General features: G+C 38.3%; 57 protein-coding genes and 2 other annotated features (2 of these 59 cut by a window edge). Of the genes, 45 read left to right on the plus strand and 12 right to left on the minus strand.

Annotation, left to right across the window (positions count from 1 at the left end; genetic code table 11):
• From AB2B50_RS02625 to AB2B50_RS02635, 3 genes are all read right to left on the minus strand, one after another.
• Window positions 1-1,184: the 5' portion of an ABC transporter substrate-binding protein/permease gene (locus tag AB2B50_RS02625; protein ID WP_320692344.1), read on the minus strand. Its footprint begins 991 nt before the window's first position; the window shows 1,184 of its 2,175 coding nt (coding positions 1-1,184); it begins with the start codon at window positions 1,182-1,184; its stop codon lies off the left edge, out of view.
• Window positions 1,185-1,351: 167 nt separating this feature from the next.
• Window positions 1,352-2,425: a sensor histidine kinase gene (locus AB2B50_RS02630; protein WP_320692345.1), complete on the minus strand. Its 1,074-nt coding sequence runs from the start codon at window positions 2,423-2,425 to the stop codon at window positions 1,352-1,354.
• On the minus strand, window positions 2,410-3,081 hold the full coding sequence (locus tag AB2B50_RS02635) for a response regulator transcription factor (protein ID WP_320692346.1): 672 nt from the start codon (window positions 3,079-3,081) through the stop codon (window positions 2,410-2,412). The genes AB2B50_RS02630 and AB2B50_RS02635 overlap by 16 nt, the downstream gene beginning before the upstream one ends.
• Window positions 3,082-3,249: 168 nt before the next feature.
• On the opposite strand from AB2B50_RS02635, the gene AB2B50_RS02640 reads away from it, so the two are divergent.
• From AB2B50_RS02640 to AB2B50_RS02675, 8 genes are all read left to right on the plus strand, one after another.
• Window positions 3,250-3,960: an ABC transporter ATP-binding protein gene (locus AB2B50_RS02640; protein WP_320692347.1), complete on the plus strand. Its 711-nt coding sequence runs from the start codon at window positions 3,250-3,252 to the stop codon at window positions 3,958-3,960.
• A gap of 1 nt (window position 3,961) precedes the next feature.
• Window positions 3,962-4,795: a hypothetical protein gene (locus AB2B50_RS02645; protein ID WP_320692348.1), complete on the plus strand. Its 834-nt coding sequence runs from the start codon at window positions 3,962-3,964 to the stop codon at window positions 4,793-4,795.
• The gene (locus AB2B50_RS02650) at window positions 4,755-5,444 is read left to right on the plus strand and encodes a hypothetical protein (protein WP_320692349.1); all 690 of its coding nucleotides are present in this window, start codon (window positions 4,755-4,757) and stop codon (window positions 5,442-5,444) included. Before AB2B50_RS02645 ends, AB2B50_RS02650 begins: the two co-directional genes overlap by 41 nt.
• Before the next feature lie 300 nt (window positions 5,445-5,744).
• Entirely contained in the window at window positions 5,745-7,733 is a 1,989-nt protein-coding gene (uvrB, locus tag AB2B50_RS02655) for an excinuclease ABC subunit UvrB (protein ID WP_320692350.1), read from the plus strand.
• A gap of 16 nt (window positions 7,734-7,749) precedes the next feature.
• Complete coding sequence (locus AB2B50_RS02660) at window positions 7,750-9,567, plus strand: DUF2971 domain-containing protein (RefSeq protein WP_320692351.1); 1,818 nt, start codon at window positions 7,750-7,752, stop codon at window positions 9,565-9,567.
• 64 nt (window positions 9,568-9,631) lie between these two features.
• On the plus strand, window positions 9,632-10,171 hold the full coding sequence (locus tag AB2B50_RS02665; protein ID WP_320692352.1) for a hypothetical protein: 540 nt from the start codon (window positions 9,632-9,634) through the stop codon (window positions 10,169-10,171).
• A 489-nt stretch (window positions 10,172-10,660) separates the two neighbouring features.
• Window positions 10,661-11,095 (plus strand): hypothetical protein, encoded by a 435-nt coding sequence (locus AB2B50_RS02670; protein ID WP_320692353.1) that lies wholly within the window; start codon window positions 10,661-10,663, stop codon window positions 11,093-11,095.
• A 22-nt stretch (window positions 11,096-11,117) separates the two neighbouring features.
• Window positions 11,118-11,585 carry an 8-oxo-dGTP diphosphatase gene (locus AB2B50_RS02675; RefSeq protein ID WP_320692354.1) on the plus strand — a complete coding sequence of 156 codons (468 nt, stop codon included), beginning with the start codon at window positions 11,118-11,120 and terminating at the stop codon, window positions 11,583-11,585.
• Here AB2B50_RS02675 and AB2B50_RS02680 read toward each other — a convergent pair.
• Both AB2B50_RS02680 and AB2B50_RS02685 read right to left on the minus strand, forming a co-directional pair.
• On the minus strand, window positions 11,582-12,097 hold the full coding sequence (locus AB2B50_RS02680; RefSeq protein ID WP_320692355.1) for a transcription repressor NadR: 516 nt from the start codon (window positions 12,095-12,097) through the stop codon (window positions 11,582-11,584). The genes AB2B50_RS02675 and AB2B50_RS02680 overlap by 4 nt on opposite strands.
• A gap of 10 nt (window positions 12,098-12,107) precedes the next feature.
• Window positions 12,108-12,635, minus strand: coding sequence for an ECF transporter S component (locus tag AB2B50_RS02685; protein WP_320692356.1), 528 nt, complete (start codon window positions 12,633-12,635; stop codon window positions 12,108-12,110).
• 186 nt (window positions 12,636-12,821) lie between these two features.
• Window positions 12,822-12,957 (plus strand) — a sequence feature (ribosomal protein L10 leader region).
• 38 nt (window positions 12,958-12,995) lie between these two features.
• Between AB2B50_RS02685 and rplJ the strand changes: the two genes are divergently transcribed.
• The 5 genes from rplJ to AB2B50_RS02710 all read left to right on the plus strand — a co-directional run bounded on the left by rplJ (window position 12,996) and on the right by AB2B50_RS02710 (window position 17,786).
• Complete coding sequence (gene rplJ / locus AB2B50_RS02690; RefSeq protein WP_049503273.1) at window positions 12,996-13,496, plus strand: 50S ribosomal protein L10; 501 nt, start codon at window positions 12,996-12,998, stop codon at window positions 13,494-13,496.
• 76 nt (window positions 13,497-13,572) lie between these two features.
• Window positions 13,573-13,938 (plus strand): 50S ribosomal protein L7/L12, encoded by a 366-nt coding sequence (rplL, locus tag AB2B50_RS02695; protein WP_001196969.1) that lies wholly within the window; start codon window positions 13,573-13,575, stop codon window positions 13,936-13,938.
• Between the two features lie 394 nt (window positions 13,939-14,332).
• Window positions 14,333-15,250, plus strand: a complete 918-nt coding sequence (glyQ, locus tag AB2B50_RS02700; protein WP_320692357.1) for a glycine--tRNA ligase subunit alpha — start codon at window positions 14,333-14,335, stop codon at window positions 15,248-15,250.
• 212 nt (window positions 15,251-15,462) lie between these two features.
• Window positions 15,463-17,499, plus strand: a complete 2,037-nt coding sequence (glyS, locus tag AB2B50_RS02705) for a glycine--tRNA ligase subunit beta (protein WP_320692358.1) — start codon at window positions 15,463-15,465, stop codon at window positions 17,497-17,499.
• Window positions 17,500-17,528: 29 nt separating this feature from the next.
• Window positions 17,529-17,786 carry a DUF896 family protein gene (locus tag AB2B50_RS02710; protein WP_000187071.1) on the plus strand — a complete coding sequence of 86 codons (258 nt, stop codon included), beginning with the start codon at window positions 17,529-17,531 and terminating at the stop codon, window positions 17,784-17,786.
• A 91-nt stretch (window positions 17,787-17,877) separates the two neighbouring features.
• Here AB2B50_RS02710 and AB2B50_RS02715 read toward each other — a convergent pair whose 3' ends face one another.
• Genes AB2B50_RS02715 through AB2B50_RS02725 form a run of 3 tightly spaced genes read right to left on the minus strand, consistent with a single transcriptional unit; the run spans window position 17,878 to window position 20,700 of the window.
• The gene (locus AB2B50_RS02715) at window positions 17,878-19,122 is read right to left on the minus strand and encodes an NAD(P)H-dependent oxidoreductase (protein ID WP_223140874.1); all 1,245 of its coding nucleotides are present in this window, start codon (window positions 19,120-19,122) and stop codon (window positions 17,878-17,880) included.
• Between the two features lie 17 nt (window positions 19,123-19,139).
• A complete protein-coding gene (locus AB2B50_RS02720) occupies window positions 19,140-19,745 on the minus strand; it encodes an NADPH-dependent FMN reductase (protein ID WP_000915942.1) in 606 nt (201 codons plus the stop codon).
• A gap of 34 nt (window positions 19,746-19,779) precedes the next feature.
• The gene (locus AB2B50_RS02725; protein ID WP_320692359.1) at window positions 19,780-20,700 is read right to left on the minus strand and encodes an FAD:protein FMN transferase; all 921 of its coding nucleotides are present in this window, start codon (window positions 20,698-20,700) and stop codon (window positions 19,780-19,782) included.
• A gap of 317 nt (window positions 20,701-21,017) precedes the next feature.
• Between AB2B50_RS02725 and nox the strand changes: the two genes are divergently transcribed.
• Window positions 21,018-22,397, plus strand: coding sequence for a H2O-forming NADH oxidase (gene nox, locus AB2B50_RS02730; protein ID WP_049525814.1), 1,380 nt, complete (start codon window positions 21,018-21,020; stop codon window positions 22,395-22,397).
• 93 nt (window positions 22,398-22,490) lie between these two features.
• Here the strand turns inward: nox and AB2B50_RS02735 are convergent, their stop codons facing one another.
• Window positions 22,491-23,348, minus strand: coding sequence for a YitT family protein (locus AB2B50_RS02735; protein WP_320692360.1), 858 nt, complete (start codon window positions 23,346-23,348; stop codon window positions 22,491-22,493).
• Window positions 23,349-23,409: 61 nt separating this feature from the next.
• Complete coding sequence (locus AB2B50_RS02740; RefSeq protein ID WP_320692361.1) at window positions 23,410-25,065, minus strand: Rqc2 family fibronectin-binding protein; 1,656 nt, start codon at window positions 25,063-25,065, stop codon at window positions 23,410-23,412.
• A gap of 104 nt (window positions 25,066-25,169) precedes the next feature.
• On the opposite strand from AB2B50_RS02740, the gene ybeY reads away from it, so the two are divergent.
• The 31 genes from ybeY (at window position 25,170) to AB2B50_RS02895 (ending at window position 55,623) form a co-directional block, all read left to right on the plus strand.
• A complete protein-coding gene (gene ybeY, locus AB2B50_RS02745; RefSeq protein WP_320692362.1) occupies window positions 25,170-25,667 on the plus strand; it encodes an rRNA maturation RNase YbeY in 498 nt (165 codons plus the stop codon).
• Window positions 25,648-26,043 (plus strand): diacylglycerol kinase family protein, encoded by a 396-nt coding sequence (locus AB2B50_RS02750; RefSeq protein WP_320692363.1) that lies wholly within the window; start codon window positions 25,648-25,650, stop codon window positions 26,041-26,043. Before ybeY ends, AB2B50_RS02750 begins: the two co-directional genes overlap by 20 nt.
• 16 nt (window positions 26,044-26,059) lie before the next feature.
• Window positions 26,060-26,959, plus strand: a complete 900-nt coding sequence (gene era, locus AB2B50_RS02755) for a GTPase Era (protein ID WP_000143278.1) — start codon at window positions 26,060-26,062, stop codon at window positions 26,957-26,959.
• Between the two features lie 48 nt (window positions 26,960-27,007).
• Window positions 27,008-27,832, plus strand: coding sequence for a DNA-formamidopyrimidine glycosylase (mutM, locus tag AB2B50_RS02760; RefSeq protein WP_320692364.1), 825 nt, complete (start codon window positions 27,008-27,010; stop codon window positions 27,830-27,832).
• Complete coding sequence (gene coaE / locus AB2B50_RS02765) at window positions 27,832-28,437, plus strand: dephospho-CoA kinase (RefSeq protein ID WP_320692365.1); 606 nt, start codon at window positions 27,832-27,834, stop codon at window positions 28,435-28,437. The genes mutM and coaE overlap by 1 nt, the downstream gene beginning before the upstream one ends.
• Window positions 28,424-29,623 carry a multidrug efflux MFS transporter gene (locus tag AB2B50_RS02770; RefSeq protein WP_320692366.1) on the plus strand — a complete coding sequence of 400 codons (1,200 nt, stop codon included), beginning with the start codon at window positions 28,424-28,426 and terminating at the stop codon, window positions 29,621-29,623. Before coaE ends, AB2B50_RS02770 begins: the two co-directional genes overlap by 14 nt.
• A complete protein-coding gene (rpmG, locus tag AB2B50_RS02775; RefSeq protein WP_001809104.1) occupies window positions 29,623-29,772 on the plus strand; it encodes a 50S ribosomal protein L33 in 150 nt (49 codons plus the stop codon). Before AB2B50_RS02770 ends, rpmG begins: the two co-directional genes overlap by 1 nt.
• 39 nt (window positions 29,773-29,811) lie before the next feature.
• Window positions 29,812-30,045, plus strand: a complete 234-nt coding sequence (gene secG / locus AB2B50_RS02780; protein WP_000282514.1) for a preprotein translocase subunit SecG — start codon at window positions 29,812-29,814, stop codon at window positions 30,043-30,045.
• A gap of 104 nt (window positions 30,046-30,149) precedes the next feature.
• A complete protein-coding gene (gene rnr / locus AB2B50_RS02785) occupies window positions 30,150-32,492 on the plus strand; it encodes a ribonuclease R (protein WP_320692367.1) in 2,343 nt (780 codons plus the stop codon).
• On the plus strand, window positions 32,455-32,922 hold the full coding sequence (gene smpB / locus AB2B50_RS02790) for an SsrA-binding protein SmpB (protein WP_001051741.1): 468 nt from the start codon (window positions 32,455-32,457) through the stop codon (window positions 32,920-32,922). The genes rnr and smpB overlap by 38 nt, the downstream gene beginning before the upstream one ends.
• Window positions 32,923-32,936: 14 nt before the next feature.
• Entirely contained in the window at window positions 32,937-33,797 is an 861-nt protein-coding gene (tehB, locus tag AB2B50_RS02795; RefSeq protein ID WP_000413783.1) for an SAM-dependent methyltransferase TehB, read from the plus strand.
• 198 nt (window positions 33,798-33,995) lie between these two features.
• Entirely contained in the window at window positions 33,996-35,144 is a 1,149-nt protein-coding gene (locus AB2B50_RS02800) for a PDDEXK family nuclease (RefSeq protein ID WP_001139564.1), read from the plus strand.
• 95 nt (window positions 35,145-35,239) lie between these two features.
• Window positions 35,240-36,196, plus strand: a complete 957-nt coding sequence (locus AB2B50_RS02805; RefSeq protein ID WP_320692368.1) for a competence protein CoiA — start codon at window positions 35,240-35,242, stop codon at window positions 36,194-36,196.
• An 18-nt stretch (window positions 36,197-36,214) separates the two neighbouring features.
• Window positions 36,215-38,017, plus strand: a complete 1,803-nt coding sequence (gene pepF, locus AB2B50_RS02810) for an oligoendopeptidase F (protein WP_320692369.1) — start codon at window positions 36,215-36,217, stop codon at window positions 38,015-38,017.
• Between the two features lie 5 nt (window positions 38,018-38,022).
• Window positions 38,023-38,736, plus strand: a complete 714-nt coding sequence (locus AB2B50_RS02815; RefSeq protein ID WP_075230470.1) for an O-methyltransferase — start codon at window positions 38,023-38,025, stop codon at window positions 38,734-38,736.
• A gap of 73 nt (window positions 38,737-38,809) precedes the next feature.
• Window positions 38,810-39,751 carry a peptidylprolyl isomerase PrsA gene (prsA, locus tag AB2B50_RS02820; protein WP_045763302.1) on the plus strand — a complete coding sequence of 314 codons (942 nt, stop codon included), beginning with the start codon at window positions 38,810-38,812 and terminating at the stop codon, window positions 39,749-39,751.
• Between the two features lie 272 nt (window positions 39,752-40,023).
• Complete coding sequence (gene ftsW / locus AB2B50_RS02825) at window positions 40,024-41,235, plus strand: cell division peptidoglycan polymerase FtsW (protein WP_000703366.1); 1,212 nt, start codon at window positions 40,024-40,026, stop codon at window positions 41,233-41,235.
• Window positions 41,236-41,259: 24 nt separating this feature from the next.
• The gene (gene ppc / locus AB2B50_RS02830) at window positions 41,260-44,085 is read left to right on the plus strand and encodes a phosphoenolpyruvate carboxylase (RefSeq protein WP_320692370.1); all 2,826 of its coding nucleotides are present in this window, start codon (window positions 41,260-41,262) and stop codon (window positions 44,083-44,085) included.
• A gap of 94 nt (window positions 44,086-44,179) precedes the next feature.
• Window positions 44,180-44,396: a binding site (T-box leader), on the plus strand.
• Between the two features lie 124 nt (window positions 44,397-44,520).
• On the plus strand, window positions 44,521-45,522 hold the full coding sequence (gene trpX / locus AB2B50_RS02835; protein ID WP_000792189.1) for a tryptophan ABC transporter substrate-binding protein: 1,002 nt from the start codon (window positions 44,521-44,523) through the stop codon (window positions 45,520-45,522).
• Window positions 45,523-45,583: 61 nt separating this feature from the next.
• Complete coding sequence (locus tag AB2B50_RS02840; protein ID WP_000908764.1) at window positions 45,584-46,450, plus strand: ABC transporter permease; 867 nt, start codon at window positions 45,584-45,586, stop codon at window positions 46,448-46,450.
• Entirely contained in the window at window positions 46,447-47,205 is a 759-nt protein-coding gene (locus AB2B50_RS02845; protein WP_320692371.1) for an ABC transporter ATP-binding protein, read from the plus strand. The genes AB2B50_RS02840 and AB2B50_RS02845 overlap by 4 nt, the downstream gene beginning before the upstream one ends.
• Window positions 47,206-47,371: 166 nt before the next feature.
• Window positions 47,372-47,803 carry a hypothetical protein gene (locus AB2B50_RS02850; protein ID WP_320692372.1) on the plus strand — a complete coding sequence of 144 codons (432 nt, stop codon included), beginning with the start codon at window positions 47,372-47,374 and terminating at the stop codon, window positions 47,801-47,803.
• 180 nt (window positions 47,804-47,983) lie between these two features.
• The gene (dnaG, locus tag AB2B50_RS02855) at window positions 47,984-49,744 is read left to right on the plus strand and encodes a DNA primase (protein ID WP_320692373.1); all 1,761 of its coding nucleotides are present in this window, start codon (window positions 47,984-47,986) and stop codon (window positions 49,742-49,744) included.
• Window positions 49,745-49,746: 2 nt separating this feature from the next.
• On the plus strand, window positions 49,747-50,856 hold the full coding sequence (gene rpoD, locus AB2B50_RS02860; RefSeq protein WP_000201894.1) for an RNA polymerase sigma factor RpoD: 1,110 nt from the start codon (window positions 49,747-49,749) through the stop codon (window positions 50,854-50,856).
• Between the two features lie 17 nt (window positions 50,857-50,873).
• Window positions 50,874-51,203 carry a metal-sulfur cluster assembly factor gene (locus AB2B50_RS02865; protein ID WP_000331926.1) on the plus strand — a complete coding sequence of 110 codons (330 nt, stop codon included), beginning with the start codon at window positions 50,874-50,876 and terminating at the stop codon, window positions 51,201-51,203.
• A 109-nt stretch (window positions 51,204-51,312) separates the two neighbouring features.
• The gene (locus AB2B50_RS02870; RefSeq protein WP_463260716.1) at window positions 51,313-52,356 is read left to right on the plus strand and encodes a glycosyltransferase family 4 protein; all 1,044 of its coding nucleotides are present in this window, start codon (window positions 51,313-51,315) and stop codon (window positions 52,354-52,356) included.
• A gap of 8 nt (window positions 52,357-52,364) precedes the next feature.
• On the plus strand, window positions 52,365-53,681 hold the full coding sequence (locus AB2B50_RS02875) for a glycosyltransferase family 4 protein (protein WP_320692375.1): 1,317 nt from the start codon (window positions 52,365-52,367) through the stop codon (window positions 53,679-53,681).
• Window positions 53,682-53,707: 26 nt separating this feature from the next.
• Window positions 53,708-53,899: a PspC domain-containing protein gene (locus AB2B50_RS02880; RefSeq protein WP_301559964.1), complete on the plus strand. Its 192-nt coding sequence runs from the start codon at window positions 53,708-53,710 to the stop codon at window positions 53,897-53,899.
• 29 nt (window positions 53,900-53,928) lie between these two features.
• Window positions 53,929-54,063, plus strand: a complete 135-nt coding sequence (locus AB2B50_RS02885; protein WP_000863850.1) for a DUF4044 domain-containing protein — start codon at window positions 53,929-53,931, stop codon at window positions 54,061-54,063.
• Window positions 54,064-54,138: 75 nt separating this feature from the next.
• A complete protein-coding gene (obgE, locus tag AB2B50_RS02890) occupies window positions 54,139-55,449 on the plus strand; it encodes a GTPase ObgE (RefSeq protein ID WP_320692376.1) in 1,311 nt (436 codons plus the stop codon).
• 9 nt (window positions 55,450-55,458) lie between these two features.
• Window positions 55,459-55,623, plus strand: a complete 165-nt coding sequence (locus AB2B50_RS02895; RefSeq protein WP_320692377.1) for a hypothetical protein — start codon at window positions 55,459-55,461, stop codon at window positions 55,621-55,623.
• Between the two features lie 35 nt (window positions 55,624-55,658).
• Here the strand turns inward: AB2B50_RS02895 and AB2B50_RS02900 are convergent, their stop codons facing one another.
• Both AB2B50_RS02900 and AB2B50_RS02905 read right to left on the minus strand, forming a co-directional pair.
• Complete coding sequence (locus AB2B50_RS02900; protein WP_320692378.1) at window positions 55,659-56,129, minus strand: arginine repressor; 471 nt, start codon at window positions 56,127-56,129, stop codon at window positions 55,659-55,661.
• A protein-coding gene (locus tag AB2B50_RS02905; protein ID WP_320692379.1) for a Xaa-Pro dipeptidyl-peptidase crosses the window boundary here: on the minus strand, window positions 56,080-57,671 show its 3' portion. 748 nt of this gene lie beyond the right edge of the window; 1,592 of the gene's 2,340 nt are visible here — the last part of the coding sequence; the start codon falls outside the window, past its right edge — the gene reads right to left on this strand; the stop codon is at window positions 56,080-56,082. The genes AB2B50_RS02900 and AB2B50_RS02905 overlap by 50 nt, the downstream gene beginning before the upstream one ends.

Here is a 57,671-nt window from a genome sequence, read left to right on the forward strand (position 1 = left end):
TTTTCAGTTAGGAAGGTTTGAGAAGCAGTACCGTTTTTTACACCAACGGTTTTACCCTTCAAATCTTCATAAGAAGAAATGGTACTTGATTCCTTAACTCCAAGAATCGTATTAGCTGTGTAGTAAGAATCAGAGAAATCAAAGGTTTCTTTACGAGCGTCTGTAACAGACATACCAGCAATCATACCATCAGCTTGACCAGATTGAACCGCGTTAATAGCAGCGTCAAATCCTGGGTTAGTGATTTCAATCTCGAAACCTTGATCTTTGGCAATAGCCTTGATCAAGTCCATATCAATACCAGTGTACTGATTGCTTGAGTTTTGGAAAACGAATGGTGCAAATGAAGAATCACTAGCGATAACGTATTTTGATTTGACTGGAGTAGCTTTTTGCCCAGCGCTTGTAGTAGAAGTGAGAGAAGTCACTTGTGAACTAGTTTTAGATGAACTTGTCCATTTATTGATAATCTTGTCCAAGCTACCATCTTTTTTCATTTGTGCTAAAGCTTCGTTAAATTCTGTAACTAGGTATTCGTACTTGCTATCTTTTTTAACTCCAAAAGCAAAGCTACCAACGGCTTCTCCGTCCATGTTGATACTGAGATCTTGTCCTTGGTTAATAGCGTACTCGATAACTGGTTTGTCATCCATGATGGCATTTACAGCACCTGTACTGAGACTGTTATTCATCAAATCCCCAGTATCAAAGGTTTTGATAGTGAAACCATATTTATCTTTGATACTTTCTAGGAAACGTTGTGCCGCAGTACCGTTTTTAACACCAACAGTTTTACCACTGAGTTCTTCATACTTAGTGATTTTGTTAGACTTAGTCGTTGCGATGACAACTTTTGTATCATAGTATGTGTCGGACATGGTAAAGACGTTTTCACGTTCTTTGGTTTTTGTCATACCAGCCATGATAGCATCCGCTTGTCCTGCTTGGACCGCATTGACAGCAGCATCAAAGCCTGGATAAGACATTTGGATATTCCATCCTTTTATCTCAGCGACTTTATTGATGATGTCGACATCAATTCCTTTATAAGTCTGGTCTGTATCTTTAAACTCAAAGGGTGCATAAGCAGTATCACTAACAATCTTGATAGTGTCCGCATTAGCATAGCCTAAAGAGAATAAGGGAAATAAAAATAATAAAAATGCAAGGATTTTTTTCTTCATGTTTAGTCTCCTTTTTAGAATATTTACCCATTATAGCAGAAACTAAAAAAGTTGGCAAATATTTAGTGTTTTAATGTAAGAAGATGTGACATAAAAATCTTATGATACTGATTTTTTGATCTAAAAAGGAAGAAAAGCCGAACACATGTTGATGAGTTCGGCTTGTTCTATATAATGGGAATGATTAGCTTGACTTGTGCACCATGATTACTATTTTCTATGTGCATCGTTCCATTATGAAGTTTCATGACGCGCTTGACGAAAGATAAACCAAGTCCATAGTGACTTTCTTGAGAGGGGGTTCTTGCTTGGTCATCTCTATAGAAAAGATTTCCAGCATTTTGTAATATGTTTTTTGAAAAACTAGATTGGTTATTCCATATAGTTAGAACTAATTGACTATTTTCTTGTGAAATTGTTAGGTGGATTTGTGCATCATTCTCTTTTTGATGTTGTATTGCATTATTAATAATATTTGTGATTGCTCGGAAAAATAGATTGGAATGAATTGCGATTTGTGTTGATGGATTTACTGTGTTTGTAAAAACAAAGTGTGTATTTCTAGGAAGTAAAGGTGTGATATGTTCCTTTAATTGATGAGTTACTTGTTTAATTGATATGTTTTCAAGTTGAATATCATGGTCATAAAAAGTTTTGGAGTATTGGATGAAGTGGTTGAAGTACTCATTTAACTGAATACTTGCTTGCTCCAGATCTTTTAGACATTCCATTACTTGGGGTGTTTGTTTGGTAGATTGTAAAAATTCAGCATTTCCTCTGATGACAGTTAGAGGAGTTCGAAGATCATGTGCAGCGCTAGATACTTGAAACATGAGTTCTTTTTTTTGTTCTTTTTCATTTTCAATCCTATTTTTTATATCAGATTGCATTTTTTCGATCAGATCATTTGTTTCAATAAATTCTTTAATCTGAAAATGCCGATGATCATTTTTGTTGAAATATAGACCACTATGATAAACCATGTTCATTTCTTTTTGAATCTTGGTTAATAATTGTCGAATATTTGTTACAATGATAAGAATTAAAATGATGCAAAGATAAATCCAAGAACTGACGCTAAAAAATAAAGCAAAGAAATTGGCATTTTTCTCATTGATTCCAGATACAGAAGATAGAAGAGCTGGAACTATGTAAAAAAGTATAAGACATAGAAGAAATTGCCAAATGATTTTAAGGTAGGTATTCTGAATGAGTTGTTTGATTGTCATTTCTTTTGCCATTTGTATCCTCCTCCCCAAACCGTTTTGATTGGATCAATTTGATGAGCCTTGAATTTTTGTCTGATTTGATAGATGTATTCGGTGATTGAACGTAGCTGTACATCAGAGCTTACAGGATAGAGGTAATCGTAAAGTTCCTCTGCGCTAAATATTCGGTTCTCATTTTTAGCTAAAAGATAAAGTAGATCAAATTCTCGCTTAGTTAGAGAAATGCTCTTGGATTGATAATAAACTTCTTGACTATCTCGATAAAAAGTTATATCTGAAATCAATTCTTCTTTAGAGGCAGGGTGAGATCTTTCCTCTCTACGAAGATGCATTTGAATTCTTGCAATCAATTCTTTAATGCTAAATGGTTTTGTGATGTAATCATCTGCTCCAGCTTGTATTCCCTTTAGTAAATCTTCTTCAAAATTTTTAGCGGTTAGAAACAGGATTGGAGTAGTAATTTGTGAACGAATGGAGCGACAAATCTCTAAACCAGAAATAGGCATCATGACGTCAAGTAAAATCAGATCGAATCCAGTAAAGTCACAGATGTCGATTTCTTCTATATTTGACCGAGTTTCTACGTTAAAGTTGTTTGCTTCTAATGCATTCACTATTAATCGTAAGATTTTTTCATCATCATCAATTGCTAAAATTTTATACTTCATAGTTCCTCCAATTACTTGTGTATATTATAGCAAACATAAAAAGTAATTTGTTAGAAATGAAAAAATAATTATAAAAATGTTTATTCTGATTTTTTCCTGATATTCGCCTGATATACTTGCTCCAAGTGAAGGTTGAATTTCACAAAAAGTCAGAAAGGAAAAGGATGGATGATAACAATTCAAAATCTACATAAGGAATATAATAATAAAAATGTCCTGCAAAATGTAACTTTTAAAGCTAAGAAAGGTGAGCTAACTGGATTGATTGGACCAAATGGTTCTGGTAAATCGACTTTAATCAGAATTTTACTCGGTTTAGAAAATAGTCAAAAAGGAATAGCATTGATCAATGGCAAAAAATACTCTCAATTGGGAGATAATCCTTTTTGTATTGTTGGATCATTCCTAGACAGTTGCCAACCTTATCCAACGAGAACAGGATTTCAGCATCTTCGCTGGATTGGCTTGGCTTGTGGTGTTGATAGAAATAGGTGCAAGGAATGTTTAGACTTGGTGGGGTTAAGTGAAGCTAAAAATAAAAAAGTAAAAGACTATTCATTAGGAATGAAGCAACGTCTTGGATTAGCAACAGCCTTATTAGCAAGTCCTGACATCTTAATTTTAGATGAACCAATCAATGGACTAGATCCAGAGGGTATACGCTGGGTACGCAATTTTTTACAATCTTTTGTCAGTGAAGGTAAAACTGTATTAATGACAAGTCATTATATGAGTGAGTTAGAATTAACTGTAGATCATCTGGTTGGGATTTCTAATGGGAAGATTGTTATTGATGCTCCTACCAAAGACATTTTGAAACAGTTTGGCTCTTTTGAGGAAGCATATTTTAAAGCACTCGAAGGGAAAGAAGGTGAATAATATGTTGAAGCGTTCCTTTTTTAGTGACCTTTATAAATATAGTAGTTTACCTACTTTTAAAATTACATTTTTTCTTATTTTGGGAGTCAGCATATTTTTTACAATTCAAAATATTCAGGTGATAAATGCCTTAGTAGAAGGAAATGGACGGGAAGTAAACCTTGATCCATCTATCTTATCATCGAATCCAGTCTATACAGTCAGGGATGCTCTCTTATCTTCACCCTACCAAGCTAGTGTTATTTTCTTGCCAATTCTGGTTTCACTTGTTTATTCAACCCATTATCAATTTTGTGATGATTATTTTACTCAGTTAATAATTCCTAACTGGAAAGTTCGACTTATTGGTTTTATTGCTAGTTCGATTGTCTTATCACTACTTTCTACTGTAATATTTTCGATAGTAAATGCTGTTGTTTTACTCATTTTTCTAGATTCTACTTTAAAAAACTATTTAGAATTTACTTTGTTTTTAGATGTTACGGTAAGAGTTATGATATTTGCGATTGTCCTCACTTTATTAGCTATATTTTTAGTAAGAGTCATAAAAAAATCCATTTCATCATTAATTGCAATCGTTATATTATTAGTAATCACTCTATCAGGTATTCTAAGAGGATTTTCTTCTAACATAGAGAATCTATTGCCTTTGATTGGAGCTAAATCATTTGCTTTTGGTCGAATTGAAGGGACTCAAACGAGCCAATTGTATGGATTTACTCTTTTAGTAGTGGAAGGAGTCGTATTCTTGGTATTGATAATTGTTGTAGAAATGATTCGAATGAGGAGGAAGAATGGCAAGAATATTTATCAGTCTTATCGTCAAAAAATATAGCTTAAAACCCGTAAAGTACCAGATAGCTATACAGTCAATTTTGGTAGGATTTGTGTGCCTACTAAGTGTGTTACCAGTTGCAATCAATGGTAGAATTGTAGAATTATCTTTAAAGCAAGCTCTTGTTTTTGCATCAATGTTCTCTGTTGCTATTGGTTGTGTTAATGCATTTGTAGACTTACAATCACACGAAACAAAATTAGTTTATTTGGTGAGTGGAAAAAGGATCTTAAGTTCAATGAGTATCCTGTTCGTAGAGTTATTCGATGTGTTACTACAATCAACTTTATATTTCATTGTACTACATATATGGTTTCATTTTTTAAGTAGCGAAAATGGTGTCGGTTTAGAAATTTTCAGTTTCTATTTGATTGGTTCCATCCAATACTTTTTAATTTCTTACTTTTTAAGTTATTTTTTTAAAAGTCCAATGGGGAGTTTAGCTATTTTGTTGCTATTTCCTATTTTGTTACAACCTTTCATAGAAAGAGTAGTGGAACCAATGACTAGTTATCTATTTTATAATATTGTTGCGGATACAATACTAGGGAGAGCTTCCTACTTGCAACTATGTGTTTATGCTCTTGAATTGGTGTTTTCACTTGGAGCAACTCTTTACCTTTTGATAAAGAATCAAGAAGTTAAGTAGTAAAGTGGTCTCATAAAAATGATGCTGATGAACAAGCTTTACTAATTCTGTAATTCATTGACGTTGACGTTTATTACGTATTGTATTGTTTTAGAATAAAAGACAAGACTATCGAAGTAATTTCGAGAGTCTTGTTTAGTTTTCACTTCTAATATGAGTTCATTTAATTATTTTGTAATTTAAAGATGTACTTATTTACTGGATTATTTTGTTACATCTTTTATTCCCCTTTTATTCCCCAACTCAGAGAATTCTGGTGATTTATGGTAAAATAAGGTCTATATATGTGAGGACAAAGAGATGATCAATAGAATTACAGACAACAAATTTAAACTCGTATCTAAATACCAACCGTCTGGGGATCAACCGCAGGCTATTGAGCAGTTGGTAGATAACATTGAGGGTGGAGAAAAGGCCCAAATCCTGATGGGGGCGACTGGTACAGGAAAGACCTATACTATGAGTCAAGTGATTGCTCAAGTTAATAAACCGACCTTGGTAATCGCTCATAACAAGACGCTAGCAGGCCAGCTTTATGGAGAGTTTAAGGAATTTTTCCCAGAAAATGCAGTTGAGTACTTCGTATCTTACTATGATTATTACCAGCCGGAAGCTTATGTTCCATCGAGCGATACCTACATCGAAAAAGATAGTTCAGTCAACGATGAGATTGATAAACTTCGTCACTCCGCTACATCAGCGCTCTTGGAGCGTAATGATGTTATCATCGTAGCATCTGTTTCTTGTATCTATGGTTTGGGTTCGCCTAAGGAATATGCTGATAGCGTCGTAAGTCTGCGTCCGGGTCTTGAGATTTCTCGAGATAAACTGCTCAATGACTTGGTTGATATTCAGTTCGAACGCAATGACATTGATTTTCAGCGTGGAAGATTCCGTGTTCGTGGGGATGTGGTGGAGATTTTCCCAGCCTCTCGTGATGAGCATGCCTTTCGCGTAGAGTTTTTCGGCGATGAGATCGATCGCATCCGTGAAGTCGAAGCTTTAACTGGTCAAGTTTTGGGCGAAGTGGATCATTTGGCGATTTTTCCAGCTACTCACTTTGTGACTAATGATGACCACATGGAAGTAGCTATTGCTAAGATCGAGGCCGAGTTGGAGGAGCAGTTAGCTATCTTTGAGAAGGAAGGCAAACTCCTTGAAGCGCAACGCTTGAAACAACGGACAGAATACGATATTGAGATGCTCCGTGAGATGGGCTATACAAACGGAGTTGAAAACTACTCACGCCACATGGATGGACGGAGCAAAGGAGAGCCACCTTATACGCTTCTCGACTTCTTCCCAGATGATTTCTTGATTATGATTGATGAGAGCCACATGACCATGGGACAAATCAAGGGCATGTACAATGGTGACCGTTCGCGTAAGGAAATGTTGGTTAATTATGGTTTCCGTTTGCCATCTGCCTTGGATAATCGTCCTCTTCGTCGTGAAGAGTTTGAAAGTCATGTTCATCAGATTGTCTATGTTTCAGCGACACCTGGAGATTATGAACACGAGCAGACCGATACCGTGATTGAACAAATCATCCGTCCGACAGGTCTTTTGGATCCAGAAGTTGAAGTCCGTCCAACTATGGGACAGATTGATGACCTCTTAGGTGAAATCAATGCCCGAGTTGAAAAGAACGAGCGCACCTTTATCACAACTTTGACCAAGAAAATGGCGGAAGACTTGACCGATTATTTTAAAGAAATGGGTATCAAGGTCAAATACATGCACTCGGATATCAAGACTTTAGAGCGGACAGAGATTATCCGTGACCTGCGTTTAGGAGTCTTTGATGTCTTGGTTGGGATTAACCTTCTTCGTGAAGGTATTGACGTACCAGAAGTTAGTCTAGTTGCAATTCTCGACGCTGACAAGGAAGGCTTTCTTCGTAACGAGCGTGGACTCATTCAGACCATTGGTCGTGCTGCCCGTAATAGCGAGGGACATGTCATCATGTATGCTGACACAATGACACAGTCTATGCAAAAAGCCATCGATGAAACAGCTCGTCGTCGTAAAATCCAGATGGCCTATAATGAAGAGCATGGCATCGTGCCACAAACTATTAAGAAGGAAATCCGTGACCTTATCTCTGTCACAAAAGTTGTGGCTAAAGAAGAGGACAAGGAAGTCGATATCAATAGCCTTAACAAACAAGAACGCAAAGAATTGGTCAAGAAACTGGAAAAACAAATGCAAGAAGCCGTCGAAGTGCTTGACTTTGAACTGGCTGCTCAGATTCGTGATATGATGTTGGAAGTCAAGGTGTTGGGGTAGATAGGAGAAAAATGAAATGAGTATATTGGATGATTATAAAAATGGTGTTTTCTATATTAAGTTAGAAAATATTATAAAGTCTTTAGCGGATTTAGATAGTAAAGTAGAGAATATTCATGACATAATGGAAGCTTTTTTCCAATTTCCTCCAAAAGAAAAATGGGAAAAATTAGAAACAACTTTATATATATTATGTGAATTTAGTAAATTTGTTGATGAAACGATTTTTAAAAACGTTTTATTACAGGTAGAATCATTATTTAAAGAAGATAATGAAGCGTTTATTTTTAATGAGGATATTTTATTTTATTACTTTCTATCTTTAAACAAATATTTGGAAAAGAATGTTGGAATTAAAGATTGCCAAGACTTTTTCAATGATAATAGTATATTTTTGACAATTATTAATCGTATTAAAAATCAAGATTTGACTAGCATTGATGGAATTACTTGTTCTAGAATGCTCAGTATAATGATTATCATTTTTGAAAGAGGTGAAGGTTTTGAAGGACTAAAAGAAAAAATAAAACAAGATTTGGAATCTATTATTGATATGATTCTTTTAGAATTTCCGTTTTCTTACATAAGTATTAGCTATTTTCAACTTGATATTCTTGTAAAGATTTTTAAGTCAGAACATTTAGATTTAATTAATAGCTTCTATAAAGTCAATCCTGATGATTTAAGTGTAGGGTTTTATTTGTCGTGGATAGAGACAAAAGACACTGATATTATCAAGGGATCTATAGAAACACTTCAAACTATACTAAAATATACTGATTCAGATATTAGGAAGAGTACAATTTATAATTTATTGGAGAAAGCAGATGAAATAAATGATGAAGATGTAGTAACTTTACAAGATGTTCATGAAGATGTTTTGGAAGAATTTGCAAATACTCTTATTGATAAAATTCGCTTTCACTTAACAATCAAAGCCCGAGACCTAGAGAATAGTGAAGAATATGGTCATTATACTAAAATTGAAACTTTAACGAACCACTTAATTAAAACGATAAAATCTGGTGATTCAAGTGAACCTGCGTATTTGAGATTAACAAATTCCAAACAATTAAATGACCCTATGGAAGGAAGAGCCATCTATGACTATTTGGAAATAGAAAATTCCTCGGACTGCTATCAGAGTTCCAATGTCTTCCTATCTTCGATGACAACTATATCAGATAGTCTTCCCATGTGGAAAGAATATGCAGAAGAATCTAAGGGAGCATTTCTACAGTATGATAAAAAGTATTTACAACAAATTATTGAGCATGAGTCTTTAGAGTTTGTGAGAATATTCTATTTAAACAGTGCAAGGGAAGATGATTCTGATATTTTACATAAACTTAATGACTTAAAAGAGCTCATTCAAGAATTAAAGGCTAGAAATACTGAAGAAAGTATGAAGGTACAGTCAAATATCTTTAAAAATTTAGCGAAAATATCCTATCTTTTTAAGGTTTCTGATTATGAATATGAGAGTGAGTATCGTATTCTAATCAACTTTGATGATTCAGAAATTGAAAGACGACTAAATCCGAAACTCATAACAGAGGATAGAATCGAAATTGAAGAATTCAGAGATTTATCAGGTAGTATTGGCCTAAGTGAAAATGAGGAATCTGGTTATGATGATTTTAGGAAATATATTCACTTAGAATCAAAGGAGGATGGGCGATATGCTTTATTTGTATACATTAATCTGGCTCCTTTGAAATACTCAAAAGTTATTCTAGGTCCAAAGGTTACGGATGCAGACTATATTGCTCCATATCTCAAACTTGCCAATCCTGATATAGAGATAGAAAGTTCGAAAATTCCTTATCGTTGAGTTTAGAGATTTACATTTTTTTAAATTTTGTTGAAGAATGAGTAATTCCAATCTTGAGTAAAAAATGAAAAATAATAAAAGTAATTCAAATACAAAAAAGAATCGCCCAAGGAAAGAAAGTTTTCAGCTTTGGCTGGATTCTCATAAATTTTTAGGATTCCTCATAGTCCTTTGTTTTGTCTTAGGAATAGGCTTAGGTGTTACTCTTGTTTTTAAACTCCTTCCTATTCCGTTGCCCTACAGAGATATCAACTATAGTTTTCCACTATATATAAATATTTTTTGTCTGGTGTATCGATTATTTGACTTTTGGTTCCTAGACTTGACTAGAACAAGAATGACGATAAAAAGATATGCAGATTTATTTATCTATCTTAATAGTATCGGTTTAATAGTTCATCTCTTTATTGGGATTGGTGGGAAAAATAGTAAAGGAATTTTGCCTTCTCTCTTATCCCTAGATCACCGCTACATCTGGTTTCCAATCGTTACTTATTTAATATTCTTTTTAGTAGCGATTTTGATAGGTTTTCTTTCCAAGTATATTGAAAAGAAAAGAGGACAAAAGGAAATGGGGAAAATTCATTCAAATGAAAAATCATAAAAGAAAATTAAAAAGGAAAAAGAAATTATCCAGGGTAGAGAAATTCAATCTATGGTTAGAATCTCACAAGCTATTGGCCTTCTTAGTGGATTTTACAGTTTACCTAGTCTTAGTAGGGATAGTAAGTATTGTTTTAAGTCAATTTATCCCCCTTCCAAGTCATTATAAACATATGGACTACATGTTTCCGCTTTTTCTTAATATATTCTTTATATTCGGTAGGATGTACGCTTATTATTTGCGAGAAATTTGTTCAACTAAGAAAAATTTTAAAGATTATCTGGAACCGTTTCTTTATATCAATAGTTTCTTTTTTATAATTCACTTGACAATGAGAATTAGAACACGGACTCACAAAGTTTTGCCTTCTCTCTTATCCCTAGATCACCGCTACATCTGGTTTCCAATTGCAACTTATCTGATCTTTTTCAGTTTGGCATCTATTATAACTCTAGTAATGAATTATATTGAAAAGAAAAGGAGTCAATCATGATAAAACATCTAACTATATTTAGGGTAATTTACCTTCTGTTCCTGGTATTCGCCTTGATTCATTTTATCTTAGGATTGTTTGGCTTAGCTTTTACCCCAGTCTTGTGGAATATCTGGTTCTTTGGTCTTTGTTTAACCCTATTTATCCATCCGTGGACTATCTTCTATAAATCTAGAATCTTTCAATGGCATCATCTAATTTTTCAGGCTCTTAGTGGATTCTTTGCGCTCTTGATCTGGTTCATGACATTTTTCATTTTATCCACGGTTCCAGATTCATCTATGCCTATCAATTTAGACTACTATGTGATTAGGGAAAAAAATGAAATCAGAATCATCAGAGGATTCTTACTCCATGAAATTCATGAATATCATGACTTAGTTAATCCTTTGATTATGAAATCTAAAGTTAAGTATGTAGAAAAAAATTAAACATTAGAAAGCGAGTAAATTTATGTCCCGTTCCCAATTAACGATTTTAACAAATATTTGTCTGATTGAAGACCTCGAAACTCAGCGCGTGGTTATGCAGTACCGCACTCCTGAAACCAATCGCTGGTCTGGTTATGCCTTCCCAGGGGGACATGTTGAAAATGGAGAGGCTTTTGCAGAATCTGTTATTCGTGAAATATACGAGGAAACAGGTCTGACGATTAAAAATCCTCAACTGGTCGGCATTAAAAATTGGCCTTTAGATTCGGGTGAACGCTATATTGTCTTTTGTTATAAGGCGACTGAGTTCTCTGGTACTCTTCGCTCTTCAGATGAAGGAGAAGTTTCTTGGGTGCAAAAAGACCAGATTCCAAACTTGGATCTGGCCTATGATATGTTACCATTGATGGAGATGATGGAAGCTCCTGATAAGTCAGAGTTTTTCTACCGACACCGTACAGAAGATGGCTGGGAGAAAGAAATTTTTTAATCTTTTACTAAATAACCGAGCTGATCCAAGGCCTCCTCGATATAGTGGAGGTCTTGTTGTGTTTCGGCTTCGACTAGGTGGTAATGGATGCCATCTGTCAATTCAGATAAAGGTCTAAAATCAGAATGCTCGACTTGTTCTAGAAAATGTTGCACATCTCTGCGACAAGACAGTTTCAGCAAGGTTTCAATTTCTCCGTAGACAGGATGATCAATCAAGGTATTCTGAACACGTCCCCCATTATCGACGATTGCTAGAAGTTCTTGACCGATTTCTTCCATCTCGTGCTTTACTTTAAACAGCTTGTGAACATACGGATTGGTTTTGCTTTCTTTATAAATATAGCCACGATTGGTTGATAAGATAGGAGCACCGTCTGCACGAAGAACAGCAATGTCCTGAACAATAATCTGGCGAGTTACATGAAAACGGTCTGCTAAGCTTTTTCCGTTTAGAGGTTTTTGAGCTTCTTTTAAGAGTTGTAAAAGGGTTTCTTTTCTATTTTTTGTCATAGTCTCTTTCTTAATGGCGTTTTTTCAATGCTTTATAAACAGCTAATGCTAAGTAATAGTCTACCATACTATGAATAATAGTACCAAATCCAACTAATACAAACAAGACATAGAACATATTTTTTAGGTCGGTTCCAGTACTAGCATAAAAGATTATACAAGCTAAGACCTCAGCAATAGCATGAACCAAGCCAAGTACAAAGTTAAAAATCAATGAAGATTTCTTATTGTCCAAGGTTTGAGGATGTTTTTGAAGATAGAAAGCACCCAGACTTCCAAAAAAGATATGGGAAAATGCACGAAGTACGATAACAATCGGATACCCAGCCATGAGAAATCCTAAACTAGAAGCTATAATGACAAAGATAGCCATCCAGGGAGAAAGAAACATGGCGATAAAAATAGCAACGTGACTTCCTAGAGTGTAGGAAGCGGGAGGAATGACAATTTTAAAGGGCATCACCAAAGGAATCAAAATAGCGATAGCTGTCAGTAATGCGGTCAAGGTCATGAATTGTGTTTTCTTTTGTGTATTCATAATAACTCCTTTTTGTCTGTATATACAGTTGTATAGTACAATAAAAAATCAAGCAAGTCAAGAAGCAAAATTGATTTTAGAGAAGATTTTTTTAAATGAGGAAAAAGAATGCTAAAAAGAATCAATAAAATTTAAAAAAATAAGCAAAAACTCTTGCACTAATCAAAGTAGTGTGGTATACTTATAAACGGTTTGAAAAAACTGCCTAAGACAGTAGGGGAGCTCGACTCATAAATATCCTACCGAGGACAAAACGTATCATTTAAAAAGAAGCGTATTGTACTTTCGTGTCTAGGTTTGGGCGCGTTTTTCTTTTGGAAAAATTCCCCAAGCAAAATAATTACGGAGGTGAACACACTAATGAGTGAAGCAATTATTGCTAAAAAAGCGGAACTAGTTGACGTAGTAGCTGAGAAAATGAAAGCTGCTGCATCAATCGTCGTTGTAGACGCTCGTGGTTTGACAGTTGAACAAGATACAGTTCTTCGTCGTGAGCTTCGTGGAAGCGAAGTTGAGTACAAAGTTATCAAAAACTCAATCTTACGTCGTGCAGCTGAACAAGCTGGACTTGGAGAATTGGCATCTGTTTTTGTTGGACCATCTGCTGTAGCATTTTCTAACGAAGATGTTATCGCACCAGCGAAAATCTTGAACGACTTTGCTAAAACTGCTGACGCACTTGAAATCAAGGGTGGTGCAATCGAAGGCGCTGTCGCATCAAAAGAAGAAATCGTTGCTCTTGCAACTCTTCCAAACCGCGAAGGACTTCTTTCTATGCTCCTTTCTGTACTTCAAGCGCCAGTGCGCAACGTTGCTCTTGCAGTCAAAGCGGTTGCAGAAAGCAAAGAAGACGCAGCTTAATCTTAAGCTACGCAGCGTAGCCTAGCTACGAAAAAAATAAAAAACTAATTTTAAAACTTATTTGGAGGAAATAACAATGGCATTGAACATTGAAAACATTATTGCTGAAATTAAAGAAGCTTCAATCCTTGAATTGAACGACCTTGTAAAAGCTATCGAAGAAGAATTTGGTGTAACTGCAGCTGCTCCTGTAGCTGTAGCTGCTGCTGGTGGCGCTGAAGAAGCTGCTAAAGATTCATTTGACGTTGAATTGACAGCTGCTGGTGACAAAAAAGTTGGCGTTATCAAAGTTGTACGTGAAATCACTGGTCTTGGACTTAAAGAAGCTAAAGAACTTGTTGATGGTGCACCAGGTGTCATCAAAGAAGGCGTTCCAACTGCAGAAGCTGAAGAAATCAAAGCTAAATTGGAAGAAGCTGGAGCTTCAGTTACTCTTAAATAATAGAGCGACTACATTTGTAGCTTAAAAACATGATTAAACCGCTATTCTTAGGAGTAGCGGTTTTTCTTTTTGTTCAAAAAGGGGCAGTTAAATTAATTTGGCTAAGAAATATATAGGACTAGTGATAAAATAATTTTACTTCTTAATTACTTTTTGATATAATAGACGCAAGAAAGAATATCTTATTGGTAAATCCTAAGCGAGCCTGAGATAGTGAGAGTCAGGTGGTTGAGAGATAAGTGTGGCGCTTTTGGTATTTTAATAAAGATAATGAAGTAATAAATTAGGGTGGAACCGCGTTTTTGACGCCCCTAGGTCACTTGACTTAGGAGCAAAGACACGGTTTTTTTTGTATCCTGAGTCAGACTCAATCATATAGAAAAAGGAGTAAAACATGTCTAAAAAATTGACTTTCCAGGAAATCATCCTTACTTTGCAACAATACTGGAATGATCAGGGTTGTATGCTTATGCAGGCTTATGATAATGAAAAAGGTGCGGGAACCATGAGTCCTTACACTTTCCTTCGTGCCATTGGTCCTGAACCATGGAATGCAGCTTATGTTGAGCCTTCTCGTCGTCCAGCGGACGGTCGTTACGGGGAAAATCCTAACCGTCTCTACCAACACCACCAATTCCAAGTGGTTATGAAACCTTCTCCAGCAAATATCCAGGAGCTTTACCTTGAGTCTTTGGAGAAATTGGGAATCAATCCTTTGGAACACGATATTCGTTTCGTTGAAGATAACTGGGAAAACCCATCAACTGGTTCCGCTGGTCTTGGATGGGAAGTTTGGCTTGACGGTATGGAAATCACTCAGTTCACTTACTTCCAACAAGTCGGTGGCTTGGCAACTGGTCCTGTTACTGCTGAGGTCACTTATGGTTTGGAACGTTTAGCTTCTTATATCCAAGAGGTAGACTCAGTTTACGATATTGAGTGGGCTCCAGGCGTTAAATACGGAGAAATATTCCTTCAACCAGAATATGAACACTCAAAATACAGCTTTGAAGTTTCAGATCAAGACATGCTTCTTGAAAACTTCGAAAAATTTGAAAAAGAAGCAGGACGTGCTTTGGAATTGGGACTTGTTCACCCTGCCTATGACTACGTTTTGAAATGTTCTCATACCTTCAACTTGCTTGATGCTCGTGGAGCAGTCTCAGTTACAGAACGTGCTGGTTATATCGCTCGTATCCGTAACTTAGCCCGTGTCGTAGCTAAAACATTCGTAGCAGAACGCAAAAAACTTGGATACCCACTTCTTGACGAAGCTACACGCGTAAAACTTCTATCAGAAGAGGAAGAATAGACAGAATTACAGGAATAAATGACTGAAAGTCGACCGTAGGTCGCTAAATAAAACAAGACCGCTGTAGTGAAAGTCGGATAAGAAGTTTCTTATCCGACTGGGGAACTGACGAGACTTAAGGCTTGGCAGTTAGCAATGAAACCGAAGGTTTGCTTGCGTCCCCCACTACTAAAGGTCTTGTTGAAGAAAATTAATTTTGTAAAGGAAAAAACATGACAAAAAACTTATTAGTAGAACTAGGACTCGAAGAGTTACCTGCCTACGTTGTCACACCAAGTGAAAAACAACTAGGTGAAAAAATGACAGCTTTCTTGGATAATAACCGTCTTTCATACGAAGGAATTCAAACCTTCTCAACTCCACGTCGTTTGGCTGTTCGCGTACTTGGTTTGGCAGACCAACAAACGGATTTGACTGAAGATTTTAAAGGACCTTCTAAAAAAATTGCCTTGGATGCAGAAGGAAATTTCTCTAAAGCAGCGCAAGGCTTTGTCCGTGGTAAAGGCTTGACTGTAGATGATATCGAATTTCGTGAAATCAAAGGTGAAGAATATGTCTACGTAACTAAGCATGAGGCTGGAAAACCAGCTGAGGAAGTTTTGGCTGGAATTCCAGAAGTTTTGGCTAGTTTAAGCTTCCCAGTAAGTATGCACTGGGCAAACAATACCTTTGAATATATTCGTCCAGTCCATACGTTGACAGTTCTTTTGGATGATGTGGCACTCGATATGGATTTCTTAGATATTCATTCAGGAAGAGTTAGCCGTGGACATCGTTTCCTTGGTCACGAAGTAGAAATTCAGCATGCTGACAGCTATGAAGAAGACCTGCGCAAAGTTTATGTTATTGCTGATAGCATTGAGCGCGAAAATATGATTCGTGAGCAAATTAAGGCTATTGAAGCTGAAGAAGGTGTTCTGGTACAAATTGATGAAGGACTCTTGAATGAAGTTCTGAATTTGGTTGAATACCCAACTGCCTTCATGGGAAATTTTGACCCTAAGTACCTAGAGGTTCCAGAAGAGGTTTTGGTCACTTCAATGGAGACTCATCAACGCTACTTTGTAGTTCGTGACCTTGATGGAAATCTAAAACCAAACTTTATTTCTGTTCGTAACGGAAATGCAGAGTATTTGGATAATGTCATCCGAGGAAATGAGAAAGTCTTAGTTGCGCGTCTTGAAGATGGTGAATTTTTCTGGCGTGAAGACCAAAAATTGAAGATTGAAGATCTTGTAGCTAAATTATCACATGTAACCTTCCATGAAAAGATTGGTTCATTACGTGAACACATGATTCGTACTGGACAAATTGCTATCCTTTTGGCAGAAAAAGCAGGTTTATCACTTGATGAAACTATTGATCTTGCTCGTGCTGCAGCTATTTATAAGTTTGACCTCTTGACTGGTATGGTTGGTGAATTTGATGAACTTCAAGGGATCATGGGTGAGAAATATGCTCTTCTCGCTGGTGAGAACGCAGCAGTGGCACAAGCTATTCGTGAGCACTATCTTCCTGATTCAGCAGACGGTGCTCTTCCTGAATCTAAAGTTGGAGCAATACTTGCACTAGCCGATAAATTGGATACTCTTTTGTCCTTCTTCTCTGTTGGCTTGATTCCATCTGGTTCAAATGACCCTTATGCCCTTCGTCGTGCAACACAAGGGATTGTCCGTATCTTGGAAGACTTTGGATGGAATATTCCAATGGACGAATTGATTGCTAGCCTTTATGCCTTATCATTTGATAGCCTAACTTACGATAATCAAGAAGAAGTGCTTAACTTCATCAAAGCTCGTGTTGATAAGATGATGGGTTCTACTGCAAAAGATATTAAGGAAGCTGTTCTTGCAAGTTCAAACTTTGTTGTTGCAGATATGATTGAAGCAGCAGAAGCCTTAACTGAAGCTGCAAAAACTGAAAACTACAAATCATCAGTTGAATCCTTATCTCGTGCCTTTAACCTAGCGGAAAAAGCAGAAGGCTCCGTCAAAGTTGATACTAGCCTCTTTGAAAATGAACAAGAAAAAGAACTAGCTCAAGCTGTCGAAAGTCTTGAATTGAAAGGTTCAGCTAACGATAAATTGACGCAACTATTTGCCCTTAGTCCTGTTATTGATGCTTTCTTTGATAATACTATGGTTATGGCAGAGGATGTTGATGTTAAGAATAATCGTCTAGCTATTCTAACTGAACTTGTGAATAAAGCGAAAACAGTTGCTGCTTTTAATCTTCTTAATACAAAATAAAAATTAAAAAGTAGATTGGAGGTCCAAATATGACACCAGAAAAAATCGCTCGTATTAATGAGCTTGCGAAAAAGAAAAAAACAGAAGGCTTGACTGCGGAAGAAAAAGTAGAACAAGCTAAACTTCGTGAAGAATATATCGAAGGCTATCGTCGTTCAGTACGTCACCACATTGAAGGAATCAAAATTGTCGATGAAGATGGTAATGATGTGACTCCTGAAAAACTTCGTCAGGTACAACGTGAAAAGGGTTTGCATGGTCGTAGTCTTGACGATCCAAATTCATAAGTTGAATAAATTAAATACTCGGTTAGCTTATGCTAACCGAGTATTTGTTTTAAAAAAAAGGAACCAAGAGAGGTTCCTTTAGTATTAGATTTTAGTTACTAGCCCCAGAAGTAGCATCAGCATCTCCGTGGCCACCATCACCATGTCCTCCAGCGTCAGATGCCCCAGAAGTAGCATCGGCATCTCCGTGACCTCCAGCAGGAGCAAACGGACCGCTTCCTCCTACCAAGCGTTGACCTGTTTCTTTCAAGTACCAGTCAAGCCATGGTTGGAAGTTAAAGACAATTTCATTGATACCAGCATATGAACCATCAGGATAGTACATTGCTTGGTAGTTGTGAGTGTTGATAACACCAGCAGGTGAACCTGGAACAATGGTACGTACGTATTCTTGGTTACCGTTTCTAAGAGTTCCAATAACCCACTCAACGTTTTTCATACGTGCAGGTGGAAGTGATCCATGAACTGTTGACATACGGCTACCAGATTGAGATGGTACACGTTTTGCAAACATTGTATCAGGATCTTGGTGAGCGTTGTTGTAGTAGAGGAATTGGTTGTTATCGTCAGCGTATGTCAATTCAAAAGGCATAGCTTTCAAGAACATATCAATCTGGTTAACAGTCAAGATACCATGGTCAAGTTTAACATATGTATCACCTGAAACAGCACCTGTGATTTCTGCAACTTTTTCTACCCAGTTTGGATCGTCAGGATCAACTTCTGTAATAGTTGTAGCGATTGGTTTTCCACAATCCAAGTCTTCTGGTTCAATTGGTTTTGGTTTTTTCAATTTAGAAACGACTCCTACGTATTTGACAAAGTTATCTAAGCAAGTTTCAAGGAATTTAACTGTTCCTTCGTTAATAATGTTTCCATTTGCGTCAAAAGCTTCTTTAGCTTTTCCAAGAAGGAATTCATTACCTGGTAATGTGTAGGCATTCACCCCTGGTGCGTCAAGGATTTTACGAAGGTGAACTTGAGCACGAGAAGTTCCTTGGTCGTAGTAAGAAGCACCCACGATCATCACTGGTTTGTTTTCAAATGGATGTACTTCATATGAAAGCCATTCAAGAACTGACTTGAGTGAAGCAGAAATTGTATGGTTGTGCTCAGGAGTAGCAATAATCACACCATCAGCACGAGTAATTTTATTGTAAAGAAGGCGCAATTGGAAACTTTCGTCCCATTTTTCGTCTTGGTTAAACATTGGAACTTCATCGATTTCAAGAACTTCTAATTCAAATTTAAGTTTGAAGTTACGACGGATGAATTCCAAGAGTTTGCGGTTATATGATTGGTCGTAGTTTGATCCAACAAGTCCAACAAATTTCATTCTTTCGATCTCCTATCTTACAAATTTTCCCAGTCAAATTCTTCTGCATCTTTACGAAGAAGTTCTTGTGCATTACGCAATTTTTCTGTAATCTTAACAAAGATACGGAAGTCATCAAAGATGGCATCCAATTTCTTGATGACATCAAGATCTACCAAGTCACCATTCTTATCAAAAGCTTGAAGAGAATGAGAAAGCAAGAATTCATCCGGGAGAACATTTGCTTTAATTTCAGGCGCATTTAGGATTTGACGAAGTTGCAATTGAGCACGTGATGAACCGAGTGTACCATATGAAGCACCTGTAATCATGACAGGTTTGTTCAAAAGTGGGAATACACCATACGAAATCCAAGCAAGAGCACTCATAAGAACGGCAGGAATTGAGTGATCATATTCAGGAGTACCGATAATCACACCATCAGCTGCTTCAATTTTTGCAACAATTTCTAAGGCTTCTGCAGGAATAAGTTTATCTGCAGGTTTGTTGAAGACTGGTAGGTCTTTAATTTCTACCAATTCGATTTCTGCTTTATCAGCAAAGTGTTTTTGCATATATTGAAGCAGTTGGCGGTTTGTGGAACGTTTAGAGTTAGTTCCTACAATAGCAATAAGTTTTAGCATGAGCTTTCCTTTCTCTTTTTGCATTATTTATTAATTATCTTTGGATACCGGATGAACAAGCGATATGTCCATCTTTATCAATAAGGATGGCTTCGATTCCATCGATATTTTCGATTTGCCACATGATAGAAGCGCTGCGCTCACCAAACAATCGTGTGGTCCATATCTCACCATCAACTGAGCGGTCAGATATAATCGTTAAACTAGCCAAATCCGTTTCAATAGGATAGCCAGTTTCACTATCAAAAATGTGATGATAATCCTTTCCATCGATTTCAAGATGCCGTTCATAAATTCCAGATGTAACAACTGACTTTCCAGTAATAGACAAGGTCATCAGGTGATTACCACGTGGATGATTAGGGTCTTGAATACCAATTTGCCAAGGTTGTCCATTTCTGGATTGGTTATTACCAATGGTAAGGATATTTCCTCCAAGATTGATAAGAGCAGAAGTGACACCATTTTCTTTTAAGAAAGTAGCAACCTTATCTGCGCTATAGCCCTTTGCTAAACAACCTAAGTCAATTTTCATCCCTTTTTTTTCTAAAAAAACAGTAGAATCAATTGAATCAAGCTTGATAAAACGGGGATCTATCAATGGTAAAACCGAAGAAATTTCTTCAGGACTAGCAACTTTTGCATCGGAAAAACCAATACGCCAGGTTTGTACCAAGGGACCAATACTAATGTTGAGATGACTTCCAGGAGCTAGACTGTGTTCTAATCCTAAAGAAATCAGTTCAAACAAATCAGGATGGACCTTAACTGGGGCAATTCCCGCCTGATAGTTAATTTCCATCAATTCCGATTCGGTGCTATTCGCATTAAATCGAAATTCAAGTTCCTTGAGCAAATCAAAAGCTTGACGGAGAAGATTATCCGCTTGTTCATGTACCAAGGAAATAGTAATCGTAGTTCCCATTAACCGTTCAGATAATGAACTGAGAGGCAAAAAATCAACTCCCTTCAAATCAATTGGAAATAGTTGTAAATCCAGATATGAAAGCAATCTGAAGATTTATATTTCATTTCCATATAAATAGAATATCATAAAGTCAGCGTTTTCACAAATTATTTTTTATAAAAAGTCAAGAAATATGCTTGAATAAATAAAAAATGTGCAAAAAACTTTGAAAAGATTGAAAATAAATTGATATATATTTCAAAAAAATTTCAAAAAAACAGTAAACTAGTCAAAAAACTTGTAAACGCTCACAGATAATGATATACTAGAAAAGTAAATAAAAAATTAAAGGTAGGAATTATCTTATGAGTAAAATTGTAGTCGTGGGTGCTAACCACGCTGGAACTGCTTGTATCAACACTATGTTGGACAATTTTGGAAGTGAAAATGAAATCGTTGTCTTTGACCAAAACTCAAACATTTCATTCCTAGGATGTGGAATGGCTCTTTGGATTGGTGAGCAAATCGATGGTCCAGAAGGTCTCTTCTACTCAGATAAAGAAAAATTGGAAGCAAAAGGTGCTAAAGTTTATATGAACTCACCAGTTCTTTCAATTGACTATGATAATAAAGTTGTTACTGCTGAAGTTGATGGAAAAGAACACAAAGAATCATACGAAAAATTGATCTTTGCGACTGGTTCAACTCCAATTTTACCACCAATCGAAGGTGTTGAAATTGTTAAAGGTAACCGCGAATTCAAAGCAACTCTTGAAAATGTACAATTCGTTAAATTGTACCAAAACGCAGAAGAAGTTATCAACAAACTTGCTGACAAGAGCAAACATCTTGAGCGTATCGCTGTTGTCGGTGGTGGATACATCGGTGTTGAGCTTGCTGAAGCATTTGAACGTCTTGGAAAAGAAGTTGTCCTTGTTGATATCGTAGATACAGTCTTGAACGGTTACTACGATAAAGACTTCACGCAATTGATGGCTAAGAACTTGGAAGACCACAATATCCGCTTGGCACTTGGACAAACTGTTAAAGCTATCGAAGGTGACGGTAAAGTTGAACGCTTGATCACTGATAAAGAAACATTCGATGTTGACATGGTTGTTCTTGCAGTTGGTTTCCGTCCTAATACAGCTCTTGCTGATGGCAAGATTGAACTTTTCCGCAACGGTGCCTTCCTTGTAGACAAGAAACAAGAAACATCACTTCCAGGAGTATTCGCTGTGGGTGACTGTGCGACTGTTTATGACAACGCTCGTAAAGACACTAGCTACATCGCTCTTGCATCAAATGCTGTACGTACTGGTATCGTAGGTGCTTACAATGCTTGTGGACATGAACTTGAAGGAATCGGTGTTCAAGGATCAAACGGTATCTCAATCTACGGTCTTCACATGGTTTCAACTGGTTTGACTCTTGAAAAAGCTAAAGCTGCAGGCTACAATGCTGTTGAAACAGGCTTCAACGATCTTCAAAAACCAGAATTCATGAAACATGACAACTATGAAGTAGCAATCAAGATTGTCTTTGATAAAGACAGCCGTGAAATCCTTGGTGCTCAAATGGTATCTCGTGATTCAGCAATCAGCATGGGAATTCACATGTTCTCATTGGCTATCCAAGAACATGTTACAATTGAAAAATTGGCCTTGACAGACCTATTCTTCTTGCCACACTTCAACAAACCATACAACTACATCACAATGGCTGCACTTACAGCTGAAAAATAATGATTTGTAAAACGGAAGATTTGCTTCTTCCGTTTTTATCATCAAAAAAATAGTAACTTCAAATTCGAAGTTACTATTTTTGTTGTCTATGTATTAGGAACTTTCTTCATTCACAAATGTGAAGCCTTCCCCAAGAATTTCGTGAGCTTCAGTGATGGTGATAAAGGCTTTAGGATCGATTGTATGAATCAGTTCTTTCATCTTAATCATTTCATTTCTTGCTACGATACAGTAGATAATTTTTAAATCTTTTTGACTGTAGTAACCTTGCCCTGATATGAAGGTGACACCTCGACCTAACTCTTCATTGATTTTATCTGCCACTTCCATAGGCTTTTGAGTGATAATCATAAAACCTTTGCCAGCATATCCGCCTTCACCAATCAAGTCAATAACTCTAGAGACAATGAAGTCAAATAAAAGTGTATAGGTTACGAGACGAAGGTCTTGGAAGATAATTAAAATAAGCATTAGGATAAGAAAGTCTAGTGCAAAGAGTAATTTTCCAACGGAGATATTGGTGTACTTGTTTAGGATTCGAGCCACGATATCTGTTCCACCAGTCGTACCACCAGCATTGAAGATAACGCCTAGACCAAGTCCCAAAAGAACACCCGCAACCAAGGCAACGATAACTAGATCTCCCTCAAGATTAAAGCTGAGAGGAATCTTTTCAAAGATTGCTAGCCAAATGGATAAGGAAATAGTACCAAGCAGGCTGCTGTATAGGGTCTTTGCACCAAATATTTTCCAGGCTAAAATGAATAATGGGATATTGATGATGAGGTTCATCACGGAGATAGGGATGTTAAAGAGATAATAGGTAATCAAGGTGATTCCCGTTGCTCCACCCTCGAATAAGTGGTGGGGCACAACAAAATACGTGAGTCCGAAGGCATAAATGGCAGCTCCGAATATAATGGTTAAAATAGATTTAATATGCCGTAGCATTGAACGCACCTCCCATTTTTAATTGAGTCTATAGCAGTAACAGCCCACCGGTATACAAGACTTATTTGATTTTCATGGACTGAATTTTTTCAGGGTCAGGTGTAACACGGAGGGTCTTTTGCCCAGTATAGGTGACAAAACCAGGTTTTCCACCAGTTGGTTTGTTGAGTTTTTTAACTTCAATCATATCCACCTGAACGAGGTTTGAGAGACGTCCCTTAGAGAAGTAGGCCGCAAGTTCTGCAGCGTCTGTTTTAACCTCATCAGTAGGATTGAGATTGCCTGAAATAACAACATGACTTCCAGGAATATCCTTAGCGTGGAACCAGAGTTCTTCTTTACGGGCCATTTTAAAGGTCAATTCCTCGTTTTGTAAGTTATTGCGCCCCACATAGATGATTGTTTTTCCATCACTAGCTAGATACTGCTCAGGTTTCTGTCGTTTCTGGATTTTTTCCCTTTGTCTTCTGCGGATAAATCCTGTTTGGATCAATTCTTCACGAATTTCAGCAATTTCATCGAGTCCGGCTTGGTTGAGGACTGTTTCTACACTTTCCAGATAAAGAATAGTAGATTTTGTTTCTTCGATTAATTCTGTTAAATATTTAACAGCCTCTTTTAACTTCTGATATCGCTTAAAATATTTTTGAGCATTTTGGCTAGGTGTTAAGGCCTTATCAAGTGTGATGGTAATAGGCTGATTGGTGTAATAATTGTCTAAGACGACTTGGTCTTGGTCATTTGGAACTTGATGAAGGAAGGTAGTCAGCAACTCACCTTTTTGACGAAATTCCTCTGCGTTTTCAGTAGCTTGAAGTTCCTTTTCTTGTTTTTTAAGTTTTTGACGATTTTTATGGAGTTCATTTTCAACTCGGCGAATGAGTTCACTTGCCTGTTGCTTCACGCGGTCACGCTCTGCCTTATCCTTGTAATAGACATCAAGTAACTGAGAAAGACTGTCGAAATTCTCCGTTGTTTTACTAGAAAAAGGCACACAAGAGAAGGATTTGTCTGTTAGACAAGGATTGGTTTCTTGTCCAAAGAAGTTCCGGAAAGTAGCTAGTTTATCACTAACTAGTTGTCTTTCTAACTCGGTTGCTGTGTCACGGCCTAGACCTTGAAAAAGCTTTTGGAGGTTTTTAGCAGTTAAGTCTTGAGTTTGTAGAATCTCAAACAATTTTTCATCCTTGACCGTAAAAGGATTGAGAGCCTCTGTACTTGGTGGAGCGATATAAGTAGCACCAGGTAATAAGGTACGGTAGCTATTTTGAGAGAAACCTATATGCTTGATAACTTCAAGGATTTTGTGGCTAGACTTATCTACAAGTAGAATATTGCTGTGTTTTCCCATAATTTCGATGATGAGCGTAGCCTGGATATGGTCCCCAATCTCGTTTTTATTGGAAACCGTGATTTCAACGATACGGTCGTTTTCGATTTGCTCGATTGACTCAATCACTGCTCCTTGAAGGTACTTTCTTAATACCATAATAAAAGTAGATGGCTGAGCGGGATTTTCAAAGGTTGACTCTGTTAACTGAATGCGTCCAAAAACTGGATGCGCAGAAAGGAGCAAACGATGACTTTTACGATTGCTACGGATTTGCAAGACTAACTCTTGTTCAAAAGGCTGATTGATTTTCTGGATGCGACCATTTAGTAACTCAGTTCGCAATTCCTCAACCATGTGGTGTAAAAAAAATCCATCAAATGACATGGTTCTCTCCTCGTGAATGTATTCCATAGTATTATATCAAAAAGGTAGAATAAAATCATAGAAATGTGATATAATAAAGCCAAGTAAAGAGAATCGAGAAATACATGTATATTGAAATGGTAGATGAAACTGGTCAGGTTTCAAAGGAAATTCTAGAACAAACACAGGAAATTTTAGAATTTGCTGCAAAAAAAATTGGAAAAGAAGACAAGGAGATGGCAGTCACTTTTGTGACCAATGAACGTAGTCATGAGCTTAATTTGGAGTATCGTGATACTGATCGTCCAACAGATGTCATCAGTCTTGAATATAAACCAGAGATAGAGATTGCCTTTGATGAGGAAGATCTGGAAAATGATCCCGACTTGGCAGAAATGATGTCAGAATTTGACGCCTACATTGGTGAGCTTTTCATCTCCATTGACAAGGCACATGAGCAGGCTGAGGAGTACGGTCATAGTTTTGAGCGTGAGATGGGCTTCTTGGCAGTGCACGGATTTTTACATATTAACGGCTATGATCACTACACTCCCGAAGAAGAAGCGGAGATGTTCGGTTTACAAGAAGAAATTTTGACAGCCTATGGACTCACAAGACAATAAACGAAAATGGAAAAATCGTGACCTAATATCCAGTTTAGAATTTGCCATTACAGGGATTTTTACTGCGATTAAGGAAGAACGTAATATGAGAAAGCATGCAGCGACAGCTCTTGTAGTTGTTCTTGCAGGTTTTGTTTTTCAGGTGTCACGAATCGAATGGTTATTTCTACTTATGAGCATTTTCATGGTGGTAGCTTTTGAGATTATTAATTCAGCTATTGAAAATGTAGTAGATTTGGCTAGTCACTATCACTTTTCTATGTTGGCAAAGAAAGCTAAGGACATGGCAGCTGGCGCCGTACTTGTAGTCTCACTTTTTGCCGCGTTGACAGGTGCACTCATCTTTCTCCCACGGATTTGGGATTTATTATTTTAAACAGTAAGAGGAAATTATGACATTTAAATCAGGCTTTGTAGCCATTTTAGGACGTCCCAATGTTGGGAAGTCAACTTTTTTGAATCACGTCATGGGGCAAAAGATTGCCATCATGAGTGATAAGGCACAGACAACACGCAATAAAATCATGGGGATTTACACCACTGATAAGGAACAAATTGTCTTTATTGATACGCCGGGAATTCACAAACCAAAAACGGCTCTTGGAGACTTCATGGTAGAATCTGCCTACAGCACCCTTCGTGAAGTGGATACTGTTCTTTTTATGGTGCCTGCAGATGAACCACGTGGTAAGGGCGATGACATGATTATTGAACGTCTTAAGGCTGCTAAGGTTCCTGTGATTTTGGTGGTGAATAAAATCGATAAGGTTCATCCAGACCAGCTCTTGGCGCAAATCGATGACTTCCGTAATCAGATGGATTTCAAGGAAATTGTTCCGATTTCAGCCCTTCAGGGGAATAATGTCTCACGTTTAGTCGATATTCTCAGTGAAAATCTTGAAGAAGGTTTCCAATATTTCCCAGCCGATCAAATTACAGACCACCCAGAGCGATTCTTGGTATCCGAAATGATTCGTGAGAAAGTATTGCACCTTACTCGTGAAGAAATCCCACACTCAGTTGCAGTAGTAGTAGATTCGATGAAGCGAGATGAGGAAACTGATAAAGTTCATATTCGAGCAACCATCATGGTCGAGCGTGATAGTCAAAAAGGGATTATCATCGGTAAAGGTGGCGCCATGCTCAAGAAAATTGGGACTATGGCCCGTCGTGATATCGAGCTTATGCTAGGGGACAAAGTCTTCCTAGAAACTTGGGTCAAGGTCAAGAAAAACTGGCGAGATAAGAAGCTAGATTTGGCTGACTTTGGCTATAATGAAAAAGAATATTAAGAAGAGGTGGGCAGTAGCCTGCTTCTTGTTTTTAGAGAAGGAGGAGTTATGCCTGAATTACCTGAAGTCGAAACGGTTCGACGAGGTCTTGAAAAACTGATTCTAGGGAAGAAGATTGCTAGTCTTGATATTCGTTATCCCAAGATAATTAAGACAGATTTGGATCAGTTTCAGAAAGAATTGCCTGGTCAGGTTATCGTGTCTATGGGGCGTCGTGGTAAATATTTACTTTTTTATCTGACAGAAAAGGTCTTGATTTCGCATCTGCGGATGGAAGGGAAGTATTTTTATTATCCAGGTCAAGTCCCTGAACGCAAGCATGCCCATGTCTTTATCCACTTTGAAGATGGTGGGACTCTGGTTTACGAGGATGTCCGTAAGTTTGGAACTATGGACTTACTTGCTCCTGAACTTTTAGAAGCTTACTTTCTATCTAAAAAGCTTGGACCAGAGCCTACAGAACAAGACTTTGACTTAGAGATTTTTATGAGTGCCCTGAAGAAATCTAAAAAGCCCATAAAATCTCATTTGCTGGACCAGACTCTCGTTGCAGGATTGGGAAATATCTATGTAGACGAGGTGCTTTGGAGAGCAAAAGTTCATCCTTCTAGAACCTCTAATAGTTTAACAGCGCAAGAGACCAGAAAAGTCCATGATCAAACTATTGAAGTATTGGGGCAGGCTGTCGAGAAAGGCGGTTCAACCATTCGCACCTATACCAATGCATTTGGAGAAGATGGCACCATGCAAGAGTTTCATCAGGTCTATGATAAAGCTGGACAAGCTTGTTCACGTTGTGGATCCATCATCGAAAAAATTCAACTCAGTGGTCGTGGAACCCATTTTTGTCCAAAATGTCAAAGGAGAAAGTGATGAGGAAAATAATCGGAATCACTGGTGGCATTGCATCCGGGAAGTCTACCGTCACAGAATTTTTAAGACAGAAAGGGTTTCAAGTTGTGGATGCAGATGCCCTTGTCCACCAACTACAAAAAAACGGTGGACGACTTTATCAGATTTTAGTGGAGCATTTTGGGGAGAAGGTCCTTCTTGAAAATGATGAATTGAATCGACCATTACTTGCCAGTCTTATCTTTTCTAACTCTGAGGAGAGAGAATGGTCTAAACAAACTCAAGGCCAAATTATCCGTGAAGAATTGTGGGATTTGAGAGGCAAGTTAGCTCAGACTGAGGACCTATTTTTCATGGATATACCTTTACTTTTTGAGCAAGACTATGCTTCATGGTTTGATGAAACTTGGCTAGTTTATGTAAGTCGGGATACCCAGCTGGATCGCTTAGTGAAACGAGATTGTTTGACTATAGAGGCAGCAAAAGCCCGTCTTTCCTCCCAGTGGCCCTTAGAAGAAAAGAAAAAATTGGCTACTTTTGTAATAGATAATAATGGCAGTCGAGAGCAACTTTTGAGTCAAGTAGTGAAATTACTTGAAGGAGGCGCTATCCATGCAAGAGCTTAGTTGGAAGAATAATCTTCGTATTGCTTGGTTTGGTTGCTTTTTAACGGGGGCCAGCATTTCTCTTGTTGTTCCTTTCATGCCTATTTTTGTTGAACAGTTAGGAGTTGAAGGGGATCAAGTAGCCTTTTATTCAGGCTTGGCTATCTCAGTTTCGGCTATTTCTGCAGCCTTTGTATCACCAATTTGGGGAATATTAGCAGACAAGTATGGTCGAAAACCTATGATGATTCGTGCAGGGCTAGCCATGACTATTACTATGGGTGGTCTGGCCTTTGTTCCAAATGTTTTCTGGCTCTTGTTCTTACGGTTGCTTAATGGAGTTTTTACAGGATTTGTACCTAATGCGACAGCTTTAATTGCAAGTCAAGTCCCCAAAGATAGATCGGGATACGCTCTAGGGACTTTATCAACTGGTGTTGTCGCTGGAACTTTGACTGGTCCCTTTGTCGGTGGTTTCATTGCCGAAATTTTTGGAATTCGAAATGTCTTTTTATTGGTTGGTAGTTTCCTGTTCTTGGCAGCTATCTTAACCATTCTTTTTATCAAAGAAAACTTTCAACCAGTGCCAAAAGAAAAAGCACTCCCTACAAAAGAGCTCTTTACTTCTGTTAAATATCCTTTTCTCTTGATAAATCTATTTCTAACCAGCTTTGTGATTCAATTTGCTGCCCAATCTATCGGTCCCATCCTTGCCCTCTATGTACGAGATCTTGGACAGAAAGAGAACCTTCTCTTTGTCTCTGGCTTGATTGTATCCAGCATGGGATTTTCAAGTATGATGAGCGCAGGTATCATGGGTAAATTAGGTGATAAAGTGGGCAATCATCGACTCCTTGTCGTAGCTCAGGTATATTCAGTTTGTATTTATCTACTATGTGCAAATGCGACTAGCCCATTCCAATTAGGCTTCTATCGTTTTCTATTTGGTTTGGGAACAGGAGCTCTGATCCCTGGTGTCAATGCTCTCCTAAGCAAAATGACTCCTAAAGTTGGCATTTCAAGGGTATTTGCCTTTAATCAAGTCTTCTTTTATCTAGGAGGAGTGATAGGTCCCTTAGCAGGATCAGCAGTAGCGGGACAATTTGGCTATCACTCAGTATTTTATGCAACAGCTCTTTGTGTAGCTCTCAGTTGTTTATTTAATCTTATCCAATTTAGAACATTATTAAAAGTGAAGGAAATCTAGTGCGAGTAAAAATCAATCTCAAATGCTCCTCTTGTGGCAGCATCAATTATCTAACCAGTAAGAACTCCAAAACCCATCCAGACAAGATTGAGGTCTTAAAGTATTGCCCAAAAGAAAGAAAAGTGACTCTACATCTTGAATCTAAGTAGAAATTATGGTAGAATAATAGGGATTTTAAGGAGTTTGATATGTATAACCTATTATTAACCATTCTATTAGTATTATCTGTTGTGATTGTGATTGCAATTTTCATGCAACCAACTAAAAACCAATCTAGCAATGTATTTGATGCCAGTGCAGGTGATTTGTTTGAACGTAGCAAAGCGCGCGGTTTTGAAGCTGTGATGCAACGTTTGACAGGAATTTTAGTCTTTTTCTGGCTAGCCATTGCCTTAGCATTGACGGTATTATCAAGTAGATAAGAAAATAATGGGCGGGACTAGGTCTTTGCCTATTTTTGTTTTTAAAAGTGGTCACACCTAAGTTATAGTTCAAAATGAAAATAAAAAAAATCTAGAAAGAAAACATGAAAGATAAAATAAAAGAATATATACAAGAAAAGGGACGAGTCACTGTAAATGACTTGGCTCAAGCTCTCGGAAAGGATGGTTCAAAGGACTTCCGTGAGTTAATCAAAACTCTTTCCTTGATGGAACGTAAGCACCAGATTCGCTTTGAAGAAGATGGTAGTTTAACCCTAGAACAGAAGAAAAAACATGAGATTACCCTGAAAGGAATTTTCCATGCCCATAAAAATGGGTTCGGTTTTGTAAGCCTTGAAGGCGAAGAAGACGATCTTTTTGTTGGGAAAAGTGATGTTAACTACGCCATTGATGGTGATACTGTTGAAGTTGTCATTAAGAAAGTTGCTGACCGTAACAAAGGAACTGCTGCAGAAGCAAAGATTATCGACATCCTAGAGCACAGTTTAACGACAGTTGTTGGGCAAATTATTCTCGATGAGGAAAAGCCTAAGTATGCAGGTTATATCCGTTCTAAAAACCAAAAAATAAGTCAACCGATTTATGTGAAAAAGCCATCTCTCAAACTAGAAGGGACAGAAGTACTCAAGGTCTTTATTGACAAGTACCCAAGTAAGAAACATGACTTCTTTGTGGCGAGTGTCCTAGATGTGGTTGGACATTCAACAGATGCAGGAATTGACGTTCTTGAGGTCTTGGAATCAATGGATATTGTCTCAGAGTTTCCGGAGGCAGTTCTCAATGAAGCTGAAAGTGTACCTGATGCTCCATCCCAAAAGGACATGGAGGGGCGTCTGGACCTGAGAGATGAAATTACATTTACCATAGATGGAGCAGATGCTAAGGACTTGGACGACTCAGTTCACATCAAGTCCTTGAAGAATGGAAATTTTGAACTTGGAGTTCATATCGCGGATGTCTCTTACTATGTGACAGAGGGGTCTGCTCTTGATAAAGAAGCCCTCAATCGTGCGACCTCTGTCTATGTGACAGACCGTGTAGTTCCAATGCTACCAGAACGCCTTTCAAATGGTATTTGTTCCCTCAATCCTCAAGTAGATCGTTTGACCCAATCAGCTATCATGGAAATTGATAAACATGGTCGGGTTCGTAATTATACGATTACGCAGACAGTTATCAAGACAAGTTTCCGTATGACCTATAGCGATGTCAATGATATCCTAGCAGGTGATGAGGAGAAGAGAAAAGAATATAAGAAAATTGTTCCTAGCATTGAACTCATGGCTAAGCTCCATGAAATTCTTGAAGGTATGCGGATTAAGCGTGGAGCTCTTAATTTTGATACCAATGAAGCTAAAATCTTGGTTGACAAACAAGGGAAACCAGTAGATATTGTTCTTCGTCATCGTGGGACTGCAGAACGTATGATTGAGTCCTTTATGCTGATGGCAAACGAAACAGTTGCTGAGCATTTCAGCAAGCTTGATTTACCTTTTATCTATCGTATCCATGAGGAACCTAAAGCTGAAAAAGTTCAGAAGTTTATTGATTATGCCTCTAGTTTTGGCTTGAGAATCTATGGGACTGCGAGTGAGATTAGTCAGGAAGCTCTTCAAGACATCATGAGTGCTGTTGAAGGTGAGCCTTATGCGGATGTTCTCTCTATGATGCTTCTGCGTTCTATGCAACAGGCTCGTTATTCTGAGCATAATCATGGTCACTATGGCCTAGCAGCGGACTATTACACTCACTTTACCAGTCCGATTCGCCGTTATCCGGACCTCTTGGTTCACCGAATGATTCGTGACTATGGACGTTCCAAGGAAATAGCAGAACATTTTGAACAGGTCATTCCAGAGATTGCGACCCAGTCTTCAAATCGTGAGCGCAGAGCTATTGAGGCAGAGCGTGAAGTTGAAGCCATGAAAAAAGCTGAATACATGGAAGAGTTTGTGGGTGAAGAGTATGATGCAGTCGTTTCAAGTATCGTCAAGTTTGGTCTTTTTGTTGAATTACCAAATACAGTCGAAGGCTTGATTCACATTACTAATTTACCTGAGTTCTATCATTTTAACGAACGTGATTTGACTCTTCGTGGGGAGAAATCAGGGATAACCTTCCGTGTGGGACAACAGATACGTATTCGTGTTGAAAGAGCCGATAAGATGACTGGTGAGATTGATTTCTCCTTTATTCCAAGTGAATTTGATGTCATTGAGAAAGGCTTGAAACATTCTGGCCGTAAGGATAGAGGTCGTCGTTCGGATAAGAAAGAAGACAAGAGAAAAGCTAGTCGCTCAAATGATAAGCGTAAGCATTCTTCAAAAGACAAGAAGAAAAAAAGTAAGAAACCTTTTTATAAGGAAGTAGCAAAGAAAGGAGCTAAGCATGGCAAAGGGCGAGGGAAAGGTCGTCGCGCAAAATAAAAAAGCGCACCACGACTATACTATCGTAGATACGCTAGAAGCAGGAATGGTCCTGACAGGAACTGAAATCAAGAGTGTTCGAGCAGCCCGCATCAATCTGAAAGATGGGTTTGCTCAGGTTAAGAATGGGGAAGTTTGGCTGAGCAATGTCCATATCGCTCCTTATGAGGAGGGCAACATCTGGAATCAGGAACCAGAACGTCGTCGTAAACTTCTCCTTCATAAAAAGCAAATCCAGAAATTGGAGCAAGAAACCAAAGGGACAGGGATGACTCTGGTTCCACTTAAAGTCTACATCAAAGACGGCTATGCCAAGCTTCTTTTAGGACTTGCTAAAGGAAAACATGACTACGATAAACGTGAGTCGATTAAACGTCGTGAGCAAGACCGAGACATTGCGCGTGTTATGAAAGCAGTTAACCATCGATAGAAAGAGTGAAGGAAATGGAAAAACTAGTTGCCTATAAACGAATGCCAGTATGGAATAAAGACACCATGCCTGAAGCTGTTCAAAGAAAACACAATACCAAGGTCGGAACCTGGGGCAAGATTACCGTATTAAAAGGGGCTCTTAAGTTTATTGAATTGACTGAGGAGGGAGAAGTTATAGCTGAGTACCTCTTTGAAGCGGGTGCTGATAATCCGATGGCGCAACCTCAAGCTTGGCACCGTGTAGAAGCTGCCACAGATGATGTGGAGTGGTATTTAGAATTTTATTGTAAGCCGGAAGATTATTTCCCTAAGAAATACAATACCAATCCAGTTCATTCGGAGGTTTTAGAAGCTATGCAGACGGTCAAGCCATGTAAGGCACTAGACCTAGGATGTGGTCAAGGAAGAAACGCCCTCTTTCTCGCTCAACATGGATTTGATGTCACAGCTGTAGATCAAAATGAGTTATCCCTTGAAATCTTGCAAAGTATCGTAGAGCAAGAAGATTTAGAGATGCCTGTCGGTCTCTACGATATCAATTCAGCTAGCATAGGACAAACTTACGATTTTATCGTATCGACAGTTGTACTCATGTTTTTACAAGCAGATCGTATTCCTGCTATAATTCAAAATATGCAAGAACAAACATCTATCGGTGGCTATAATTTGATTGTTTGTGCTATGGATACAGAGGATTATCCATGTTCTGTTAATTTCCCATTTACCTTCAAAGAGGGTGAGTTGGCAAATTACTACAAGGACTGGGAATTGATCAAGTATAATGAAAATCCTGGTCATTTGCACCGTCGTGACGAAAATGGCAATCGTATCCAACTACGCTTTGCGACCATGTTGGCAAGAAAAGTAAAATAAAAATCTTAAAACGAATAGCTATCCATTTCTATTCGTTTTTTCATATAAAGACTTGAGGGCCAATCAACTGAATTATGCTATACTAGATGTGTAGAAAATGCTTAAGACAATCTCTTAACCCATATTTCTATGAAGTTTATTCTAAGTAATTTTAAATTTTCCATACAACTAGTAAATTTTTAATAGGGAGGTAGCGATATGCCTAGTCTTTTAGTCGAACTTTTTGATCATCACACTATCGAGAAAAATGTTTATCAGACTTTTATTTGTGGTTGTGATGAGGTTTTATTTCTCTCCCTGAAAAAAATTGCAGAAGATGAAAGATTGGCCTTGAAACATTTTTTGCTGAATCAAGTTTCCCATGTAAAGCAAGTGCATTTTCGGCAAATAAGTCTAGATAAGATTACGGATGATTTGAATCTTTTCTTGACTAACTATGATTCAGTGACCTTAGATGTTTTTGGAGGAGATTCGATATTAGCTATTTTTCTGTATCAGTATGGTTTGGAAAAGCAATTACCGATTATTGCAATAGATATTGAGAAAGGAAAACAATTTAAATGGAAAATGGGTAAAGTGGAGAAGGAAGAGTTAGTGATTCCTAACCTAACCATTGAACAGTTGATGGCCTTAAGGGGTGGTAAACTCATCAAAGCGAAACAACCTAAATACAGTCCGAAACAAATTACTACCATCAAAAAACTAGCAAACTATGCAATTTTAAACCCAGAAGAATGGTATCTGATCACTCAATTCTTTGCATTAGCAAAAACAACTGATTTCCACGCTGAAACAGCAAGAGTTTTGGAAAGTAACGGTAAAAAGTACCCTTATCCAGAATCTATGATTCCTCTACTAACAGAAGCTAACTTGATTCATATTGATGAGGAAAGTTCCGATCATATTAGTTACACTTTTTCTAGCCCCGAGGCACAATTGCTCTGTCGCACTAAAGGTCATATTTTAGAATTATATCTCTATCTTTTAGCGATAGAGTCAGAGTATTTTGATGAATGTATGATAGGGGCAGAAATTGACTGGAATGGTATTTTCCCTGAAGTTGATAATGTACAAAATGAAATTGATGTTGTCCTCCGTAAAGGTCAATCTATTATTTTTATATCTTGTAAAATGACAGACTTGTCTGTGGAAGCTATTAATGAACTAGAGGTATATGCTAATCATTTTGCTGGTGAAACTTGTTTGAAATTAATTGTTTGCTCTGGCAAAATCAATCCCGTATATAACCATCGCTGTCAAGAGTACGGTGTGTTGGTGATTAAACAAGATCAAATTTCAAATTTGATTCCCATGTTACAAAAACAGATCAAAAAGCATAAAATATGAGCTGGGTTAAAGAATTATCCTCAAAATATAATGGAAAGGCTGGTTTTCTCAGCCTTTTTCTTATACTTTTCGAATAAAGTAGAAGAGGAGGTTTTATGTTCTTAGCTAGAGATGAAAATGGGAGGTTAGTCAATGCCTTGGAGGATGAACTAGTCAAACAAGCTTATTATTGTCCAGCTTGTGGAACAAGTGTTCGCATGAGAAAAGGGAAAAATGTGAGAAGGCATTTTGCGCATGAAAGTCTCAAAAAATGTGATTTTTTCCATGAAAATGAAGGACCAGAGCATCTGGAAAACAAGAAAAGACTGTTTTATTGGGCTAAGGAGAATGATGAGGTTGAAATGGAATATCCCATACCTGAACTGAAGCAGATTGCTGATATCTTTATCAACAAGCAACTAGCTCTAGAAATTCAGTGTAGTCCCATTTCTTGTGAACTTTTACGGGAGAGAAGCAATGGTTATCGAAGTTTGGGAATTCAAGTTCTTTGGCTACTAGGAGAAAAGCTCTGGCTAAAAGAACGACTAACTCAACTTCAGAGAGATTTTCTTTACTTTAGTAATAACATGGGCTTTCATATTTGGGAGTTAGACCATAAAAAACAAGTTTTGAGACTCAAGTACCTCCTCCACCAAGATTTGAAAGGGAAACTCCATTATCAGGTCAAGGAATTTCCTTATGGCAAAGGAAATCTTCTAGAAATATTACGGACTCCTTATCAGCAACAAAATATTATCACTTTTTCAGTGAAACAGGACAGGAACATTTGTCATTACATTCAAAAACAACTCTACTATCAAAATCCCTATTGGATGAAGCAACAAGCCAAGGCCTACTTGAGAGGGGAGAACCTTTTGAATCTGAAGAATCAAGACTGGTATCCTCAAGTAAGGCCGATAGAACATGATTCTTTTTGTCAAATTAAACAGAATATTAGTGATTATTATCGCAACTTTCGAATTTATTATCAAAAAAATCCTCAAACTGAGTTACAAAAGCTCTATCCACCTGCCTTTTATCAGCAATATTTCTTAAAAAATATGGTAAAATAGAAAGGATGGAGGAAACTTATGGTATTACAACGAAATGAAATCAATGAAAAAGATACATGGGATCTATCAACGATCTTTGAATCTGACCAGAAATGGGAAGAAGAACTCGCCCTTTTAACGGAAGATACAAAACAAGCAGCTAGTCTTGAAGGACATCTCTTGGATAGTGCAGAAAGCCTTCTTGACATTACAGAGCGTTATCTGGACTTGAGTCGTCGTCTTGAAAAACTTTATGTCTATGCACATATGAAAAACGACCAAGATACACGAGTAGCTAAATATCAAGAATACTATGCAAAAGCAATGACTCTTTATAGTCAACTTGATCAAGTCTTCTCTTTCTATGAACCAGAATTTATGGCTATTACAGAAGACCAGTATCAAAACTTTTTAGCAGAAGAACCAAAACTCCAGCCTTATAAACACTTCTTTGATAAACTATTGCAAAATAAGGACCATGTCCTTTCACAACGTGAAGAAGAGTTGCTTGCAGGTGCTGGGGAAATCTTCGGTGCTGCTAGTGAAACCTTTGCTATTTTAGATAATGCAGATATCGTCTTTCCATTTGTTAAAGATGAAGATGGAAATGAAGTTCAATTATCACACGGCGTTTATATGCGCTTGGTAGAATCTAAGAATCGTGAGGTTCGTCGTGGAGCTTATGAAGCCCTCTATGCTACTTATGAGCAATACCAGCACACTTACGCTAAAACCTTGCAGACCAATGTTAAAGTGCAAAACTACCGTGCCAAAGTCCGTAACTACAAGAGTGCGCGTGAAGCAGCTCTTGCGGCAAACTTTGTGCCAGAAAGTGTTTATGATAATCTAGTATCTGCTGTTCGTAAGCATTTGCCACTCTTGCATCGTTATTTGGCTCTTCGTTCAAAAATCTTGGGTATTCCAGACCTCAAGATGTACGATGTCTACACTCCATTGTCTTCAGTGGAATACAGCTTTACTTATGAGGAAGCCTTAAAAAAAGCGGAAGAATCTTTGGCAGTTCTTGGTGAGGATTACTTGAGTCGTGTTAAACGTGCCTTCAGCGAACGTTGGATTGATGTATATGAAAACCAAGGCAAGCGTTCAGGTGCATATTCAGGTGGATCATACGATACAAATGCCTTCATGCTTCTTAACTGGCAGAATAACCTAGATAATCTCTTTACTCTTGTACATGAGACAGGACATAGTATGCATTCTAGCTATACACGTGAAACCCAGCCTTATGTATACGGAGACTACTCAATCTTCTTGGCAGAAATTGCTTCAACTACTAATGAAAACATCCTAACAGAAAAATTATTGCAAGAAGTTCAAGACGATGCAACACGCTTTGCAATTCTCAACAACTTCCTAGATGGTTTCCGTGGAACAGTCTTCCGCCAAACTCAATTTGCTGAATTTGAACATGCTATTCATCAAGCTGACCAAAATGGGGAAGTCTTGACAAGTGAGTTCCTAAACAATCTCTATGCTGACTTGAACCAAGAATATTATGGCTTGAGCAAGGAAGACAATCCTCAAATCCAGTACGAGTGGGCTCGTATCCCGCATTTCTACTATAACTACTATGTGTATCAATATTCAACAGGCTTTGCAGCAGCTTCAGCCTTGGCTGAAAAGATTGTTCATGGTAGCCAAGAGGATCGTGATCGCTATATCGACTACCTCAAAGCAGGGAAGTCAGACTATCCACTCAATATCATGCGTAAAGCGGGCGTTGACATGGAAAAAGAAGATTACCTCAACGATGCCTTTGCAGTCTTTGAACGCCGTTTGGATGAGTTTGAAGCCCTTGTTGAAAAATTAGGATTGGCATAAGGCAGATGGTAAAGTCTTATAGTAAAAATGCCAATCATAACATGCGACGTCCTGTTGTCAAGCATGAGATTGTCGAGTTCATGCGCCACAGACAAAAGCAGGTGACGGGTTCCCTAAAAGAGCTAGAAAACTTTGCTCGCAAGGAGAATATTCCTATCATTCCTCATGAAACCGTCGCTTATTTTCGTTTCCTTATGGAAACCATTCAACCAAAAAACATTTTAGAAATCGGGACGGCTATTGGCTTTTCTGCCCTTTTGATGGCAGAGCATTCACCTAAGTCAAAAATCACCACTATTGACCGAAATCCTGAGATGATTGGTTTTGCCAAAGAAAATTTTGCAAAATTTGATAGCCGCAAACAAATCACTCTCTTAGAAGGTGATGCGGTAGATGTCCTGTCAACGTTGACTGAGACCTATGATTTTGTATTTATGGATTCTGCCAAGTCCAAATACATCGTCTTTCTACCAGAAATCCTCAAACACCTCGAAGTAGGTGGAGTCGTTGTCTTGGATGATATTTTCCAAGGAGGAGATATTGCGAGGGATATTATGGAAGTTCGACGTGGACAACGGACGATTTATCGTGGCTTGCAAAGACTATTTGATGCAACCTTAGACAATCCTGGCTTAACCGCTAGCTTGGTTCCACTTGGAGATGGGATTCTCATGCTAAGAAAGAATCAAGCAGAAGTAGAACTGCCTGATATTGATTGATTTCAGATATTTTTAAGACAATTTGGTAAAATAGATAAGGTAAACCTTTATTTAGTATACAAAAGGAGTAAACATGAAGAAAAAACTAATGGCAGGAGCCATCACATTGTTGTCAGTAGCTACTTTGGCTGCTTGTTCAAACAGTTCTGAAGGAACTGACTTGATTAGCATGAAAGGCGATGTTATTACTGAGCATCAATTCTTTGAAGAAGTCAAAAATAATGCGACTGCTCAACAAGTCTTGCTGAATATGACCATTCAAAAAGTTTTTGAAAAACAATATGGTTCAGAAGTAAGTGATAAAGAAGTAGATGATGCAGTTGCAGAAGAACAAAAGAAATACGGTGATAGCTATCAAACGATTCTCGCCCGTTCAGGTATGACTGCAGAAAGCCGTAAAGCTCAAATTCGTACAAGTAAATTAGTTGAGTATGCTGTTAAGAAAGCTGCTGAAGCTGAATTAACAGATGAAAACTACAAAAAAGCTTTTGAAGAGTATACTCCAGAAGTAACGGCTCAAATTATTAAACTTGATAGTGAAGATAAGGCTAAGGAAGTTCTTGCCAAAGCAAAAGAGTCTGGAGCTGACTTTGCACAACTTGCAAAAGACAATTCTACAGATGAAAAGACAAAAGAAAATGGTGGAGAAATCACCTTTGACTCTGCATCAACAGAATTACCAGACGTAGTTAAGAAAGCCGCTTTTGCGCTTGATGTCAACGGAATTTCAGATGTTATCACTGCTCCAGGAACTCAAGCTTATACAAGTAGTTTCTACATTGTTAAGTTGACGAAGAAATCAGAAAAATCTTCTAACTTGGATGATTATAAAGAAAAACTTAAAACAATCATTTTGACCCAAAAACAAAATGATGCAACCTTTGTTCAAGGTGTTATTAGTAAAGAATTACAAGATGCCAACATTAAAGTTAAAGATCCGGCCTTCCAAAATATCTTTACACAATACATCAAAGGCGAAACAACTTCTGACAGCAGCAGTAGCGCCTCAAACTAAGATAGTAATGAACTACCTTCCTCTGTCTGGAAGGTAGTTTTTAAGTTTATAAAATATCAAGATTATAGTTTTAAAAGTCCTAGTAACTTAAAACGCTCGATAGGTCGCATAAGGGGAACACTCAAGACATTCTAGTCCAGAGTCTGTTTTGAGTAAAATTCGAATGTTTATACTGTAAGAGTTTTTTTCTAGCCTAAAAAATGGTATAATAGCATGTAAAACTAGAAATAATAAGGGAAAATAAAAATATTTTTCCGAAAGATAGGTGACATATGAAAATAAGTAAAAGGCACCTGCTGAATTATTCCATTTTGATTCCTTATCTACTGTTATCCGTTTTAGGATTGATAGTAGTTTATTCGACAACGAGTGCAACTCTTATCCAAGAGGGAAAAAGCACCTTACAACTGGTTCGAAACCAAGGAATTTTCTGGATAGCCAGTTTGTTTTTAATTGCCTTGATTTATAAATTGAAATTAGGATTTCTGCGAAATGAGCGATTACTCTTTATCGTCATGTTTGTTGAGCTGATACTGCTGGCACTAGCGCGTTTAATTGGGATTCCTGTCAACGGTGCCTATGGCTGGATTAAGGTTGGTCCCATCACGATTCAACCAGCAGAGTATTTGAAAATTATTATTGTCTGGTATCTAGCACAGCGTTTTTCGAAACAACAGGATGAGATAGCTGTTTACGACTTCCAAGTTTTAACCCTTAATCAGTGGCTTCCTCGAGCATTCAATGATTGGCGTTTTGTTCTACTGGTTATGATTGGTAGTTTGGCGATTTTCCCAGACCTTGGGAATGCTACCATCTTGATTTTGGTATCCTTGCTCATGTATACCATCAGTGGAATAGCTTATCGGTGGTTCACAACTATTCTGGGCTTACTAGCTGGTGTCTCTATGATTTCCTTAACAGCCATTCGGATAATCGGTGTTGAGAAATTCTCTAAAATTCCCGTATTTGGTTATGTTGCCAAGCGGTTCAGTGCTTTTTTCAACCCATTTAATGACTTGGCTGGAGCTGGACACCAGTTGGCCAATTCCTACTATGCCATGGTTAATGGAGGATGGTTCGGTCTGGGATTAGGAAATTCTATTGAAAAACGAGGGTATCTGCCAGAAGCCCATACAGACTTTGTCTTTTCGATTGTCATCGAAGAGTTTGGATTTGTAGGAGCAAGTCTTATTCTCGCTCTCCTATTCTTCTTAATTCTACGAATCATTTTGGTAGGTATTCGAGCAAGGGATCCTTTCAACTCAATGGTAGCAATCGGTATTGGTGGTATGATTCTGATACAGGTATTCGTTAACATTGGCGGTATATCAGGCTTGATCCCTTCAACAGGGGTAACCTTCCCCTTCCTATCGCAAGGGGGAAACAGTCTCTTGGTCCTATCAGTAGCCATAGCATTTGTATTAAATATTGATGCCAGTGAGAAGCGTGCGCGACTTTTTAGTGAATACGAAGCACAGCTTTAAGACATAGATAACAAGGAGAAAAAAATGTCTCTTCAAAAGTTAGAAAATTATAGTAACAAAACGGTCGTACAAGAAGAAGTTCAAATCTTGACAGATATGCTGGAAGATATCACAAAAAATATGCTTCCTGCTGAAACCTTTGATAAGATTATGCACTTGAAGGAACTTTCGTCAAAACTTGACTATCAAGGGCTAGATAAAGTAGTAACAAGTCTTTCAAATGATGAGATGGTCTACATTTCTAGATACTTCTCTATTTTGCCTCTTTTAATTAACATCTCAGAAGATGTTGACTTGGCTTATGAGATTAACCATCTAAATAATGTCGATCAAGACTATCTGGGTAAATTGTCAACAACGATCAAAATGGTGGCTGAAAAAGAAAACGCTGCTGAGATTCTTGAGCACTTGAACGTGGTACCAGTTTTGACGGCCCACCCAACTCAGGTTCAACGTAAGAGTATGTTAGATTTGACCACTCATATCCATACCCTTTTACGTAAATACCGTGACGTGAGAATGGGGCTCATTAACAAGGAAAAATGGCATAATGATCTTCGTCGCTATATTGAAATCATCATGCAGACAGATATGATTCGTGAGAAGAAACTAAAAGTAACCAACGAAATCACCAATGTGATGGAATACTATAATAGTTCCTTCCTACAGGCTGTTCCTAACTTGATGTTAGAGTACAAACGTCTAGCAAAAGAGCAAGGAATTGATCTTAAACAAGCCAAACCAATTACTATGGGAATGTGGATCGGCGGAGACCGTGATGGAAATCCATTTGTAACAGCTGAAACACTTATGCGTTCTGCTACTATCCAAAGTGAAGTGATCTTGAACTACTATATTAGCAAGATTTCTAGTCTCTATCGTACCTTCTCTCTCTCGACTAATTTATCAAAAACTAGTAAAGCTGTTGAAGAAATGGCTGCTCAGTCTGGAGATACATCAGTCTTTCGTGAGAAAGAACCCTATCGTCGTGCCTTTCATTTGATTCAGTCCAAATTGATTCAAACTCTCTTGAATTTAAAAGAATGGTCTGTTGTTGGCTCGTCAGCTGATGAACGTCATCCTGTTGAACGTCTTCTTGGTACTCAAGGGCATCAACAAGGAGTGATTACAGACTATATTAGTAATCGACTTTCAGGAGCTATTCAAGAACTGGCTGAAGATCGTCCACCATTTTACGAAACAGTTGAAGAGTTCAAAAAAGATCTATATACCATTAAGGATTCATTACTTGAAAACAAGGCAGAGTCCTTACTCACAGGTGAATTTGCAGAACTTTTAGAAGCTGTAGAAGTATTTGGTTTCTTCTTGGCTTCCATCGACATGCGTCAAGATTCAAGCGTCCACGAAGCCTGTGTAGCTGAATTGTTAGCATCTGCTGGAATCAATGACCACTATAGCGATTTGTCAGAAGATGAAAAGTGCGACTTGCTTTTGCATGAATTGTTAGAAGATCCTCGAATCTTGTCAGCGACTCATGCTGAGAAGTCTGAACTTCTCGAAAAGGAATTAGCCATTTTCCGAACTGCACGTGAATTAAAAGATCGTTTAGGAGAAGATGTCATTCGTCAAACGATTATCTCTCATGCAACCAGCGTGTCTGATATGCTGGAATTAGCAATCATGCTTAAAGAAGTTGGTCTGGTAGATGCTGAAAAAGCGCGTGTTCAGATTGTTCCACTCTTTGAGACGATTGAAGACTTGGATCATTCTGAAGAAACTATGAGAAAGTATTTCTCTCTACCACTTGCTAAGAAATGGATTGCTTCTAAAAACAACTACCAAGAAATCATGCTCGGCTACTCTGATAGTAACAAGGATGGCGGTTACCTGTCATCTTGTTGGACACTTTATAAGGCACAACAACAATTGACTGCTATTGGTGATGAATTTGGAGTCAAAGTAACCTTCTTCCATGGTCGTGGTGGTACCGTTGGTCGTGGTGGTGGCCCTACTTATGATGCCATTGCTTCTCAACCACTCAAGTCCATCAAGGATCGTATCCGTTTGACTGAGCAAGGAGAAGTTATCGGCAACAAATACGGAAACAAGGATGCTGCCTACTATAACCTTGAAATGTTGGTTTCAGCAGCTATCAACCGTATGATTACCAAGAAGAAGAGTGATACCAATACGTCAAATCGCTATGAAGCCATCATGGACCAAGTAGTAGAACGTAGTTACGATATCTACCGTGAGCTCGTATTTGGAAATGAACATTTCTATGATTATTTCTTTGAATCTAGTCCAATCAAGGCGATCTCAAGTTTCAATATTGGTTCTCGTCCAGCAGCTCGTAAAACAATCACTGAAATTGGTGGTCTACGTGCTATTCCTTGGGTATTCTCATGGTCACAAAGTCGTGTTATGTTCCCAGGTTGGTATGGAGTTGGTTCAAGCTTTAAGGAATTTATCGATCAAGATCCTAAAAATATCGAATTCCTTCGTGATATGTATCAAAATTGGCCATTCTTCCAATCACTCCTATCCAACGTCGATATGGTCTTGTCAAAATCAAATATGAACATTGCCTTTGAATACGCTAAACTGTGTGAAAGTGAAGAAGTACAAGCAATTTACTATACCATTTTAGATGAATGGCAGTTGACTAAGGACGTTATCTTGGCTATTGAAGGCCATGAGGAGCTCTTGGCGGAAAATACCTATTTGAAAGACAGTCTCAACTACCGCATGCCTTATTTCAATATTCTTAACTATATTCAGTTAGAATTGATTAAGCGTCAACGTCGTGGCGAGCTATCTTCAGATGAAGAAAGATTAATCCATACAACTATCAACGGAATTGCTACAGGTTTACGTAATTCAGGTTGATACAAGTTAGATTTTATAAAAAACGTAGGAATTTTTGTTAATATTTAAAATATTTTATGAAAACCCTTGACAAGTTTTAGTAAAATGATATAATTTAAGCATTCAGAAAGTAATCATTGAAATTTTTTAGAGAGTCTGTGGTTGGTGGAAACAGATAGGTGGAAGTGATGAAAATTGGGCTGAATGTTATTAAGAATTTGAAATCATAAGAATTCGGTGAGCACACCTTACAGTGCAACTCGTTTTAGCGAGTAAGAGCGATAGGACTAGTTCCTATAATTGAGGTGGCACCGCGCATCGACGTCCTCACACAAGTTTTTTGTGTGAGGACTTTTTCTATGGGGAGGAAAAAATTATGGAAATCAAACGATGGCGTCGCTTGAATAAGTGATTGAATAAAAAAATAATAAGTTAAGAAGAAATAAGGAGAAAATTATGAAAAACAAACGTCTACTCGGTATTATCGTAGCATTAGCACTTGTAGTTGGAGGAAGCTTGGTATATTCTAGCTTAACGAAACAAGAAACTAAAACTGAGACAGCTAATAAAACAGCTAAGGTTGGTGTTCTTCAGTTTGTAAGCCACCCATCGCTTGACTTGATCTACCAAGGTATCCAAGATGGACTTGCTGAAGAAGGCTATAAAGGTGACCAAGTCAAAATCGACTTTATGAACTCAGAAGGTGACCAAAGTAAGGTTGCGACAATGAGTAAACAATTGGTGGCAAATGGAAATGATGTCGTTGTCGGTATTGCAACACCAGCAGCTCAAGGTCTTGCAAGTGCAACAAAAGACCTTCCTGTTATCATGGCAGCTATCACAGACCCAATTGGTGCTAACCTTGTACAAAACTTGGAAAAACCAGGTGGGAACATCACAGGGGTATCTGACCACAACCCTGCTGAACAACAGGTTGAATTGATCAAAACATTGACTCCTGATGTGAAAACAGTTGGAGCTCTTTACTCAAGTAGTGAAGATAACTCAAAATCACAAGTTGAAGAATTCAAAGCATACGCTGAAAAAGCTGGTTTGAAAGTCGAAACATTCGCAGTTCCTTCAACGAACGAAATTGCTTCAACAGTGAACGTTATGACTGGTAAAGTAGATGCAATCTGGGTTCCAATCGATAACACAATCGCATCTGCATTCTCAACTGTCGTTTCAAGCAATCAAACAGCTAAAAAACCAATCTACCCAAGTGCGACTGCCATGGTAGAAGCTGGAGGTTTGGCATCAGTTGTTGTTGACCAACACGATCTTGGTGTTGCTACTGGTAAAATGATTGCCAAAGTTTTGAAGGGTGAAAAACCTGCAGATACACCAGTCAATGTCTTCTCAACTGGTAAATCAGTGATCAACAAAAAAGTTGCTCAAGAACTTGGAATCACTATTCCTGAATCAGTTCTCAAAGAAGCTGGTCAAGTAATCGAATAAGAATGAAGGAGGAGTTGGAGACATCTCCTCCAATTTTTAGAATAAAGGAAATGAATCAAACATGCTAATATCAATTATTTCACAGGGATTGGTCTGGGCTATCCTGGGCTTGGGAATCTTTATGACCTTTCGAATCTTGAACTTCCCAGATATGACAACGGAGGGCTCTTTCCCATTGGGAGGAGCGGTAGCAGTGACTCTCATTACCCAAGGGGTTAATCCTTTTCTTGCTACTTTAGCGGCTATAGGGGCAGGGTGTCTTGCTGGTTTAGCAGCGGGGTTATTATATACCAAAGGAAAGATTCCAACTCTTCTATCAGGAATTTTAGTCATGACTTCTTGTCATTCTATCATGCTCATGATTATGGGACGAGCTAACCTTGGGCTCTTAGGAACAAAACAAATCCAGGATGTTCTTCCATTTTCATCAGAGGTTAATCAATTACTGACAGGTTTAATCTTTGTGACTTTGGTTATCCTTCTCATGCTTTTCTTCCTAGATACCAAACTTGGACAGGCCTATATCGCTACAGGGGATAATCCAGACATGGCTCGTAGTTTTGGTATCAATACAGGACGTATGGAGCTTATGGGCTTGGTCTTGTCAAATGGTGTAATCGCACTTGCTGGTGCCCTTATCGCTCAACAAGAAGGCTATGCCGATGTCTCTCGTGGTATCGGTGTTATCGTTGTTGGTCTTGCCAGCTTGATTATCGGTGAAGTCCTCTTCAAGAGTCTTACCCTAGCAGAACGCTTGGTTACAATTGTAGTTGGTTCCATCAGCTATCAATTCTTGGTATGGGGAGTCATTGCTCTCGGCTTTAACACTAGCTACCTCCGTCTATATAGTGCCCTTATCCTAGCAACTTGCTTGGTAATTCCAACCCTTAAGGATAAATACTTGAAAGGAGTCAAGTTAAGCAAATGACAGCAATTGTAGAATTAAGAAATGCCACAAAAATTGTGACAAATGGCTTTGACGAAGAAAAGATTATTCTAAACGATGTTTCACTTGATATTTATGAACATGACTTCATCACAATCTTGGGTGGAAATGGTGCAGGCAAGTCAACCCTCTTTAATAGCATTGCAGGAACTCTGCCCTTGACTAGCGGGAGTATTCGCATCATGGGGGAGGATGTGACTCATTTCAGCCCTGAAAAGCGTGCCAAGTACCTCTCTCGTGTTTTCCAAGATCCCAAGATGGGAACTGCCCCTCGTATGACCGTTGCAGAAAATCTCTTGATTGCTAAGTTTCGTGGAGAAAATCGTGGTCTTTTTCCAAGAAGACTCTCAGCTTACAAGGAAGAATTTCAAGCAACTATTGAGAAGGTTGGCAATGGGCTAGAGAAGCACTTAGATACTCCGATTGAATTTTTGTCAGGTGGACAAAGGCAGGCCTTGAGCCTCTTGATGGCAACCTTGAAGCGTCCAGAACTCCTTTTGTTGGATGAACATACAGCAGCGCTTGACCCTAAAACAAGTGTGGCCTTGATGGAATTGACAGATGATTTTGTCAACAAGGACCATCTAACAGCATTGATGATTACCCACCATATGGAAGATGCTCTCAAGTATGGAAATCGTCTCATTGTTATGAAGGAAGGACGAATCATCCAAGATTTGAATAAGGATGAAAAAGCCAAGATGAAGATTTCAGATTACTATCAGTTGTTCGAGTAGATAATTTTAAATAATTGATATAAAAACTTGGAAGTGGAATTTTTACTTCTAGGTTTTTTTAGTGGCATTTAAACTTTATTTATATTTCCTTTTTTGCCAGTTTTACTTTATAATATAATCAATCTAAGAATCTTAAACTTTGATAGAGGAGTAAGGAGATAAAAACATGGCATACACACAAGAAGATTATCAGGAATGGATTTTTCAGATTGGATTTAAGATGGACTATTTCACAAGGGAGTTTGCGGAGAAAGAAGGGCTAAATTTAGACTATAGTATGCAGTCCTTGGATGATTTGGAGGCTTGGATCTTAGCTCACTACGAAGACCACCATGCTTTGATAGCAGACCGCAAGATGTTGGATTATTTGACCGTTTATATCGGCGAAACCTTTCGCAAACACCTAGGAGGTAAATGGTATATTGACCTTAAAAATAAAAAGAACGCCTATTATTCTATGCCTGTCTTGACTGATCCATCCTATAGAGGAGTGGTATACAAAGCACCATTGACTTATGCAACAGCTTGTATCAGTAGAAAAGATGGTCAGTATATTAGCAGGATATTAAAAAATAATCTCGAGAATCAAGTGAAATAGTCTTTAATTTTTTCTATTTTTCTTTCAAATATTAGAATGGTTTGTTCAAAAGATTCACTTTTTCATGACAGCTGGAAACTTATGAAATAGTCTCATGTAAAGTGTATGAAATGGTTTACTTTTTTTCAGAAATAAGCTATACTAGTTAGAGTAAACTGTGATAAAATGGAGGTATTGTCTATGGTTGACAAGAGACTCATCGAAGAGATCAAAAACAATACCAATATTGTCGAAATCATAGGAGAAGTGATTTCCTTACAAAAATCTGGACGGAACTTTTTAGGGCTCTGTCCTTTTCATGGTGAAAAGACCCCTTCCTTTAACGTGGTTGAGGATAAGCAATTTTACCACTGCTTTGGATGTGGTCGTTCTGGAGATGTTTTTAAGTTTATCGAGGAGTATCAGCAGGTAACCTTTGCGGATGCGGTGAGGATATTAGCTGAGAGACTTGGAATTCAGATGGCAGCGCCTGTTCAAAGTTCTGTACAGCCTAGGTCACCCCATCAAAATCTCTACGATATGCATGACAAGGCCGCTCGGTTTTATCATGCCATCCTCATGACGACTAAGATGGGTGAAGAGGCGAGGAACTACCTCTATAAACGTGGCTTAACAGATGATGTTCTAAAGCATTTTATGATTGGTTTGGCTCCAGCAGAACGCTCTTATCTCTATCAGCGTTTAGCAGACGATTATAGTGAGAATGACTTGCTGGATTCAGGTTTGTTTTATCTATCTGAGAGTAATCAATTCTTTGATACCTTTCATAATCGCATTATGTTTCCACTCTCAAATGATCAAGGAAAGGTGATTGCCTTTTCTGGTCGAATTTGGCAAGAGACTGATTCTCAAACTGGAAAGTATAAAAATAGTCGAGCGACGGCAATTTTTAACAAAAGTTACGAATTATATCATTTGGAGAGAGTAAAAAAAGGCTCGGGCAAGGCTCCTGAAATCTACTTGATGGAAGGGTTTATGGATGTCATTGCGGCTTATCGCGCTGGTATTGAAAATGCAGTTGCTTCCATGGGAACTGCACTGACGAGCGAACATGTGGAGCATTTGAAACGCTTTACTAAAAAGATTATCGTCACTTATGACGGAGATAAGGCTGGGCAAGCTGCCACAGCGAAAGCCTTGGATGAGCTTAAAGATTTATCTGTCCAAGTCGTCCAGATTCCTGACGCAATGGATCCGGATGAATATTTGCAGAAAAACTCTCCTCAAGACCTGGCTTATCTATTAACCAATACACGCATTAGTCCTGTTGAGTTTTACATTCATCACTTCAGACCTGAAAATAGTGAAAATCTACAAGCCCAGATTGAATTTATAGAGAAAATTGCCCCCTTAATCGCCAAGGAACCCTCTATCACAGCTCAGAATTCCTACATCCACATTTTGACGGATCACTTGCCATCTTTTGACTATCAGCAAGTCGAACATATTGTCAATGAAAGTCGTGTCAGACAGAGAAAGGAGAAGGTCAAGGAGACCTATAGTCCGAGTCCTGTCACTATGTCTGTTACCAAGCAGCTGACAGCAGTGATGAGAGCGGAAGCTCATATCCTCTACCGAATGATGGAACATCCCTCGGTGCTTAATGACTATCACTTAAGAGAGGATTTTATCTTTGAAACTCCAGAGTTTCAAACCTTGTATGGACTATTGATTGATAATGGAAGTATCTCATCTGAGGATTTGGCTCATCAGACCAGAGAAGTGGAGAGTGCTTGGTATCAAGTCCTAGCCTTAGATTTGCCACCTGAGATGTCCCCTCACGAGTTAGCCGAAGTGGAAGAGTCTAGAAAAAGAGCTCTTTTGAATCAGGAAAATCTGCAAATTAAAAAGAAAGTTCAGGAAGCTAGCCATGTCGGTGATACAGACACCGCATTAGAAGAGCTAGAACGCTTAATTGCCCAAAAAAGAAGAATGGAGTAAGAATGGCAACAAAACAAAAAGAAGTAACAACCTTTGACGTCCAAGTAGCGGAATTTATTCGCAATCATAAAAAAACTGGTACAGCAACTGATGATGAAATCAATAACGCCCTCGTAATTCCCTTCACTTTAGATGTGGAAGGTATTGAGAATCTTTTGCAACGCATTCAAGATGCTGGTATCTCAATTACGGACAACGAAGGAAATCCAAGTGCGCGTGTTTTGAGCACTGAGGAAGAACCAGAGTTGACTGATGAAGATTTGATTGGTTCAACCTCTGCTAAGGTCAATGACCCTGTCCGTATGTATTTGAAAGAAATCGGAGTTGTGCCTCTGCTTACAAATGAAGAGGAAAAAGAGTTGGCCCTTGCTGTTGAAGCAGGTGATATCGAAGCTAAACAACGCCTTGCAGAAGCTAACCTTCGTTTGGTAGTATCTATTGCTAAACGTTATGTTGGACGTGGAATGCAGTTCCTTGACTTGATCCAAGAAGGAAACATGGGCTTGATGAAGGCCGTTGATAAATTTGACTACTCTAAAGGGTTCAAATTCTCAACTTATGCGACTTGGTGGATTCGTCAGGCTATTACTCGTGCCATTGCTGACCAAGCTCGTACCATCCGTATCCCAGTTCACATGGTGGAAACCATTAACAAGCTTGTTCGTGAACAACGTAATCTTCTTCAAGAGCTGGGACAAGATCCAACTCCTGAACAAATCGCTGAACGCATGGATATGACACCTGACAAGGTTCGTGAAATCCTCAAGATTGCCCAAGAGCCGGTTTCTCTTGAAACACCAATTGGTGAAGAGGATGACAGCCACCTTGGTGATTTTATCGAGGATGAAGTGATTGAAAATCCAGTGGACTATACAACTCGTATTGTTTTGCGTGAGCAGTTGGATGAAGTGTTAGACACATTGACTGACCGTGAAGAGAATGTCTTGCGTCTCCGTTTTGGTCTTGATGATGGGAAAATGCGTACCTTGGAGGATGTTGGTAAAGTCTTTAACGTAACGCGTGAACGTATCCGTCAGATTGAGGCCAAAGCTTTGAGAAAACTTCGCCAGCCTAGTCGAAGCAAACCACTTCGTGATTTCATTGAAGATTAAGTTAAGGGAGAGTGAAGATGGCTTACACAGAAGAACAGATTGAAAATATCAAAACACGTATTTTGACAGCACTAGAAGAAGTGATTGACCCAGAGTTGGGGATTGATATCGTCAATCTAGGTTTGATCTATGAGATTCGTTTTGATGGCGATACAGGTGAGACTGAAATTGATATGACCTTGACAACCATGGGTTGTCCCTTGGCAGATCTTTTAACCGACCAAATCTATGATGCTATGACGGATGTTCCAGAGGTTACTAACGTTGAAGTCAAATTAGTTTGGTATCCAGCTTGGACAGTTGAGAAAATGAGCCGTTACGCTCGTATCGCTTTAGGCATCAAGTGAGTAAATTATAAAAAGAGAAATAGTGTAGACGCCAGGAAATTCCCAGCTTTTATGCTATCTCTCTTTTTATTTGCTGATTTTATTTGAAGAAAATGGTATAATGATTACTATGGAAAAAGAGAAATTGCGCATCAATATGCTAAGTTCAAGTGAAAAAGTGGCGGGCCAAGGTGTGTCTGGTGCTTACCGTGAACTGGTACAGCTTTTAAAACGAGATGCGAAAGACCAACTGATCGTAACAGAAAATCTTCCAATCGAAGCGGATGTTACTCATTTTCATACGATTGATTTTCCTTATTATCTCTCGACCTTTCAGAAAAAACGTTCTGGACGTAAGATTGGCTATGTTCACTTCTTACCTGATACCTTGGAAGGTAGTTTGAAGATTCCATTCTTCTTAAAGGGGATTGTCAAACGCTATGTATTTTCTTTTTATGACCGTATGGAGCATCTGGTTGTGGTCAATCCTACCTTCATTGAGGATTTAGTGGCTGCTGGAATTCCACGTGAAAAAGTGACCTATATTCCTAACTTTGTCAATAAAGAAAAATGGCATTCACTTCCTATAGAGCAAGTTGAACAACTTCGTAAAGATATGGGAATTGATGAGAATCAGTTTGTAGTCGTTGGTGCAGGTCAGGTTCAGAAGCGTAAAGGAATAGATGACTTTATCACTCTAGCTGAGGAATTACCGGATATCACTTTTATTTGGGCTGGTGGCTTCTCTTTTGGGGGAATAACCGATGGTTATGAACGATATAAAAAGATTATGGATAATCCTCCTGAAAATCTAATTTTCCCAGGGATTGTTGATCCAGAACGGATGAGAGAACTCTATGCCTTGGCTGATCTTTTCTTGCTTCCAAGTTATAACGAGCTCTTTCCAATGACTATTCTAGAAGCTGCGAGTTGTGAAGCACCCATTATGCTTCGTGATCTAGATCTTTACAAGGTCATTCTTGAAGGAAATTACAGACCAACAAGTGATGTAGAAGAGATGAAAGAAGCTATCTTGGAATATCGAGAGCATCCAGAAGCGTTGAAAGCATTGAAAGAAAAGGCTAAGGCCATTTCAAGAGAATATTCAGAAGAGCATCTTCTTGAAATCTGGCTAAAATTCTATCGGGAGCAAGCAGCTTTAGGAAAAAAATGAGGTAGTATATGCGAATTGGTTTATTTACAGATACTTATTTCCCGCAGGTCTCGGGTGTTGCGACCAGTATTCGAACCTTAAAAACAGAACTTGAAAAGCAAGGACATGCCGTCTTTATCTTTACAACAACAGACAAGGATGTTAATCGTTATGAAGACTGGCAGATTATCCGTATCCCTAGTGTTCCTTTCTTTGCCTTTAAGGATCGACGTTTCGCCTATCGTGGATTTACAAAAGCTCTTGAGATTGCCAAGCAATACAAGCTGGATATTATTCATACGCAGACTGAGTTTTCTCTTGGTTTATTAGGGATTTGGATAGCGCGTGAATTGAAAATTCCAGTCATTCATACCTATCATACCCAGTACGAAGATTATGTCCACTATATCGCTAAGGGGATGTTGATTCGTCCAGGTATGGTTAAGTACCTTGTGAGAGGCTTCCTTCATGATGTTGATGGAGTGATTTGTCCAAGTGAAATTGTGCGAGACCTTCTATCAGATTATAAGGTCAAAGTAGAAAAACGAGTTATTCCTACAGGGATTGAGCTAGCCAAGTTTGAACGACCTGAGATTGGACCAGAACATATCGCAGACTTACGTGATAAATTAGGCATTAAGAAAGATGAAAAGATGCTTCTTAGCCTTTCACGTGTTTCTTACGAGAAGAACATTCAAGCTGTTCTGGCAGCACTTCCAGCTGTTCTAAAAGAAGAGCAAAATGTTAAATTAGTCGTAGCTGGAGATGGTCCTTATCTGGAAAATCTCAAGGAGCAAGCATCAGATTTACAGATTCAAGATTCTGTTATTTTTACAGGGATGATTGCCCCAAGTGAAACCGCACTTTACTATAAGGCTGCTGACTTCTTCATTTCAGCTTCAACTAGTGAGACGCAAGGCTTGACCTATCTTGAAAGTCTTGCAAGTAAGACTCCGGTAATAGCTCATGGAAATCCCTATCTTGATAACCTCGTCAATCATAAAATGTTTGGAACTCTTTATTATGAAGAGAGAGATCTAGCAGGGGCTATTTTAGAAGCTTTAATTGTAACTCCAAAGATGGATGAAAAACTTTTGGCTGAAAAATTGTATGAAATTTCAGCTGAGAATTTTGCTAAGAGAGTGCATGAATTCTATCTAGATGTTATTATTTCAAATAATTTTGAAAAAGAATTGACTGCAGATGAACCTGTTACGAAACGTATTTTAAAGACAGTATTTTATATACCACAACAAGCAGTGTCTATGCCGGTCAAGGGGTCAAGACGTATGTTGAAAGCTTCTAGAAAACAGTTGAGCCATTTAAGAAAATATTTGAACGATTAATCGAATAAAAGAAAGGAAATAAAAAAATGAAAAAGAAATTTATGAGAAGTGGTAGAGATCAAAAAATCGGTGGTGTATGCGCTGGTTTAGCTAATTATTTTGATATTGACCCTACAATTGTACGTGTAGTTTGGGGAGTTCTAGCTTTCTGTTATGGTGCTGGCCTTATTGCTTACTTGATCTTGTGGGCAATCGCTCCTGTATCAGATGAATTTTAAGATTAGAGTATTATAGTAAAGGAGAAAAAATGGCATTTGGTGATAATGGGAAGCGTAAAAAAACTTTCTTTGAAAAACTAACGATGTTTGTCGTATTAATCATGTTATTTGTAACCTTAGCAGGTATCTTTGCTACAGCTATCGGTGTATTTAGCAGATTTTAAAATGCTAGATTTTCTAGCAAGTAGTAATAGTTGGTGACTGGGATTTCCCAGCCCTTTTTAGAGTGAGAAAAGAATATGAGTATGTTTTTAGATACAGCCAAGATCAAGGTCAAGGCTGGAAATGGTGGCGATGGGATGGTTGCCTTTCGCCGTGAAAAATACGTCCCTAATGGCGGTCCATGGGGAGGTGATGGAGGTCGTGGTGGTAACGTTGTCTTTGTTGTAGATGAAGGTTTACGTACCTTGATGGACTTCCGTTACAATCGTCATTTCAAAGCCCAATCGGGTGAAAAAGGGATGACCAAAGGAATGCACGGACGCGGTGCAGAAGACTTGATTGTTCGAGTACCTCAAGGTACAACTGTGCGTGATGCAGAAACTGGAAAAGTTATCACGGACTTGATTGAGCATGGCCAAGAGTTTATCGTTGCTCACGGTGGTCGAGGTGGCCGTGGAAACATCCGTTTTGCGACACCCAAAAATCCTGCTCCAGAGATCTCTGAGAATGGAGAACCTGGTCAGGAGCGCGAATTACAGTTAGAACTTAAAATCCTTGCGGATGTTGGTTTGGTTGGCTTCCCTTCAGTTGGGAAATCAACTCTGCTCAGCGTAATTACCTCTGCAAAACCTAAAATTGGTGCCTACCACTTTACAACAATCGTTCCAAATCTTGGTATGGTCCGTACCCAATCAGGTGAGTCCTTTGCAGTGGCAGACCTTCCTGGTTTGATTGAAGGAGCAAGTCAAGGTGTGGGCTTGGGAACTCAATTCCTTCGCCATATTGAGCGTACTCGCGTTATCCTTCACATCATCGATATGTCAGCCAGTGAAGGTCGCGATCCTTACGAAGATTATCTAGCTATTAACAAAGAGTTGGAATCTTACAACCTTCGTCTCATGGAGCGTCCACAAATTATTGTTGCTAATAAGATGGATATGCCAGAAAGCCAAGAAAACCTTGAAAAATTCAAGAAAAAATTGGCAACTAACTTTGATGAGTTCGAGGAATTACCAGCAATCTTCCCAATATCAGGTTTGACAAAACAAGGTTTGGCACCTTTATTAGACGCAACGGCTGAACTTCTTGATAAGACTCCAGAATTCCTTCTTTATGATGAGTCAGAAATGGAAGAAGAAGTTTATTATGGCTTTGATGAAGAAGAAAAACCATTTGAAATTAGTCGTGATGATGATGCAACTTGGGTACTTTCAGGTGAAAAACTCATCAAACTCTTTAACATGACTAACTTTGACCGCGATGAGTCTGTTATGAAATTTGCACGTCAGTTGCGCGGTATGGGAGTCGATGAAGCTCTCCGCGCCCGTGGTGCCAAGGATGGAGATTTGGTTCGTATCGGTAAGTTTGAGTTTGAATTTGTGGACTAGGAGATAGCGATGGGAGATAAACCGATATCTTTCCGTGATGCTGATGGAAATTTTGTTTCTGCAGCAGACGTCTGGAATGAGAAGAAGTTAGAAGAATTATTTAATCGCCTCAATCCAAATCGTGCTTTGAGACTAGCAAGAACTAAAAAACAAGCTGAAAACAACAATTCATAAAATAAACCCGTGATGACTATCATCACGGGATTTTGTTAGCGATCAAAAAATAGAGGTGGTGCAAACTGTTTGAGGCGCTCAAAGCAAGATTGAGCTTGTTCCTTATCCTCGCAGATAACCAAACAGACATCATTTCCACAGATAGTAGCTACAATTTCAGGGAAGTTTAGGGCATCCAAGATGGATCCGAAGGACTGTGCTAATCCTGGATAGGTTTTGATGACAACCTGGTGTTGGACAGGTTGCATCATGTAGAGGGATTCCTCCATATACACTTCTAGCCGTTTTTCCCACTTGGATGTAGAGCCAGTGTTGATTGAATAATAGGAGTGTTCACCTTCACGAATCTTAGAAAGATTCATCAGATTGATGTCTCTTGAAAGTGTTGCTTGTGTGACCTGTACTCCGTTTTCAATCAGTAGTTCTTGTAATTCAGTTTGGGTATGAATTTTTTGTTTAGTGATTAGGGCTCGGATGAGCTGGTGTCTTTGCTCGGCTTTGTTCATTTACAGTTACCTCCCTTTGAAAAGGTATCTCAAGATTGGACTGTGCAAGGTCGACAGTCAAGTGATAGTCTGTATTGTCACGAACAGTAATTTCAAAGTCAGTAGTATAAAGAACGAGACGGAGAGTATCGCCTTCTTTTAGTTTATAAATAGTTGGCTGTAATTCAAATTGGAATTCCATCCATTCATCTGGTTTAACTTCTTCAATTTTTAATAAATCATGACGATTTTGGAGGTTGAGGTAGCCTTTGGTAATAACACGTTGGGCATTTGGGCTAAATGGTAGCTCGCAAATGTTTTCCAGCATATGGTAACGACCATTATCAATCGTACGAGCAGACAAGACTCCAGGATAAGGTTGAAGGTATTTCTTTTGACCAAGTTCGAGAAGTTGAGCAGAGAGAAGACCTTTATTGGTACTTGACTTGAGACGAAGGTTTAGTTTAACACGACCATTGATATGAAGATCTTCAGTCACTGGAAGATCAATGGTAATCTGATTGACCTTACCTTGATAAAGTTCATTGTTAAAGGTTTGGTAAGTTTTTCCAAATCGTTCGAAGTCAGAATCTTGGTAATGATTTTCAATGACAGCTTCCTCAGTACCTAAAGAGAAAGTTTTATGGTCAGTTTGATTTCCAAAATCTTCAAGTGACAGCCAGGTTTGAGGAGCAGTATTGTCTTGCCAAACGACTCTTGGAAGTTGGTAGTCAGTTTCTTGGTCCAATAATTTCTGCGTCAAAAGGGCATTCATAGATTCACGGAAATCAATAGACTGCCAGTTGTTCATATAAACATGGGCGCCGTTATGGTAAAAGAGATGTTTTTTAATATGACTTGGAAGAGCATTGAACATTTGATAGACGTGAAGTGGTTTGACATTCCAGTCTTGTGAACCGTGGGTAAAGACAACTTCAGCCTTAACCTTTTTAGCATTAAGAAGGTAGTTTCTGTCATGCCAAAATTGGTTATAATCTCCAGTTTTACGGTCTAGATTTTTCTTGAGTTCTTCTATGGATGCTTTATGAGCCTCGTTTCCACGAATAAAGTCACCAGCTAAGAGATTACGAGAATAAGTTAATTCATCTAATGAATCGAAGTCCTCTCCAGGATAGCCGCCTGGGCTTGTCACAAGACCATTTTCACGGTAATAGTTGTACCATGATGAGATACCTGCTTCAGCAATAATGACTTCTAAACCATCAACTCCTGTAGTAGCAAGACCGTTAGACATTGTTCCTAGATAAGAAAGACCAGTAGTTGCTACCTTACCGTTGGACCAGTCAGCCTTGACTTGACGTTCACGACTATGGTCTGTAAAGGCACGACAACGGCCATTGAGCCAATCAATGACATTTTTATAGGCTTCAACTTGTCGGTAGTCACCATTAGTCATCTGACCTTGAGAATCCTTTGTACCAAGACCAGATACGTAGATGTTTGCAAATCCTCTTGGAAGGAAGTAGTCGTTAAGTGTGTAGCTGCTATTGATATGAGTCAGTTTTTCTTCAGCTTCTAGAACGAGGTCTGCTTGGCCAACTG

It is taken from the genome of Streptococcus fermentans, assembly GCF_040888305.1.
GTDB classification, from domain to species: domain Bacteria; phylum Bacillota; class Bacilli; order Lactobacillales; family Streptococcaceae; genus Streptococcus; species Streptococcus fermentans.

Excerpts from the sequence above, each read along its gene's own strand:
- AB2B50_RS02630 (WP_320692345.1), bottom strand. The coding sequence starts at position 2,425 with ATGGCAAAAGAAATGACAATCAAACAACTCATTCAGAATACCTACCTT.
- AB2B50_RS02635 (WP_320692346.1), bottom strand. The coding sequence starts at position 3,081 with ATGAAGTATAAAATTTTAGCAATTGATGATGATGAAAAAATCTTACGA.
- AB2B50_RS02640 (WP_320692347.1), top strand. The coding sequence starts at position 3,250 with ATGATAACAATTCAAAATCTACATAAGGAATATAATAATAAAAATGTC.
- AB2B50_RS02645 (WP_320692348.1), top strand. The coding sequence starts at position 3,962 with ATGTTGAAGCGTTCCTTTTTTAGTGACCTTTATAAATATAGTAGTTTA.
- AB2B50_RS02650 (WP_320692349.1), top strand. The coding sequence starts at position 4,755 with ATGGCAAGAATATTTATCAGTCTTATCGTCAAAAAATATAGCTTAAAA.
- uvrB (WP_320692350.1), top strand. The coding sequence starts at position 5,745 with ATGATCAATAGAATTACAGACAACAAATTTAAACTCGTATCTAAATAC.
- AB2B50_RS02660 (WP_320692351.1), top strand. The coding sequence starts at position 7,750 with ATGAGTATATTGGATGATTATAAAAATGGTGTTTTCTATATTAAGTTA.
- AB2B50_RS02665 (WP_320692352.1), top strand. The coding sequence starts at position 9,632 with ATGAAAAATAATAAAAGTAATTCAAATACAAAAAAGAATCGCCCAAGG.
- AB2B50_RS02670 (WP_320692353.1), top strand. The coding sequence starts at position 10,661 with ATGATAAAACATCTAACTATATTTAGGGTAATTTACCTTCTGTTCCTG.
- AB2B50_RS02675 (WP_320692354.1), top strand. The coding sequence starts at position 11,118 with ATGTCCCGTTCCCAATTAACGATTTTAACAAATATTTGTCTGATTGAA.
- AB2B50_RS02680 (WP_320692355.1), bottom strand. The coding sequence starts at position 12,097 with ATGACAAAAAATAGAAAAGAAACCCTTTTACAACTCTTAAAAGAAGCT.
- AB2B50_RS02685 (WP_320692356.1), bottom strand. The coding sequence starts at position 12,635 with ATGAATACACAAAAGAAAACACAATTCATGACCTTGACCGCATTACTG.
- rplJ (WP_049503273.1), top strand. The coding sequence starts at position 12,996 with ATGAGTGAAGCAATTATTGCTAAAAAAGCGGAACTAGTTGACGTAGTA.
- rplL (WP_001196969.1), top strand. The coding sequence starts at position 13,573 with ATGGCATTGAACATTGAAAACATTATTGCTGAAATTAAAGAAGCTTCA.
- glyQ (WP_320692357.1), top strand. The coding sequence starts at position 14,333 with ATGTCTAAAAAATTGACTTTCCAGGAAATCATCCTTACTTTGCAACAA.
- glyS (WP_320692358.1), top strand. The coding sequence starts at position 15,463 with ATGACAAAAAACTTATTAGTAGAACTAGGACTCGAAGAGTTACCTGCC.
- AB2B50_RS02710 (WP_000187071.1), top strand. The coding sequence starts at position 17,529 with ATGACACCAGAAAAAATCGCTCGTATTAATGAGCTTGCGAAAAAGAAA.
- AB2B50_RS02715 (WP_223140874.1), bottom strand. The coding sequence starts at position 19,122 with ATGAAATTTGTTGGACTTGTTGGATCAAACTACGACCAATCATATAAC.
- AB2B50_RS02720 (WP_000915942.1), bottom strand. The coding sequence starts at position 19,745 with ATGCTAAAACTTATTGCTATTGTAGGAACTAACTCTAAACGTTCCACA.
- nox (WP_049525814.1), top strand. The coding sequence starts at position 21,018 with ATGAGTAAAATTGTAGTCGTGGGTGCTAACCACGCTGGAACTGCTTGT.
- AB2B50_RS02735 (WP_320692360.1), bottom strand. The coding sequence starts at position 23,348 with ATGCTACGGCATATTAAATCTATTTTAACCATTATATTCGGAGCTGCC.
- AB2B50_RS02740 (WP_320692361.1), bottom strand. The coding sequence starts at position 25,065 with ATGTCATTTGATGGATTTTTTTTACACCACATGGTTGAGGAATTGCGA.
- ybeY (WP_320692362.1), top strand. The coding sequence starts at position 25,170 with ATGTATATTGAAATGGTAGATGAAACTGGTCAGGTTTCAAAGGAAATT.
- AB2B50_RS02750 (WP_320692363.1), top strand. The coding sequence starts at position 25,648 with ATGGACTCACAAGACAATAAACGAAAATGGAAAAATCGTGACCTAATA.
- era (WP_000143278.1), top strand. The coding sequence starts at position 26,060 with ATGACATTTAAATCAGGCTTTGTAGCCATTTTAGGACGTCCCAATGTT.
- mutM (WP_320692364.1), top strand. The coding sequence starts at position 27,008 with ATGCCTGAATTACCTGAAGTCGAAACGGTTCGACGAGGTCTTGAAAAA.
- coaE (WP_320692365.1), top strand. The coding sequence starts at position 27,832 with ATGAGGAAAATAATCGGAATCACTGGTGGCATTGCATCCGGGAAGTCT.
- AB2B50_RS02770 (WP_320692366.1), top strand. The coding sequence starts at position 28,424 with ATGCAAGAGCTTAGTTGGAAGAATAATCTTCGTATTGCTTGGTTTGGT.
- secG (WP_000282514.1), top strand. The coding sequence starts at position 29,812 with ATGTATAACCTATTATTAACCATTCTATTAGTATTATCTGTTGTGATT.
- rnr (WP_320692367.1), top strand. The coding sequence starts at position 30,150 with ATGAAAGATAAAATAAAAGAATATATACAAGAAAAGGGACGAGTCACT.
- smpB (WP_001051741.1), top strand. The coding sequence starts at position 32,455 with ATGGCAAAGGGCGAGGGAAAGGTCGTCGCGCAAAATAAAAAAGCGCAC.
- tehB (WP_000413783.1), top strand. The coding sequence starts at position 32,937 with ATGGAAAAACTAGTTGCCTATAAACGAATGCCAGTATGGAATAAAGAC.
- AB2B50_RS02800 (WP_001139564.1), top strand. The coding sequence starts at position 33,996 with ATGCCTAGTCTTTTAGTCGAACTTTTTGATCATCACACTATCGAGAAA.
- AB2B50_RS02805 (WP_320692368.1), top strand. The coding sequence starts at position 35,240 with ATGTTCTTAGCTAGAGATGAAAATGGGAGGTTAGTCAATGCCTTGGAG.
- pepF (WP_320692369.1), top strand. The coding sequence starts at position 36,215 with ATGGTATTACAACGAAATGAAATCAATGAAAAAGATACATGGGATCTA.
- AB2B50_RS02815 (WP_075230470.1), top strand. The coding sequence starts at position 38,023 with ATGGTAAAGTCTTATAGTAAAAATGCCAATCATAACATGCGACGTCCT.
- prsA (WP_045763302.1), top strand. The coding sequence starts at position 38,810 with ATGAAGAAAAAACTAATGGCAGGAGCCATCACATTGTTGTCAGTAGCT.
- ftsW (WP_000703366.1), top strand. The coding sequence starts at position 40,024 with ATGAAAATAAGTAAAAGGCACCTGCTGAATTATTCCATTTTGATTCCT.
- ppc (WP_320692370.1), top strand. The coding sequence starts at position 41,260 with ATGTCTCTTCAAAAGTTAGAAAATTATAGTAACAAAACGGTCGTACAA.
- trpX (WP_000792189.1), top strand. The coding sequence starts at position 44,521 with ATGAAAAACAAACGTCTACTCGGTATTATCGTAGCATTAGCACTTGTA.
- AB2B50_RS02840 (WP_000908764.1), top strand. The coding sequence starts at position 45,584 with ATGCTAATATCAATTATTTCACAGGGATTGGTCTGGGCTATCCTGGGC.
- AB2B50_RS02845 (WP_320692371.1), top strand. The coding sequence starts at position 46,447 with ATGACAGCAATTGTAGAATTAAGAAATGCCACAAAAATTGTGACAAAT.
- AB2B50_RS02850 (WP_320692372.1), top strand. The coding sequence starts at position 47,372 with ATGGCATACACACAAGAAGATTATCAGGAATGGATTTTTCAGATTGGA.
- dnaG (WP_320692373.1), top strand. The coding sequence starts at position 47,984 with ATGGTTGACAAGAGACTCATCGAAGAGATCAAAAACAATACCAATATT.
- rpoD (WP_000201894.1), top strand. The coding sequence starts at position 49,747 with ATGGCAACAAAACAAAAAGAAGTAACAACCTTTGACGTCCAAGTAGCG.
- AB2B50_RS02865 (WP_000331926.1), top strand. The coding sequence starts at position 50,874 with ATGGCTTACACAGAAGAACAGATTGAAAATATCAAAACACGTATTTTG.
- AB2B50_RS02870 (WP_463260716.1), top strand. The coding sequence starts at position 51,313 with ATGGAAAAAGAGAAATTGCGCATCAATATGCTAAGTTCAAGTGAAAAA.
- AB2B50_RS02875 (WP_320692375.1), top strand. The coding sequence starts at position 52,365 with ATGCGAATTGGTTTATTTACAGATACTTATTTCCCGCAGGTCTCGGGT.
- AB2B50_RS02880 (WP_301559964.1), top strand. The coding sequence starts at position 53,708 with ATGAAAAAGAAATTTATGAGAAGTGGTAGAGATCAAAAAATCGGTGGT.
- AB2B50_RS02885 (WP_000863850.1), top strand. The coding sequence starts at position 53,929 with ATGGCATTTGGTGATAATGGGAAGCGTAAAAAAACTTTCTTTGAAAAA.
- obgE (WP_320692376.1), top strand. The coding sequence starts at position 54,139 with ATGAGTATGTTTTTAGATACAGCCAAGATCAAGGTCAAGGCTGGAAAT.
- AB2B50_RS02895 (WP_320692377.1), top strand. The coding sequence starts at position 55,459 with ATGGGAGATAAACCGATATCTTTCCGTGATGCTGATGGAAATTTTGTT.
- AB2B50_RS02900 (WP_320692378.1), bottom strand. The coding sequence starts at position 56,129 with ATGAACAAAGCCGAGCAAAGACACCAGCTCATCCGAGCCCTAATCACT.